Raw genomic sequence first — 54,472 nt, 5'->3', positions numbered from 1 at the left:
GCTGGACTCGAGCCCCGGCTCCGCCGTGTGCTCGGCAGGAGGGGTGATGCTCTCGAACCTGGTGACGGGGTTCTGGAAGGTGTACTGGTCGGTCGATCCTGTGGTGCTCTCGGAGGTCATGAGTGTTCTCCCTGGGTTGGTGCGTGTCCTGCGCCGCGACGGACGCCGGAACGAAGGTCGGCCCGCCGGTAAAGCTAAGCCTACTTACGACCCTAGGCGCGCGAGGACACCACCGACAAGTCGAGGACCACGCCGGACCGCACTGGCGGTAGCCGGCCTCGAGGACTATGGGGCGGCGAGGGCAATCCTGCCGCAGGCGCGCACCGGCCGGAAGGTACTAGAAGATGACGGAGAAGAAACCCGCACCGATGCTGAGGACCAGGGCGGCGACGAGGAGCCAGACGATCGGGGTGCGGAGCCTGCGCATGTGATCCATAGGCGCCGAGTCTAGTCGCCGCTCCGCGGCCACCGTGCATCGCCTCGGGACGACGGGTGCCCGACCTGGGCCGCGGCCGCCTGTCGGGCGCGGGCCAGGCGCTTCAGCCCGTCGGCCGGGCGGACGGGTTCCGGCCATCGCGGTTGCAGATCGTCACCCAGCGTCACCTTCCGCAGGCGCCGCCCGAACATCGGCACCACCCACTCCCCGAGCCAGGCCGACTCGCGGCGCAGCCCCGCCACCAGCCCCGCATACCCCTCCCGCTCGGGCAGGCGCGGCGTGAGGGAGTGGTCGACGCCGAGGACCCGCAGCACGTGCGCCGCCAGGTTCCGGTGCCCGGCGGGGGACATGTGCAGCCGGTCGGCGTCCCACAGTCCCGGATCCGAGTACTCGTCGAAGCACCAGTAGTCCACGAGAACGGCGTCGTACGTTCGCGCGATGCGCCGCACGTGGTCGTTGTAGAGCCAGTTGCGGCGCTTCATCGGCTCGAAGACGGGGCTCAGAGGGATGTCGAACCCGGTGAACAGGAGCGGACGGGCGCCCGATGCCGCGATGCGCGCCACCACGGACTCGTACTCCCGCATGAGGGATGCCATGTCGGTACGCAGCTCGAGGATGTCGTTGCCGCCGGCGTAGAGGCTGACGAGGGTCGGCTCGAGGGCCAGCGCGCGGTCCACCTGTTCGTCCCGCACGTGATGCAGCCGCTTGCTGCGGATCGCGAGGTTCGCGTACTCCCATGCGGGGTCCTGGCGCCCCAGCTGCTTGGCCACGCGGTCCGCCCAGCCCCGCACCCCGTTGGGGAAGGAGTTGTTCCAGTCACCGACCCCCTCGGTGAAGGAGTCCCCGATCGCCACGAACCGTCCAGCCATTCGAAGGAGCCTAGCGGCGCCCGGCGGCCCGCGGACCATCGGTCGGCGAACAGACGGTGAAGCGGGGAGGAAATATTTCCGTCCCCGCCGTGGCTGTTCCGGGCATGGAGCAGCGCATCGCAGTCACAGGGTCGACCGGCATGGTGGGCGGACGTGTCGCCCGGGAGCTCGCCGCCGAAGGGGTGCCGCTGATCCTCCCGGTCAGGTCACCGGACCGGGCGGAGCATCTCGCCGACGCCGTCATCCGGCAGTGCACGTACGCCGACGCCGACGCCTCCGCCGCGGCGCTCGCGGGCGTCGATGTCCTGTTCATGGTCTCCGCTGCCGAGGAGGCCGACCGCGTGGCGACCCACCGCACCTTCATCGACGCGGCGAAGGCGGCCGGCGTGCGGCACGTCGTCTACACCTCGTTCCTCGGCGCCTCCCCCGACGCCACGTTCCTGCTCGGCCGTGACCACTGGGCCACGGAAGAGTACCTGCGGCGCTCCGGCATGGCCTGGACCTTTTTGCGTGACAATCTCTACCTCGACGTCGTACCCGCCCTCGCGGAGGACGGCGTCATCCGCGGTCCGGCCGGGGACGGCCGGCTCTCCGCCGTCGCCCGGTCCGACGTCGCCCGGGCAGCCGCCGCAGTGCTGCGGACGCCTACGGACCACGAAGGCAGAACGTACCGGCTGACCGGCCCGGAGTCCTTCACCCTGACCGAGGCCGCTGCGATCATCAGCGCGGCGACCCCCGCGACCGTGCGGTTCGAGGACCAGACGTACGACGAGGCGATGGCCTCCCGGGCCCACCACGGCGCGCCGCGCTGGCAGGTCGAGGCCTGGGTGAGCACGTACACGGCCGTCGCCCGCGGCGAGCTGGCCGAGGTGTCCCCCGACGTCGAGCACCTCACCGGGCGGCGCCCGCTCGGCCTCCGCGACCTCCTCGCGGCGCAGGGCTAGGTCCGGATGCGGAAGGACGTCGTCCCGGACCCCGCGAACAGCCGCGCGTTCTACAAGTTCCTGACCTCCGTCGTCGTGCCACGCCCCATCGCCTGGGTCTCGTCGACGTCCGCTGAGGGCGTGGACAACCTGGCGCCGCACTCGTTCTTCACGATCGCGTCGGTCAACCCGCCGATCGTCCAGTTCACGTCCGTGGGCCGCAAGGACTCCGTGCGCAACATCGAGGCCACGGGCGAGTTCGTGGTGAGCTTCACCCCGGAGGACCTCTTCGAGGCCGTGAACGCCACCGCCACCGACTTCCCGCCGGAGACCAGCGAGTTCGACGCCGCCGGGCTCACCCGGGAGCCGAGCACCGCGGTGAAGCCACCGCGGGTCCTGGAATCCCCCGTGGCGCTCGAGTGCCGGCTGCACCTGATCCAGGAGATGGGCGACTGCACCCTCGTCTTCGGCGAGGTGCTGCACGCCGCGGTCTCGGAAGACGTGCTCGACGGCGACCTCCCCTCGATCGCCGCGCTCAGGCCGCTCTCGCGGCTGGGGAAGAACGAGTGGGGCACCGCGGGGACCATCCGGACGATTCCGCGCATCCCCGTCGGGGACTGGCCCGCGCACTACCGCGGGATCCGCACGGCTCCCGCCGCCCCTGAGTACCACGCGGAGCGCCGGAAGAGGGAATACTAAGGGGGCTTTCTTCTGTGTCCTCGGGCCCTTACCGTGAAGAGATGTTCTTCCTCTTCGGCCTCACCACACGTGAGCACCTCCAGTCCACCCGCTCCGCTTCCTGCCGCTACTGCGGGAGGTTCGCACCGCAGCAGGTGATCCAGCGCAGGACGAAGATCTCCGTGTTCTTCATCCCGCTCCTCACCGTGAACAAGACACGCCTGCAGGTGTGCACGAACTGCGGCGGCACCTCGCGCATCAACGGTGCGGAGGAGCGCGCCCTGGTCCGCTGACCGCGGCGGCGCTCAGCCTCCGACGGCGCCGATCGTGCCCCTGACCATGCTGACGCTGGAATGGGTGGGGTCCCCGTCGAAGGGCTCGTCGGAGATGTCCACGATGGGGAACTGCGCCAGGTCGATGTCGTCCGGCACCGCGAAGCTGCCATGCTCCGCCTCCAGCAGGCCGACGCTGTACATCTCCTGCAGGTCGGGGGCGATCAGCCACACCTGCCGGAACCCCTCCGGCGTCGCCCCGGCGAGGTCCACGTCGAGGCTCCGGGTGCCGTCCTCGGCACGCGAGACCGTCGCCTCCCCGGAGCCGGAGAAGCCGGGCAGCGGCTCGAGCTCGGTCTGGGCCAGCACCACGCTGTTCTCCCCCGGCCGCAAGGTCTCCCACCCCCAGAGCGCTCCTCCACCCACCAGGATGCCGACACCGGCGGCGACCGCAAGCCAGCGGGTGGAGAACTGCCGCCTCCCGCGGTCGGGCCTGTCCCTGACCGCAGAGAGGTTCTGCACGGTCGCCACCGACTCCGCATCGGGCCCCGCGCCCTCCGCACGCAGGCCGAGCTCGGCCCTGATGGCCTCCCAGATCGCCGGGTCGGGCCGCTCGAGGACCGCTACGGTACCATCGGCTTTCGCGGCGGCGACGACGCTCCGCAGTTCGTCCACCTCGGCCGCGCACGTGCCGCACTGTCCCAGGTGCTCCTGCGACCAGGGGTCGAGTGGTTCACCCAGCGCAGCGAGTCCGACGGCGTCCGGATCAAGATGCTGCATTCCACTCCCCCAATCGATTGCGTAGGTGCACGAGACTCCTTCGGATGTGGCTCTTGACGGTTCCCAGGGGGAGATTCATCCGCGCCGAGATCTGTTGATGTGTGAGGTCTTCGTAGAAGGCCAGCTTGAGGATGGAGCCCTGGGGCTCCCCGAGCCGTTCCAGCTCCGAGCCCAGGACCACGCGGTCAGTGATGGTGTCCACACCGAGATCGAGGGCGGCTCCGGATTCCGGGGCGAAGCCGGCCCGGGCCACCAGCTGTTCCTGCCGGCTGCGGGCCGAGAGCGAGTCGAGGATGACGTTCCGGCAGATCCCCATGATCCACGCCGGCACCACCCCTGATTCCGGGTCGAAGCGGTCCCTCGATCGCCAGGCCCTGACGAACACGTCCTGGGTGACGTCCGCGGCGGCCGCACGGTCCCTCAACGATCGCAGGGCGATCGTGTACACGAGCGGGGAGAAACACTCGTACGCAGCGGTCATCGCCCGCTCGTCCCCTGCGGAGAAATCCAGGTCGAGCTGCTTCGTCCACTCGGGGCCCGGAGATGCCACGTGTCACTCCTCAAGCCGGGGCCGATGCCGCACCGATGCGGCATCCTGTGATCCTAGGCTCTTACCCCATCAGACTCAGAGCGGTAGGGCTGTGAGCACTACATTATCCTCATAATCCCCTTCCTCGGGCAGCCACTCACCCCCACAGGTGATGATCTTGAGCTCGTGGCCGCCGTCGCGGTCGAAGATCTCCGACCCGTCCAGCGTGGCCTTCGGGACGTTCCGTACGTCGGAGACCGCATAGGTCAGTGACCGCCCGTCCTCCAGCCCCACCGTGACGGTGGTCCCGATCGCGACGTCCTTCAGCTGGGCGAAGGGCATCACCTCCGTGAGGCTGTCGACGTGGGCGGCGATCACCGCATTGCCGGCTTCCGCACCTGGCGCGGGGCCGTACCGGTACCACCCCGCTTCGTAGAAGCTGTCGGGGATCTCCATGGCGTCGTTCTCCTCGATCCCGACGTCCACGACCTTCACGGAGATGTCGGTGCCGGCGACGACGAGCGAGACCGGGGCCGGGTCCTGCGGCCGGAGCGCCCCGTCCGCGGGCTGGACGGGCACGTCGGTGATCGCCGTCGGTGGCACGGCTGTGTCGGACGCCGGGGCTGGGTCGGGCACCGGAGCTGCGGCGGCGCCGGCGGGCGCCGACCGGGTGGGGACGGGAGCCGTGATGGCCGGTGCCGGATCCGCCGGATCGTCGGCCTGCGCGCATCCCACGAGGAGGATGGAGGCGAGGACCGCCGCGGCTGTCGCTGATCGTCTGGGATGCACTGTCCGGAACTCTCCTGCAGATGGGGTGCCGGGCGGGGAGGAGTGGGGCGCCTCCCCGCCCGGCAGTACTGGTGTCAGACGCGGGCGGTCCGACGGCGGGCGACGGCTGCCACGCCGCCCAGCAGGACCAGGAGGAACGCCCCGATCCCGACGGCCGCGCCGTTGTCGTCCTGGGCCGCGAGGCCGGACTGGCCTCCGGGGACGGCACCCGGCGAGGAGTGGAGTCCCTCGATCGACTGGGTGGCGAGCGCGAGGTTGCCGGCCTCGAGGCTGCCCCAGGCATAGACGATCGTCGAGGTGCCCTCGGGGAGGTTCAGATCGGCAGGGCCGATCACCGGGTCGGTGGTGCCCGTGGCTGCGACGGCCGCCGACACCATGCCGGGATCCGTGGTCAGCGAAGCCTCGTCCGGGTTGCTGAGGTTCTGGACGATCGGCGCATCGCCGGCCAGGACGTCGACGGCGGGAGCGGCCGCGACGTGGCGGACCGTCAGCCGTGTCTTGCCGGCCTCGATGGTCGAGACGTCGTTGGTGAAGAAGTTCGCCGTCGGCTGCCCCGCGGCGTCGAGATTCGCCGTCGCGGTGTAGTTCCCACCGGCCTCCAGCGTCACGTCGACGGGACCGATCACCGGCGCACTGGCATCCGCGGCGTCCGACGCCGTGATGGCCAGCTGGTAGTTCCCCGCCGGCAGGGCGAGCGGACCGGCCAGCGTGCCCGGGGTGAAGTCGTCCAGCGTGAGGGCGCCGTTGACGTAGACGTCGACGGTGAGGTCGGGGACGCCGTGAAGGACGGACAGGGACGCATCGGCCGGCGCTTCGGCTGCGGTCGCCGGGGCGGCGATGGACGCTGCTCCCAGGGCTGCGACGGCTCCAATGGCGTACAGGCTTCGTTGCATGGCTACTCCTTGGTGTGGCCCCGTGGCGGGGCTTTTTCGCTGACACCCGGTACTACCCGATGGCGGGGCGATTCGGATGCACGGAACACCAAGAATTTTTTCGGTCAGGCGTTCCAGAGCCCGTAGGAGTCCGCGAGGGAGGAGATCTTCTGCGCGCGTGCCAGGCGCGGCAGGTAGGAGCCGTCACCCACCACGGCGCCGGCGGCGTGCTCGCGGAGGAGCTCGGCGGCCCAGCTGATCTCGGACTCACTGGGCGACAGCCCGCGGTTGATGGTGTCGGTCGCATCGGTCAGCAGGCACAGCTTGCCCGTCATTCCCATGGAGGCCGTGACCCTGCAGGCCTCGAGCAGCTCGTCCCCCAGGGCGCCGACGGTGGGGCCGTCGATCGGTCCGGGCAGCTGCCCCACGCGGGAGGCGACCACGAGCTTCGACCGCGCATAGGCGAGCGCCATCGGGTCGTCGGAGGCACCGGTGTCGCGCCGGAAATCGCCGACGCCGAACGCCAGGCGGAACGTGCCCGGCGCGCTGGCGATCGCCGTCGCGTTCTCGATGCCGAGCGCCGATTCGATGAGCGCCAGCACGGGCGTGCCGGCCTGGAGGCGCATGGCCGTGTGGGTGACCTGTTCGGGCTTCTCCGTCATGGCGAGCATGACACCGCGCAGGCCGGGCGCCCTGGACAGGGCGGCCAGGTCATCGGCCCAGTACTCCGTCTCGATGCCGTTGACCCGCACCCACGCCGTCATCCCGGTGGAGAGGGCCTCGACCACGCGCTCCCGCGCTTCGGCCTTGCCTGCCGCGGGGACGGCGTCCTCCATGTCGAACACCACGGAGTCGGCCTCGGAGGTGAGGGCCGGGATGAAGGTGTCCTCGGAAGCCGCGGAGGCCAGCAGCCAGGATCGTGAGAGCTTGGCGGGAAGCGCTGCGGCGCGGCTGTTTCTGAGGAAGGTGGCCATGGTCAAACACTACTGAGGATCGCTCCGAGTTACCCAACGAACATCACCGCATCGCGTGAACACTACGACCAAAACCGGCCGGGCGAGCCGGGACCGCGCACGGGGGTTCACCGTGCAGCGGACCCCTGCCCGTCGCGCAGGGGGTGCGACATGGTGAGCTCGTCCGCCGATCCGATTCCGGACGGGTCCGCCACCAGCATGGCCCTGCGGTCCGCGTCGCTGCCCGTGGAAGCGGCGGCGGTCTCGGTCAGCAGGGCCAGCTGGTGCTCGAGCGCCGTTCGCCGCTCGGGGAGCGCGACGGTGAGCAGATCCTCCAGCGCTGCCCGCAGGCGCCGGACGACCTGGGGTGATCCCGCGCCGGCCTGCCGGATCTCGTCGAACGCGGGCGCACGTAGCCCTCCCAGTGCATGGTGGGCACGGTGAGCCGCAGCGTCCCGTCCCTGTCCTCGTACCGGCCGTCGTGCAGCGGTCGCTGGGCGATCTGGCGCAGGATGTCGTGGATGCGGTCGATGGACTGCACGGCGGTGGTGGGATCATCGAGGGGTCCTCCTGACAGGGAGTGCTCGGCGATGTCCACCAGCATCCTCAGGCCGTAGGCCACGTCCTGGTTCATGGTCCGCTCGGGGCCGGTGACGATGGCCCTGCTCACGGCGCGGTGGGAGATGCCGGACGGATCGCCGACGATGCGCACGATCGAGGCCCCCTTCGGCACGAAGTCCCCCACCGCCCACAGCAGTTCGAACCGGCAATCCGCCTTCGTGGCCAGGAGGATGAGGCGATCGTGGTCGATGGTGAAGACGACCCCGCCGTGGGGCGCGGAGACGAAGCCTGGATCAGGGTCCGCCGCCGTCCCCGATCCCGGGTAGACGCGATCGAGGGTCTTCAGTGTGTCGTGGGCGACCCAGCCGACCAGCGCCGCGGCGCGCAGGGACTGACCGATGTGATTCAGGTACCAGACGAGTGTCGCGATGCACGAGAGCACCAGCACGATGGCGATGAGGACGGCAAGGCCAGGGACGGTCCCGCCGTCGGGAGTGGTCCTGATGGCCCGCATCGAGGGCAGGGCGTGGCTGAACGTACCGGCGAACAGGCCGAGCGCCACCTGGCTAGGGCGGTCCTGCAGGATCTGGCGGACGATGCGCGGCGAGAAGCTGCCCATTGCGAGCTGAACGACCAGCACCAGTAGCGACAGCACCAGCCCCGTGAGGGTCAGCATCGCGAAAGCGATGAGATAGAGGATCTGCATCGCGGCCGTGGTGTCACCGGTGACACTCTCGGGGATCATGTCTCCGTCGTCGATCGACGTGGTGATCAGGGACAGGGCGATGCCCCCGAGGATGAACAGCACCGGCACGACCCACAGGCTCGTCTTGAGCCAGTGTTCGAGGCGGAATCGTCTCATGACCACCTACTTCTGAACCATCGAGTGCATCCCGCCCACTCTTGCTGGCTTCGGGGTCCCGGTGCAAGGACTCCCGCCCTCCGGTCCGCGGTCGCCACCGCCACGATTTCCTGCATGGCGAGGAGGAACCCTTGACCCGTCCCGAAGCGCGGCCTAGCATTCGTATACGATTTTGTGCCCGACGGCGACGACCAGGGCGTCCTCACCCGGCACACGAGTAGCCACGCACTGCAAAAACAAGGGAGTTTTTCATGGCACTAGCGTCCGAGCGTCCAGACGCACAGCCCCGGGACGGCATGAGTGCGGCCGACCGCAAGGTCCTCGCCGGCACAATGGTGGGCACCACGATCGAGTGGTACGACTTCTTCATCTTCGCCCAGGCCGCCGGCATCGTCTTCGCGACACTGTATTTCGGGCCGCTCGAGGGCGAGAGCCCCGGTCTCGCCCAGCTCGTCGCCTGGGCCACGATCGGTATCAGCTTCTTCTTCCGGCCCCTCGGCGCCGTCGTCGCGGGCCGTCTCGGTGACAAGATCGGCCGGAAGAAGATGCTCGTCTTCACCCTGATCCTGATGGGGTCCGCGACCGCCCTGATCGGCCTGCTGCCCACCTACGCACAGATCGGCATCTGGGCGCCGATCCTGCTCATGCTCCTGCGCATCCTGCAGGGTTTCTCCGCCGGCGGGGAGTGGGGTGGCGCAGCCCTCATGGCCGTCGAGCACGCACCGGTGAACAAGCGCGGCTTCTGGGGGGCCTACCCGCAGATCGGCGTCCCGGTCGGCATGATCCTGGCCACCCTGGTGCTGTTCCTGCTGCGCAGCTCGATGTCCCCGGAGGACTTCCTCGCCTGGGGCTGGCGCATCCCGTTCCTGCTCTCCGTGGTCCTGATCGTCGTCGGCTACTTCATCCGCGCCGCCGTCGCCGAGAGCCCCGTGTTCAAGCGCATGATCGAGCGGAAGCGCGACACCGCCACCCCCCTGCGCGACCTGCTGAAGAGCAACAAGAAGCACGTGATCCTCGCCGCGGTCATCTTCATCGGCAACAACGCCGCCGGCTACCTCGTGATCGCGTTCCTCTCGTCCTACGCACAGCGCACCCTCGGCATGCCGGCGGCTCCCGTGCTCCTCGCGACGCTCCTCGCGTCCTTCGGCTGGCTCATCTTCACGCTCTACGGCGGCATCCTGTCCGACCGCATCGGCCGCGTGCGGACCTTCCAGATCGGCTACGGCCTCATCTTCGTCTGGATGATCCCGATGTTCATGCTGATCGACACCCGCAGCATCTGGGCGTACGGCATCGCCATCTTCGTCCTCACCATCGGACTCGGGCTGTCCTACGGCCCCATGTCCGCGATGTACGCCGAGATGTTCCCCGCCAACGTCCGTTACTCCGGCATCGGCATCGGCTATGCCCTCGGGGCGATCCTCGGTGGCGCCTTCGCAGCCCTCATCGCCGAGGCACTCCTCATCGCCACCGGATGGTCCGGCTCCATCAGCCTCTACATCATGGGCCTCTGCGTCATCTCCTTCATCGGTGTCACCCTGGTCAAGGAGACCAAGGGGGCGCCCCTGGAGGCGGAGACGGACGACGCCGGTGCGGGGGCCGAGCACCGCGCCTGACCGGCCGACGCCGTCGGGCCCGGCCCGCCGTACCCCTGGACATGCCCACCGACCGCACCGGCCCGGTGGGCATGTCCACGCATGCCCACCGGGCGGGCCGGGTCGGTGGGCGAAGCGGCCGGGGAGGACGCGGGGAACCGCGCGCCGTGCCCGCTATAGTGGCACTCGTCGGGCGCCACGGGCGCCGTGCCTGAAAAAGAGGCAATAAGGGCATCGCCCGAGGCACATACGGAATTCACCCACCAGGTCCCCGGGTGACCGTGTGCCTGCACCAGCGCCACGGGGACTTCGCCTGCAAGGATCCGACAATGGCCACCGTCTCCGCCCGCATCGTCTCCGCCCTCCTGCCCGCCACCACCGAGGTGTTCGGCGTCATGGGCAACGGGAACGCGCATTTCCTCGACGCCGTCATGGCCGCACCCACCCTGCACTTCACCGCGGTGCGGCACGAGGCCGGGGCCGTCGCGGCCGCCGACGCCTACCACCGGGCCGGCGGGCGCCTCGCCGTCGCCACCACCACGTACGGCGCCGGGTTCACGAACGCGCTGACCCCGCTGGCCGAGGCCGTCCAGGCGGACATCCCGCTGCTGCTCGTGGTCGGTGATGCTCCCACTACCGGGCTGCGCGCGTGGGACGTCGATCAGGCCCTCGTGGCCAAGGGGCTCGGCGCCACGACGTTCACGGTCTCCGCCGCTCGTCCGCTGGCGGTGACGACGGCGGCGGTCGAGCACGCGCTCCGTCACCGCGAGGCCGTGGTGCTGGCCATCCCGTACGACCTCGCCGCTGCGGAGGCCGCCGAGGAGGAAACCCCGGCGGCGCCGGCACCCCTCCCCCGCCCGGCACCGGCGGCGGGTGACGTCGACCGCGTCGCGGCGCAACTCTCGTCCGCCGAACGGCCCCTGGTCCTGGCCGGCCGCGGCGCCTGGGTGAGCGGGGCAGGCGACGCGGCAGCACGCCTCGCCGACCGCCTCGGCGCCCTCACCGCCACCTCGGGTCTCGGCGCGGGACTCTTCGGGGACGCCGCCGCCCTCGGCATCGCGGGCGGCTGGGCCTCGGAGCGCACCGCCGGTCTGATCGAGCAGGCCGACGTGGTCCTGGTCCTCGGCGCGCGGCTCAACCAGTTCACGCTGCGCTTCGGCCACTCCTTCGGCGCCGACGCCCGGGTCATCCAGGTGGATCTCGCCGCCGGCCCCACCTCGCCGGCCGTCACCGACTTCGTGCACGCCGATGCACGCCTCGCGGCGGAGGCGCTGCTCGCCGCCGTCGACCGCCGCGAGGGCGAGCAGCGGTGGAGCACGCGTGCCGCCGGGGACGCCCTGCGGGCCCATGACGCCCGGAACGACGGCGAGCCGACGGCACCGGACGGCCGGCTGGACCCTCGGAGCCTGTGCCGCGCGCTGGACAGGATGCTGCCGGCGGACCGGACGGTGGTGCAGGACGGCGGCCACTTCATCGGCTGGGCGCCCGGGTATCTGCGCGTGCCCGCGCCGAACCGCCTGATCATGGTGGGCACTGCGTACCAGACCATCGGTCTCGGCTTCCCCAGCGCCGTCGGTGCGGCCCGCGCGCTGCCGGACTCCACCGTGGTCCTGTGTACGGGCGACGGCGGCGCGCTCATGGCCCTCGCCGATCTCGACACGGTCATCAGGACCGCACGCCGCGCCGTCATCGTGGTCTTCAACGACGCCGCCTACGGAGCGGAGGTCCACCAATATGCCGTTCGGGGCATACACCCGGGGCCCATGCTGATCGACGAGGTGGATTTCGCCGCCGTCGCCCGGGCCCTCGGGGCGCGGTCCGCGACCATCGACGCGCTCGACGACCTCGCCGCGGTGGCGGGCTGGCTCGCGTCCGACGACGACGGAGTCCTCCTGCTGGACTGCAGGATCTCCCGGCAGGTCGTCGCCCCCTATATGCAGGAGATCGTCGCCGTCGCCGCCCGGGTGGGCGCCCGCTGAGGTCAGTGCCTCACGCGGTAGCGGGAGATCACGACGCCCGAGCCGAAGACACGGCTGCCGACGAGTTCGAGGTCCGCGCGGCGGTGGTGGCGTGGGAAGAACGGGCGGCCGCCCCCGACCAGCACCGGATGGACCCGCACCTGGTACTCGTCGATGAGGTCCAGCGCAGCCGCCTCCTCGGCGAGGGTGGCCCCTCCGATGGCGATGTCCCCCTCCGCCGGGTCGGCGCGCAAGCGCTCGATCTCGTCCGCCAGGCTGGCGGACGCCAGACGGGTGTTGCTCCCCCGCACCGCGGACAGCGAGTGGGAGAACACCACCTTCGGCAGCCCTTTCCACAGTGCGGTCCACTCGCGGTCCGGCTCGTCGGCCGAGGAGTCCTGGTCGGCGGTCTCCCAGTACAGCATCGTCTCGTAGAGCCGGCGCCCCAGCAGGTGGACGCCGACCGTGCGGATCTCGTCGATGGCGGACCGGAAGACCTCCTCGTCGGGCGTCGTGAAGTCGAAGCCACCATCCGGACCGACGATGTAACCGTCCAGGGAGACCCCCATCGAGTAGGTCACGTTGCGCATCAGCTCTCTCCTCCGTGATGTATCAGGACTCGGTACTTCGCAGGGTCACCACATCTCCCACGCTGATTGCTCCGATGCGGTCGACGCGGGCCTGCACCCCGAACTCCATCCCATTGTGGACGGAGAGTGCCCTCAGCGCCTTGGGACCGGCGCCCATCCCGGCCTGGGGCTGGTCGATCATCGTGCAGCGGGGCATGCCGGCATCGACCGTGACGATCACGTCCGCCCCGATGGCAAGCTCCACGCCCGTCCAGTCGCGTTCGAGGAACAGCGGAGCGGACCCCGTGTCCAGGACGAGATTCGGGCGGAAGCGACGTTCCTCCACCATTCCGCCCAGCAGGTCCGCGAGCGCGGCGAGGGACGACGTCGTCAGCAGGTGGAGCGGCGACTCGTCGTGGTGCTGGAGCGTGGTCCCCTGCTTCAGCACCAGCTCCTGGCCGAACCCCGTGGTCAGTGCCTCGGAGGCTGCAGGGTCATCCACCCGATACGGGACACCCGCCGGACTGCGGAGGAGGGGGACGCCGTCGTGCCCGTCCAGCTCCGACGTCCAGTCCAGCAGCCCGGGGACGGGCCGGAAGCGGCGTGTGCGCTTGCCGCTGGCGATCCCGCCGTCGTGCGTGTAGACCGCCCAGCGGCGGTCGTGCTCGAGCCCCGACGGGGTGACGGCGGCGGCGCCCACCGCCTGGCCCGACGTCGACTTCACCGGATAGCGGTACAGCGCGCGGACCCGCCCGACGGGTGTTCCCTGGTGCGGCATGCGGTCATTCTCGCACCACGGCTCGCAGGCGTCACGGAGGCGCTGGAGCCGGCCACCACCCGGCAGGGGCGAGGCGCCCTCCGGAGAGCCGATCGGGCGCCCCCCGCAGCGTACGATGAGCCCTCTACCAGGGGGTCCCATGGCGCTCGAGGACGACGGACAGGCGGGTGGACGGATCCGCGGACCGGAGCGTAGCGCCGGCCCCGCCACGGATCGAGGGGTGAGCCGTGCGCGCGTGGTGGATTGACGACCCCGCGCACGATTCCCCCCATCCCACGGCCGGGCCCGGCACGAGGAGCACGTCGACGCTGGTGTTCGGCACCCGGCCCGACCCGGTCCCCGGCCCCGGTGAGCTGCTGGTGGGCGTCCGGGCCTGCGGGGTGTGCAGGACGGATCTGCACCTGGTCGAGGGCGATCTGCCGGCGAAACACCCGCGCACCGTGCCGGGGCACGAGATCGTCGGCACGGTGGTGGACACCGGACCCGGCTGCCGGCTCTTCCGCGTGGGCGACAGCGTGGGCATCGCGTGGCTCCGCTCCACGTGCGGCGCCTGCCGCTTCTGCCTCCGGGGCGACGAAAACCTGTGCCTGTCCCCCCGGTTCACCGGCTGGGACGACGACGGCGGGTACGCCGAGCTCGTGACCGTGCCCGAGGCCTTCGCGTATGCGGTGCCGCCGGGGTTCGACGACGAGGAGGCGGCCCCGCTGCTCTGTGCCGGGATCATCGGGTACCGGGCGCTGCGCCGGTCCGGGGTGCGGCCCGGTGGTCGGCTCGGCATCTATGGCTTCGGGGCGTCCGCCCACCTCGCCGCGCAGGTGGCGCTGTTCGAGGGCGTGGAGGTGTCCGTCATGACCCGCTCGGCGAGCGCGCGGCGCCTGGCCGCGGATCTGGGCGCCGTCTTCGTGGGGGACGTCGCCGCGGAACCGCCGCAGCCGCTGGACGCCGCCATCCTCTTCGCGCCCGCCGGCAGCCTGGTGCCCGCCGCCCTGCGGGCCCTGGACCGCGGCGGCACCCTGGCCATCGCGGGTATCCACCTCAGCGACATCCCGGTGCTGCACTACGCGGACGAGCTCTTCCAGGAACGCCGGCTCTGCAGCGTCACGGCGAACACCCGGACCGACGGCCGTGAACTCCTGGCGCTCGCCGCACGCATCCCGCTGCGCCCCACCATCCAGCGGTATCCGTTCAGCGCCGCGGACCGCGCGCTCGAGGACCTGGCAGCGGACCGCGTCGACGGCGCAGCGGTCCTGCACCTGGCCGGCGGTACCGGTGGGGACACCGGGGCCGATGGGGCCTGAGCGCCGTGAAGTCCGCGGCCACCCCGGCGTCCCGGCGACGAAGTGGGTGACCCGGACGGCCGCCGGCCCGGAACGGTCCGCGCCCGCGGCAGGAGGTCGGGCCGACCGGCGGCGGCCTCAGGGCGCGAGCGCGACGCCCTCACCGGTGAGGTTGGCACGGAACCCGTCGCCCTGGACGGCGACGTCCCGGAGCACGAGCCCCTCGGGCAGGCCCTCGATCTCGTGCTCGATCGTGACGAAGCGGCGGACGATTGCGGCGATCCCGTCGGAGAGGAAGCCGGGGCCGCCGAGGTCGATCGAGCGCGGCTCCATGACGAGCCTGCCGTCCTCGACGTCGACGGTGCCGGTGGCGGTGACGGGGAGGTCCCGGCCCAGGGCTTGGACGGTGCGCACCACCGTGACCTGCCCGTCGTCGGCCGGGCGGACCACGGCGCCCCCGCCGAGCTCGGCGGCGACGGCGTCGAACGGCACCGTCGCGTCCACGGTGAGGCGCTCGGCGACCAACCCGGTCGGTCCGGTGACCACGCCCTGCCCGACGGCCCGGACGTCCCGCAGGGTCGAGCCCGCAGCCACCACCGTCCCGGCGTCCAGCTCGAGATCGGCGAGCCAGACCTCGTCCTCGCCCAGTCCGGAAGGGGGCTCCGCCTGGGGCTCTTCCCGGGGCGGCGGTCCGGAGTCCGCGACCGCCGGCGCACCCCCGCCCGCGCCGGCCGGGCTGCTCGCCGCCCACCAGAGGACTCCGACGGCGACCCCGAGGACGACGAGCATCCCCAGAGCACCGATCAGCCAGTCCCTCACGCGCGTCCACATCATCAGCACAGTCTGGTGGAGCGCCGCCTCGGACGCGAACCCCCGCTCCGGGACGGCCTGCCGTCAGCCGCGGGGCCGGAGGTCGTAGATCCGCCGGAGCTTGCCGCTGGAGCGCACGAGGGAGCCCTGCTCCACGACGGTGACGGCGCACGTGGAGCCGATGTGCGTCTTGACCTGGTGCCGGAGCTCGACGGCGGCCGCGGCGGCATCGGCGGCCGTGACGCCCTCGCGCGGTTCCACCTTGATGGTCAGCTGGTCCATCCGCTGGCCCTCGGGGCGCGTCAGTTCGAGCTGGAAGTGCGGGCTCAGGGCGGGGATGCGCAGCGTGAGCTCCTCGACCTGGGTGGGGAACAGGTTCACGCCGCGCACGATCACCATGTCATCGCTCCGCCCGGTGATGCGCTCCATGCGGCGCATGCCGGGCCGCGCGGTACCGGGCTGGAGGCGGGTGAGGTCATGGGTGCGGTAGCGGATGATGGGCAGCGCCTCCTTGGTGAGGGACGTGAAGACGAGTTCTCCCGCCTGGCCGTCGCCCTGCACCTGCTCCGTGAAGGGGTCGATGATCTCGGGCCGGAAGTGGTCCTCCCAGATGTGCGAGCCGTCCTTGGACTCCACGCATTCGCCGGCGACGCCGGGGCCCATGACCTCGGACAGACCGTAGATGTCGCAGGCGTCGAATCCCGCGCGCCCCTCGAGTTCCTGCCGCATACCCTCCGTCCACGGCTCGGCGCCCAGCACTCCGGTCCTCAGGGACGTCGACGACGGGTCGATCCCGGCGGCGGCCATGGTGTCGAGGATGGTCAGCAGGTAGGTGGGCGTGGCGAGGATGGCGTCGGGTTCGAAGTCCCGGATGAGCTGCACCTGCCGTTCGGTCTGGCCGCCGGAGATGGGGATGACGGTGCAGCCCAGCCGCTCGGCGCCCGCGTGCGCCCCGAGGCCGCCCGTGAACAGCCCGTAGCCGTAGGCGTTGTGGACCTTCCAGCCGGCCTTCACGCCGGAGGCACGGAGCGAGCGCGCCACGAGGGACGCCCACCGGTCGAGGTCCCCCGCCGTGTAGCCGACGACGGTGGGCTGGCCCGTGGTGCCCGACGACGCGTGGATGCGGGCCACGCGCTCCTGCGGGACGGCGAACATGCCGAACGGGTAGGTGCTGCGCAGGTCCTCCTTGGTGGTGAAGGGGAACTTCGCGAGGTCGGCGAGCTCGCGCAGGTCCTCGGGGTGGACGCCGGCCTCGTCGAACTTCCGCCGGTACAGGGGCACCTGTGCGTAGGCGTGGGCGAGCGTGGCCTGCAGGCGGTCCAGCTGGACGGACTCCAGGTGGTCGCGGGACCACGTCTCCTCGACGTCGAGGGTGGCGGGATCCGCGGCGGACGCGCGGAGGGGGGTGGTGGTCATGGCTGGTCCTTCGCACGGAGGGGTATGGGGTGGTAGGGCCGTCTCACAGGACGGATCCGACGGCGCGGGCCGCTGCGGCGACACGGGCGCCGATGGCCTCGACCGGCTGGTCGCTGCGGAGGTAGACGACGGCGAGCGCGGCCGGGAGCCTGCCGCGGACGTGCACGGGGGCGGCGACGGAACTGACGCCGGGGATCACCTCGTCCTGGCTCGTGGCGTACCCGGTGGCCGCAGCGATCCTGGATTCCTCCCGGTAGGGCGAGCCCGGCGCCAGGCGCTGCCAGTGCGCCTCGGTGAGGGCGGACTGGATGGCGATGCCGGGCGCCCCGGCGTCGAAGGGGTGGCGTGAGCCCGGCCGCTGGACCAGGGTGCCCTCGCCGTGCGGCGGTTCGACGGCGACGAGGGTGACGCAGTGGTGCCGGTCCCAGACCGCGATGAACGCCGTCATCTGCAGGTCGGACGCCACCGCGGTGAGTTCGGGCAGCGCGGCGGTCTGCAGCCTGGGCGCCACGCCCCGGGCCAGGTTCGCGAGTCCCGGGCCGGCCTGGAAGCGGCCGCCGGCGTCCCGGACCACGAGCGAGTGTTCCTCGAGGGTGCGCAGGATCCGGTAGGCGATGGAGCGGTGCACGTCCAGCGCGCCCGCGATCTCCGCCGTCGTCAGCCCGTCCGGGGTCTCCGCGAGGATCTCCAGGGCCCGGATGCCCCGCGACAGGGTCTGGGAGGCGGGGGCCGACGGCGTCGCTCCTCCGGCGGCCGTAGGGCCCGGGCCCGCCTGTGACATCCTCATGTCAGGCGAAGGCCCGTCCGGTGTCCGCCGCCCCGGAGCGAACCGTCCGGGAGGCCAGCAGCGGGGCGAAGAACGCGGCGAGGCCCGCCGTGTCGGCCAGTGGGAGCACGTGCGCCACGTACTGGTCGGGGCGGACGACGACGACGACGCCCGCGCGGGCCAGTCCGCGCAGGTCGAAGATGTCCGAGGCCGGATCGGCGGCGTACACCTTCTCGTAGTCGGTGAGCCCGAACGGCCCCACCGCCGGTGTGAACACCGCCGGCACCCGCCCGAGGTCCACCTGCGTGTGGTCCTGCTGGTAGATCACCTTCACGTCGAACCAGGCGTCCAAGTCGGCGTCCGGGGGCGTCGCGGCGAGCGGCGAGTCGGGGTGCGTGCCGATCCAGTCGGCGAACGCCGCCACACCGGAGGACGCACCGGGCTCCGCCCCGTCGGCGAACACGTAGAGGCGCCACCGGCCGTCCGCCGTCGCGTGGTGTCCGAGGTGCATCGGGACGCCGTCGCACACGCGGACGACGGGCGCGGACTTGAAGCGCTTGCCGACGGGGAAGCCGGTGGCGAGGCCCTGGTGCGTGCCCTCGGCGATGAGCATCGACGGCGCGTACTGCGTCATGAAGCCCGCGGGGAACTCCATGGTCCTCACGTAGAAGTCCTCGAGTTCGGACGGGTCGGCGAACTCCTCCGGCTTGCGCGCCATGAGCGTCGACCATTCCTTGTCGAACGCGATGAGGTCCTCCGCGACGACCTGCCGTTCGGCCGAGTACGTGGCCAGCAGGGCCTCCGGGCTGCGGCCCTCGAGGACGTGCCCGAGCTTCCAGCCGAGGTTGAAGCCGTCCTGCATGGACACGTTCATCCCCTGCCCCGCCTTGGCGCTGTGCGTGTGGCAGGCGTCGCCGGTGATGAAGACACGCGGGGTGCGGGTGCCCACGTCCTCCGGCAGGACGTCGTCGAACCTGTCGGTGAGGCGGTGGCCCACCTCGTAGACGCTGTGCCAGGCGACGTTCCGCACGTCGAGGGTGTAGGGGCTGAGGATCGTGTTGGCCTTGGCGATGATCTGCTCGAGCGTCGTGGCCCGGACCGCGCCGTTGTCCGCCGGGTCCACCTCGCCGAGGTCCACGTACATGCGGAAGAGGTGCCCGCCCTCCCTCGGGATCAGCAGGATGCTGCCGCCGGCCCCGGACTGGATGGCGCACTTGCGGCGGATGTCGGGGAAGTCGGTGACCGCGAGGGCATCCATCACGCCCCATGCGTGGTTGGCCTTGTCCCCGGCGAGGGTGCAGCCGATCGCCTGACGGACCTTGCTGCGGGCGCCGTCGGCACCGACCACGTACTTCGCGCGGACGGTGCGCTCCGTACCGGCGCGCTCCCCCGCGGCGCGCGTGAGGGTGACCCGCACCGGGTAGTCCTGCTCGTCGTCGACCTCCAGTCCCGCGAATTCGAAGCCGTAGTCGGGTTCCATGCGGGTCGGCGCGTTCTTCATGAACTCGGCGAAGTAGTCGAGCACTCGGGCCTGGTTGACGATCAGGTGCGGGAACTCGCTGATGCCGGTCGGATCGTCCTCGGGGCGGGCGGTGCGGACGATGCGCGAGGAGTCGGCGGGATCGGGCTTCCAGAAGCTCATCTCGACGATCCGGTACGCCTCGTCGATGATGCGGTGGGCGAACCCGAAGGCCTGGAACGTCTCGACGCTGCGGGCCTGGATGCCGTCGGCCTGGCCGATCGCGAGCCTGCCCGGGCGGCGTTCCACGATCCGGGTGGTGATGCCGGGGAACTGGGAGAGCTGTGCGGCGGCGATCATGCCGGCGGGTCCCGTGCCGATGATGAGGACGTCGACCTCGTCGGGGAGCTCCTGCGGGCGGTCCAGTCCGACGCCGGCGGCCGGCTGGACGCGTGGGTCACCCGACACGTAGCCATGGTGGTGGAATTGCACGGGCTGGCCTCACTTCATTGTGGATGTGCCGTTCGCGGCGTTCGATAATCGAACGCTGCGTTCTTCTTTCGTAGGCCGATGGTAGCCCGGGCGGCGGCGCCACTCAATGGCGGGCTGTGGCGTAGGTTACTGATCATGCAGAACCGCAAGCGTCCGGACGCGGCCGATCCGCAGTCCCTGCTGCTCGAGGACCGGAACATCACGGACTTCATCGACCAGTTGTCGGTCCTCGGAGAACAGCTCTTCACCGACGACGAGTCGGTGCCGTGCGGACTGATGTCCCGGCGCGGGAATCGGCGCCTGAACGTCAAGAGCAGCTCGGACACAGCCACGGCCCTCAACGAGCTCCAGCACCATGTCGGAGAAGGACCATCGCTGGCCGCGATGACCAACCATGAGCTCGTGATCGTCGACGACGCACGACGCGACGGGCGGTGGCCCCGTTATTTCGGCTCCTCTGCGGCCACCGGGTTCGCGTCGATGCTGAGCGTTCCGCTGGAACTCGGACCAGAAAAACTCGCGACACTGAACTTCTACGCCCGCCCGATCGGATACTTCACCTCCGAGAGGCAACGGGTCGCTGCGGTGTTCGCCTCCCAGGCCGGCGGGCCCTGGAGATGGCGATGCGGGTGGCCCGCTACCAGGACGCCGCGGCCAATCTGTACTCGGCGATGGAGACGCGGACCAACATCGACATCGCGGTCGGGATCATCCTCGGCCAGAGCCGGTGCACCCAGAAGGAGGCCTTCGAGATGCTCCAACGGGCCTCCAGCACCCGAGGCCGGAAACTCAGCGACGTCGCCCGCGATCTGATCGTGCAAGCCACGGGCACCACGCCCCACACCCATTTCACGAACTGACAGACGCTTCCAGCGTCAGTGTCCACCCGCGTCATCGCGTCCACTGATCGCTGTCGCCTGGTCCCGGACGGTGGTGCCCGTGCGGGTCGCCAGGTCGATGAGCTGCTGCATGGCCGTCTCCTTGTCGACGGCGTGGCGTTCCATGAGGATGCCACGAGCTATCCCCACGGCGTCCCGGCCGGCGAGCGCGGTCCTGTGCTCGTCACTGAGGCGTTGAGGGAGGTCGCTGGTCTGGATATGACCGAGCAGGGCTGCTGCGGATCGAGCGAGGCTCTGCAGGATCTTCCGGTCCGCGTCGGAGAACGCACCTGGGCTGTCCGAGTAGACCTTCATCGCACCCAACCGCCCCGGGCCCTTCGGCAGGGGCACGCTGAGGCAGGATCTGATTCCGCACCGGACGGCCGCTGCCCTCCACCTCTCCCACCGGAGGTCACGATGCGTATCGAGGATGTGGACGGGCGCGCCGGTCGCCCAGGCGCTCAGGCAGGGTCCTTCGCCCAACTCGTATTGCAGGTCGTCGACTTCGAGGACACCGTTGCTGGTGGCCCCGACACTCAGCCGCCGGGCGCCGCTGTCGAGGAGGCTCACACCCGCCCCGTCTGCTGACCGGATCACGGCGAAAGCGACCTCCGCGAGGCCGTCGACGGCGTCGTGGGCGGTCTGCTCCGTCAGGAGGCGGCCCCGGGTGCGCCCCGGGACCCCCGGCACCGGGGAGGACGGAGGCGGTGTGGTGACCATGGGTTGCCGACCGATCGTTGACACGGGGACGCTGTCCCCGCCGTTAGTGGGTGGAGTGGGTGACGGGCTGCTGCGGGTCGTACGCGCTGACGATCCGTTCCTCGTCCTCGAGATCAAGGGGCACCGTCACGAGTGAGCCGATACCCATGGCTTTCCCCGCAGCCCGGCCGGCGGCCTGACGCATGATCATCGCCCGAACCTCGACGGTCCCGCTGCCGGCTGGGGGTGGACCGGCCCGCCGTCGTACTGGCGGAACGCGGCATCGCCATAGCCGCTGATGGCATCCTCCGTGAGATCCTCGAGGCGGGCGAGCCCGAGAACCTCGAGGATGAGGTGGACGTGCCCCTCGACGGCGCGCAGGGGCAGGTTGAGCAGCCGGGCAACGTGCTGGCCGGTCAGACCGCAGGCGATCATCGCCGCAATCGATTCCTGCCGATCTGTCAGGACGGGTCGCCGAGCGGATTGCACGGGTCCACTACCGTGCTTCGACACGGACGAGGTGAAACCGGGCGATGGGGGCCCTGAAGTGTGGGCAGGCGACATGTCGGGACTCCTTGGCGGCAGAGAGAGTGTGGTGCCACCAGGGTCCGGGGTGTCAGCTTCAAGACTCCGCCATGCCCGCGTCTTCGTCAATCAGCGTGTCCGACCCGACGGCGATTGTTGTGGCTGCAGGGGGTGTGCACTGGGATACTGGGCGTTCAAGCCCTTGGACGGGAAGGCCGGGTTATGGTGGGGTCAGTTCTACGTGAATTCAGTGATCGTCGGCGGATTGTTGAGGGGCTTTCGGAACGATGAGTGTGCCTGCGGCCGTAGGGCCACAGCCAACGATCCGAAACCTGCCATGAAGACCGTATCCCCAGTCCTCCACCCGTGCGTCCGAAGCACCGGACGACGCTTCCCGCCCCTCGCCCCGGGTGGGTGCGCGTGTTGAACCTCCCCGGTGATGACGACCTGTGTGCGGTGTTCCTGACCGAACTGCCGGTGACAGGCGCTGCTATCTCGATCTTCGTCGGAACGGCGAACGAGACCCGCATGGGTGCTACGGATGACCGAGCGATCGCCTTGGACGAGGCGCAGTTCTCGGTCGGAGAGGGGCCACGGTGGGATGCGATGCGGACCCGTGCGCCCGTGATCGTTCCGGATACACGCGCCGCTCACCTGGAATGGCCGGCTCTCGGCACTGCCCTTGCCGATGCGGGGGCGGCTGCTGTCTTCGTTCTGCCATTGATCGTCGGCGCCGTCAATATCGGTGTCGTGGAGATGTATCACACCCGTCCAGGATCACTCAGCGCCCCGACACTCCTTCATGCGCAGACGCTGACCAGCACGACGTCCTGGGCCCTGATGCACTCCATCCTCGACGAGGGTCGCCGCAACCCGGGAGCGATGACGGAGTCCGAGCCGCTCGCGCGTCGGGAGATCCACCAGGCCACGGGGATGATCCTCGTGCAGGCAGACGTGTCGGCCGCCGAGGCTCTCATGCTGTTGCGCGCACACGCTTTCGCCCACGAACAAACCCTCGCAGAGGCGGCACAGGCAGTCATCAACCGAAGTCTCAACTTCGCGGCGGAACCGGATGCTGTGTCGGACAGTGCCGGCAGTGAGGAACACTGATGAAAGTACTTCCATATCCCCGCCACCAGGGCGACGATACGAAGCAGTGCCGGAGGGCAGAACAATGGTGACCCGATCGAGACCCGAAAAAGTGAGCACCGCGTTCGTCAAGCTCGCCGATACCCTGGTCGCCGACTACGACGTCCTCGACATGCTCCACACTCTCGCCGAGGAATGCGTCGACCTCCTGCAGGTCGATCAGGTAGGCCTCCTGCTTGCCGGCCCTCACGGAGACCTTCAGGTCGTGGCGTCGACCAGCGAACAGTCGGAACTCGTCGAGATCCTCCAGCTGCAGGCCGGAGAAGGCCCCTGCATCGAGTGTTACCACACCGGATCCGTCGTCACGATCGCTGATATCGCCGCTCTCGACAAGTGGCCGGCCTTCCAGCAGGCTGCCCTCCGGCAGGGTTTCGCGTCCGTCCATGTCGTTCCCCTGCGCATCCACGAGCGAGTCATCGGCGCCATGGGGCTCTTCGGCTCCGCAACCGGTGACCTGGAGCAGGAGGATGCCGTGATCGCCCAGGCGCTGGCATCCGTGGCCACGATCAGCCTCCTGCAGGAGCGAACGATCCGGGAAAGCCAGATCGTGAACGATCAACTGCAGAGGGCGCTGAACAGCAGGATCATGATCGAGCAGGCCAAGGGTGTCATCGCCCAGATCTCCACGGTCACCATGGACGAAGCATTCAGTCGACTGCGTAATCACGCCCGCTCCACGCACCAGACCCTCAATGACACCAGCCAGCAGGTCATCGACCGCACCCTGGTTCTCTGAAGCCGCACTCGGACCACCTTCCCCCGGTGGAAACGAGTGCGGTCGGCCCTGATCGTGGCTCCGGTGGGCAGCTACACTTGTGCCACTAGTTTCACCGGGACCGCTGACGGGCCCGCATGATCCGCCCTTCAACTGTTCGCATTGTCCGCGGAAAGGGTCAGGAAGATGCTGCGCTCGCGTTACCTTCCACCGCCCGGGGCCAGGTGATGCACCCGTGACCGCGAATGAATCACTCGTGCTGGATCAGCTGTGTTCGGCTCTGTGCACCTCGTTCATCGAGGCGATACCGGTGTCGGGCGCTGCCCTGTCGGCATTCAGCGGATCCGCCCGGGAGACGATGCTGGGGGCCAGCGACGAGCTCGCAGCCCGGCTCGACGAGCTCCAGTTCGATCTCGGGGAAGGACCTCGGTGGGAAGCCGCCCGCTCCCGAACGCCCGTCGTCCTCCCCTATGTGCGCTCGATGACCCACGAGAAGTGGCCGGTCTTCGGAAAAGCGCTGACCGACACCGAGGTGCAGGCCCTGTTCGTCTTCCCGCTGGTCATCGGCGCCCTGGACGTGGGGGTCGTGGAGCTCTACCGGACCACCCCGGGCGAGCTGAGCCACTCCGAGCTGGTCGAGGCAGGCGTGCTCGCTGACGGGGCCGCCTGGAGTCTGCTGCGCCGCATCCTCGTCCCCGACGATGAGGACGACCCCGAAGCAGGGCTGACACCCTCCCGCCGTGAGATCCATCAGGCGACGGGTATGGTGCTCGCCCAGACCGGGGGAACGGCGGCCGATGCCCTGCTGCTGCTACGAGGGCATGCCTTTGCGAACGGACAGACGGTACGGGAGACCTCCGGCGCCGTCCTCGACAGGCGGCTGGACTTCTCACCTCCGTTCGAATCTATGAAATGAACCTGAGGAGGCCTACCGTGGGCTTCATGGAATCCACCACCCGGGCAAGCCGGGTCAGTGCCGCGTTCGTCAGGATCGCGGACACTCTGGTCGATGAATACGATGTGCTGGACCTCTTGCACACGCTCGTCGACGAATGCGTAGGACTGCTCGACGCGACCGCTGCCGGGCTGATGCTCGCCGGCCCGGACGGTGTACTGCAGGTGCTCGCGTCCACCAGCGAGGAAAGCCGTCTCATCGAAGTCCTGCAGCAGGAAACAGGGGCCGGCCCGTGCGTGGAGTGTTACGTCACCGGGGTACCCATCACCATCCGTGACATCGCCGGGACCGGAGACCGGTGGCCGAAGTTCAAGGACGCGGCCGCGACCCAGGGTTTCCAGTCCGTGCATGCCTTTCCCCTGCGCGTGCGCGGCAAGACCATCGGTGCGATGAACCTGTTCCGCATCGAGACCGGTGAACTGAGCGAGGAGGACGTGGCCATCGGTCAGGCCCTGGCCGATGTGTCGACGATCAGCATCCTGCAGGAACGCTCCATCCGGGAATCCGCGATCGTCAATGACCAGTTGCAGCGGGCCCTGAACAGCCGGATCCTCGTCGAGCAGGCCAAGGGGGTGATCTCCGAGATCTCGAACGTCTCCACGAACGAAGCCTTCGAACGTCTGCGGACCTACGCCCGATCCCACAGGACCAGTCTTACCGACACGGCCGAAGCAGTGCTGGGGCGCACCCTCACCCTCTGACCACCAGCAGTCCTGTCGGACCGCCGACCGCGCAACCGGCGTCGCGGCTTCCTGCCGCTCAGCGGCAGTGCAGGGGCACGATGAGGAGGACGCGCGTTCCCTCGCCGAGGGAGCTCGAGATCGAGAGCGTGCCGCCGCAGAGTTCGGCGTGGTGCCGCATCGCCGTCGGGCACCGGCCGGATACCAGCTCGGCGAACCCTGAGCCGTCGTCAGTGATTCCCAGCTCGAGATGATCTTGAACGGCCCGCAGGGTGATAGTGATGCAGTGCGCTGCAGCGTCCCGGAACGCACGGCACAGGCCTTCCCGGAGGACTCCCTGCACATGTTCGGCCACGCCGGGGTCGACAGCGATGTCGAGGGGCCCGGAAAGGCGCAACTCGGGCTGGAGAGCATGATCCCGGGCCATGGCCGCGACGAGGGCCAGGATACCGGCGCTGAAGGTCGGCGGGGGCGATCGGAGGGAGTGGATGGTACGGCGCAGGTCCCCGATCGCGGCATCCAGTTCGGCGCCCACGACGCTGATGCGTTCGAGGGCCTCACGGTCCGAGAGGTGTCTGCGCAGGCCCTGGATGCGCAGGCCCGCCGCGAACAGGCGTTGGATGACCTGGTCATTCTGCTGGACCATCTGCTCGGACCCGGCATCACCCGTCGGCCACGTCGGCGCGAGACGGGATGAAGGGGGTCGTGAATCGACGACGGAGGACATGATGGGCTCCTTGGCGGCTGGGAAGTGATCGTGCCACCAGGGTCCGGGGTGTCTGATACAAGACTCCGCCGCGCCCGCCCCGAGGTCAAGGAGTGTCGCATCCACCGCCCGGACCACGGATTGGTTGTCCGATCCGCTATCGGGGCGTCCCGGAGGTTGCCGGCGGGATGCTCATGATTCTCCCGTTCCTCGGTGGTCGAGTGTCGGACTGGCCTCCAGGAGGGTCGGATCGGTCCACTGCGTGAGTGCGACGGTGACCCCGTGGACGAGGCGCTCGAAGCTGCGGTCGACATTCGCGCTCATGGCGAATGATCCCGTGGTCTCGAAGGAGACGAAGCCGTGCAGGGCGGAGCGCAGGGCGCGGATCGCGTCGACGGCGTCGTCGCCCGCCAGGTCGTAGGCGGCGAGGACGTCGGCGATGATCCGGACGCCGGCGAGTGAGACGGCCTCGTCCTCGATGTCGCCGGGAGAGGGCATCCGCTGGGAGGCTTCGTAGCGGGCGGGGTGGTCGCGCGCCCAGTCGCGGTACGCATGGGACATGGCGTGGATGGCGACGGCGCCGGACCGGCCGACAGCGGCGCGGGCCAATACCTCGCCGAGTTCGCGCTTCGCGTGGACCGAGAGATCCCGATGCAGTCCTGCCATCGAGTCGATGTGCTTGTAGAGCGATGGTTGGCGGATGCCGAGCCGTCCGGCCAGCGCGGCGAGCGTCAACCGATGGAGGCCCACTTCGTCGATCATGAGCGCCGCCTCCTCCACCACGCGATCGCGGGAGAGCCCGGCCCTAGGCATGCTGCACGGTCTCGAGGAAGCGGAGGATGGCGTCCGAGGTCACTGCGGGCCGCTGCGCCTGGGGGTAGTGCCCGGCTTCGGCGACCATGACGACCTCCGCACGAAGAGCATCACCGACGAAGCGGGCTTCGGCCGCGGGATCCTTGAAGTCGGGGTCCTTCTCACCCATGACCACCATCGTCGGGGCGGTCACCGAGCCGAGCTTCGCCTCGGCGGGATCGTGATCGGTCTGCCGGGTGGTGAGCGAGAAGGCCCTGCCATAGGGCTTGCGCTTGAGGCTCGTCACGACCGCCTTGCGGTATTCCTCGAAATCGTCCGGCTTGCGGCCGGCATAGAGGGTGGGCATATAGCTCTTCCACACGACCGCGACCCACGGCGGGGCCATCATGGTGCGGAACATGGCCCGCGTGAAGGCATTGGACGGAGGGTTGCGCACGAACGGGCCGATCAGCACCAGGCCATCGACCCGGTGAGGGTGCTCGGCTGCGACGATGACCGCGGAACCGGCGGCCAGGGAGTTGCCGACGATGACCGCCGACCCGCCGAGCTGCTCGATCAGCGCCTGGACATCGCCGGCCGTCTCGGCATCGCCGTAGGAGGAGAAGGTGGTGTCGCTGTCACCGTGACCGCGAAGGTCGGTGCTCGCCACCGAGTAACCAGCAGCGACGAGCACCGGCGCCAGGAAGCGATAGGAGGAGCGCAGCTCCCCCATACCTGGTACGAGGACGAGGAGCGGACCTGAACCCTGAAGGTCGTACGCCACGCGCCCCTCGGGTCGGATGAGGTACTGGGTGGGAGGTGTGGAAGTAGAAGAGGTCATGCGGCTAGTGTGTATCCCTAAGAGGCTATAGTCAATAGCTTTAATGACCTGGAGCTCTAGGGTTCGTCGATGACCTCGCCGATGTACTGGATCGTGAGGACCGGCGAGCTCATCTCGTCGGTGCCGGCGACCAGCGCGACATACACCTGCTGGTCCTCGAAGCCGACGGCGATGTAGTCGAAGCTCTTCCAGGTGGGGTGTTCCGCAGCGCCGTGCCAGGCCGGGTGGAGCAGCAGGTCCTCCCACTCGGACTCCGGCGGCAGGCCGTCCAGCCCGAGGGCTGCGACGACCGAGTGCTCGACGGCGACCGGGCAGAGGAAGTACTGGCGGGACGCGTACGGGCTGATGTCGATCAGGGCACCCTCGGCGAGGGCCTTCTGCCGGGCCGGGCCCGGGTGCTTCTCGGGGATCTCGTGACTGAGCTGGTGCTCGAGCAGGTCGACCTGCTCCGTGTTGGGCATCCCCTCAGGGTGCAGATAGGGGTTGACCCGCGATGCCGGGTCCCGAGGCACGAACCAGGCAGGGGCTGTCAGCTCCTTGCCTTCCGGTGCCGGCAGGTACGCCTCCTCGAGCATGGCGGTCTCGTCGAGCAGCCCGATGATCAGTCGATCCAGGTTCACGGCTCCCAGGCCGGCGCCGTACTCGATGTCTGCATGGCGCACGCCCTTCTTCGCGAAGCAGTAGGCCGCGAGTTCATGCGCGAACGTGCGGGGACCCTCCCAGCCGAGTTCGAGGTCCGAGGCCACCTCGGCCGCGACGACGGCGAGGCGCTGCAGGAAGCCGGACGTGTAGTAGCGCCGGAACGCCGGCGGCAACATGTCCACGATCTGCGCCCCAGCGGAAGCGATGTACTCCTGCACATCGCCGCCCGCAGCCTCCAGGGTGCGCAGGGCGAAGAGGTCCTCGAAGAGTCCGCCCAGGACGATCGGGATCGACTGCCTCAGGGATCCGCGGAGCAGTTGCGCGAGGACCAGCTCCTTCAACCGGTCCTCGGGGGACTCGTAGTTGGATGCCGGCAGCCGGCCGTCCTCGTCGAGCTGCATGCGCCCGATGCAGGCACCCTGCAACTCCGGGCCGCCGAAGTAGCCGAAGAGGGTCAGATGCACGCCCTCGAGCTTCCGGCCCTCATTGATCAGGTCGATCTGCCCGGGGGTCAGGTTGTGCGGGTCGATCTCCGGTGCCACGGCTCTCCTCGGTCGACGGTGGCGCCAGACTAGCAGCGACGCCTCCCCGGTGTTCCGTCACGCCGGTGAGGATGAGAACCTTCTCATCGACGGCTCATCGTGACCTTACGTCCGGGTGACTGAATGGAGACTTCCAGAGGATCAGCACTCGGTCAGGACATGAGTGCTGCCCTTCCATGCTCCGCAGGTCTCTGCGCGCACATCAGGAGGACCAGCATGCGTATTTCTGTCATCGGTTGCGGATACCTCGGGGCCGTCCATGCAGTGTGCATGGCCAAGCTCGGCCACGACGTAGTAGGCATCGACGTCGACCCCCGCAGGATCGGCGAGCTCCAAGCGGGGCGTGCCCCGTTCTTCGAACCGGGGCTGTCCGAACTGCTCGACGAGATCCTGACGACCGGCCGGTTGAAGTTCAGCTCCAGCATGGCCGATGCGGCGGGAGCGGAAGTGCATTTCCTCTGCATCGGAACACCGCAGCGAAAGGGCGAGTATGCGGCGGACCTGCACCACGTGGAGAGCGCCTTCGCGTCGCTGCTCGATTCCCTCGAGCCGGGCAATCTCATCGTCGGCAAGTCCACGGTCCCGGTGGGCACCGCGGCCCGCCTGGCGGACGACCTCTCGCGGCGGTACCCCGACGCCGACCTCGCGTGGAACCCCGAGTTCCTCCGTGAAGGATTCGCCATCAACGACACGCTGTCCCCTGACCGTTTCGTGTACGGCCTCCCGGAGGGCGAGGCCGGCATGCGCGCCACCCGACTGCTCGACACCGTGTACGCCACACCCCTGTCGACGGGCACCCCGCGTCTACGCTCCGACTACGCCACCGCCGAGCTGGTCAAAGCCGCAGCGAATTCGTTCCTCGCCACGAAGATCTCCTTCATCAACGCCATGGCCGAAGTGTGCGAGGTCACCGGCGCGGACATAACACTCCTGGCCGACGCCATCGGTATCGACGATCGGATCGGCCGGAAGTTCCTCGACGCAGGCGTGGGCTTCGGCGGTGGCTGCCTCCCCAAGGACATCAGGGCCTTCATGGCACGCGCCGGCGAGCTGGGCGCCGATCAAGCGCTCACCTTCCTCCGTGAAGTGGATGACATCAATGTCCGGCGTCGCATCCGCACCGTCGAGCTCACCCGCACGCTGGTGGGAGGCTCGCTCCTCGGGAAGCGCCTGACGGTGCTCGGAGCGGCGTTCAAACCCGACAGCGACGACGTCCGCGATTCCCCTGCCCTCAGCATCGCCGCACAACTGCAATTGCAGGGCGCGGAGGTCACCGTCACCGACCCCGAGGCGATCGACGGTGCACGGCGCCGCTTCCCGGAGCTCCTGTACGAGGAGGACCTGCCGCGTGCCATGCAGGACGCCGACGCTTTGCTGCTGCTCACCGAATGGGAGGAGTATCGCAACCTCACCCCGGGAGCGGCCGCCGCATCGGTGGGCACGAAGAACATCCTGGACGGCCGCAACGTCCTGGAGCCCGCTACGTGGCGTCGCGCAGGCTGGAACTACAAGGGAATCGGCAGGCCGTAGACCATCGCCGGGGCACCGGCGTGAGCCGTGCGAAAGATGAGAACTCCCTCATGCACCCATCATGCGCGGCTCATGCGGGACTGACGTACTGATATCTCCACCATCCCAGCACCAGGTCAAGAAAGCCGGCAATCAACGATGGCAGATTTGCAGCCCGAGGAGCTCAGGGTCGTCCTCTACTCCCATGACTCCCAGGGGCTCGGGCACACGCGCCGTAACCTCGCCATCGCCCACGCGCTGTCGGCCGGCCTGCCCGGCCACGCGAACCGGAAGGTGACCGGCCTCCTCGTCACGGGGGAATCCTCCGCAACACGCTTCGACGTCCCGGCGGGATGGGATTGGGTGGTCCTGCCGGGGATACGCAAGAGCACCGAGGGTTACCGTCCACGTCATCTGACCATCGGGCAGGATGCCCTCATCCAGCTGCGCATGCACATGATCGACGCCGTGTTCGACCGTTTCCGCCCGCACCTGGTGGTCGTCGACCGCCATGCGTTCGGAGTGGACGGCGAACTGGGACAGGCCCTGACGAACCTCCGCCTCAGGCGTCCGGCATGCAAGGTGGTCCTCGGACTGCGTGAGGTACTCGACAGCCCCCACGCGATGGAGCAGGAGTGGAGCAGGATGGGTGGAATCGACGTCCTGGCGCCGGTCTTCGACCAGATCTGGGTGTACGGAGATCCTGCGATTCACGACCCTCTGGGAACAGGGGAGATCCCGGGGACCCTCGGCCCGCTCGTCCGCTACACGGGCTATCTCGCCGCGGGCAGGGTCTCCCGCGGACGGTCGACCCCCGTGGGTCAGCCGTACGTACTGACCATGGCCGGCGGCGGCTCGGACGGCCTCGCGCTGCTGCTCGCCGCTGCCGGCGCCGAGGTTCCCGAGGGCTACGGGCATCTCGTCATCACCGGGCCCCAGATGCCGAAGGAGCACCGCCGCCTGGTCGAGCGGGCCGCGGGACCCGGCACGTCGGTCGTGGTGAAAGTGCGCGACGCGCTCTCCGAGATCGAGGGAGCCTCGGCGATCGTATCGATGGGCGGGTACAACTCCGTCAGCGAGATCATGACCACATCCGCTCCTGCGCTCATCGTTCCGCGGACAGAACCTCGGATGGAGCAACTCATCCGTGCCTCTGCGCTGGCCCGGCATGGTGTCGTCGAGATGTGCCACCCCGACGACCTCTCCCCGGAACTCATCGGCGCGTGGTTCGGTCGTGCCGCAGGCACCCGTGTGGGCCGTTCCACGGTCGACCTGACCGGTGTCGCCGCACTCGCCCCTCTGGCCGCTGAACTCCTCGCCACCGAGGCGGGCTCCCAGGACCGGAGGTGGGTACATGCTGCTGTCTGACCGACCCGGACCGTCGCGCACCGCCTATGTCATGAAAATGTATCCGCGGTTCTCCGAGACGTTCATCGTGACCGAGATCCTTGCCCGGGAAGCGCAGGGCGAGGACCTCCGCCTCTTCTCGTTGCGTCCGCCGATCGACCCCCGATTCCACCCGGAACTCGCTCGCGTTCAGGCCGGCGTGACGTACATACCGAAGCCTTCGAAGATCCTCGAGGCCTGGGGCCTGCTCGGGGAAGGCCTGGCGACGATCCCGACGTTCGGGGAGCGCTTCGCGCACATGCTGCCCGATCTACTGGCGATGGACCCGACGGAAGCCCATCAGGGAGTCGGGCTGGCTGCGGAGTTCGCCCGCCAGGGCATCACCCACGCTCACGCGCACTTCGGATCGATGGCCGCCCGCGCCACCGCCATCGCCGCAGAACTCGTCGACATCCCCTTCTCCTTCACCGCCCACGCGAAGGACATCTTCCACGAGGAGGTGGACGCGGCGGTCCTGGCGGACCTGATGCGCCGGGCTCATCACGTCGTCACGGTCAGCGACTTCAACCACCGCTTCCTCGACCGGCTCGCGAGCGGCGCGGATGCCTCCGTGCACCGCGTCTACAACGGCCTGGAACTCGGCCGGTTCCCCTACGAGGACCCGGCACCACGCGGGCCGGTCCTGCGTGTCTGCGCCGTGGGCAGGCTGGTCGAGAAGAAGGGCTTCCGCTACCTGCTCGAGGCCGTCGCCCGGCTGAAGGCCGACGGCCTCGCCCTGGACGTCCGCATCGCGGGAGGCGGTCCTGAGCATGAGGATCTCCTTGCGCAAGTACGTGCGCTCGACCTCGCGGACGACGTCACGCTGCTCGGCCCCCGGACTCAGGAAGAAGTCGTCGCCGTGCTGCGGTGGGCCGACGTCTTCGTCGCGCCGTGCATCATGGCCACCGACGGCAACATGGACGGCCTGCCGACCGTGCTCCTGGAGGCCATGGCAACCGGCGTCCCCTGTATCGCGAGTGACGTGACAGGAATTCCGGAGGTCTTCGATTCCGGGGACGGCGCCCCCACGGGCATCCTGACCCGGGCGGGGTCCACAGCCGATCTCGTCGACGCCCTCACCTACTGTGCATCCGCCGACCTGACCGGGATGGCACGCGCGGCGCGGCAGCTGATCGAGTCGTCGTTCGACTCCGTGGAGCAGGCTCGTCGGCTGCGCGAGCTCCAGACCGGACAGGGCGCCCTGAGCTCGTCGAAGGGATCCTGATGCACGTCGCCTATGTGTGCGTCGATCCCGGTATCCCGGTGTTCGGCTCCAAGGGAGCCTCTGTCCACGTCCAGGAGATCGTCCGGAGCTGGCTCGCCCGCGGCGCCGATGTCACCGTCTATTGCACGCGAATCGGCGAGTCGGTTCCCGACGACCTTGCCGGGGTGCGGGTGGTCACCCACCCCATTCCCCGCGGCAGCGGCCCGGAGCGTGAACAGTCCCAACGGGACGCCGCCGCTGCACTGGCTGCACAGGCCGTGAAGGACGGCGTCACCGCGATCTATGAGAGATATTCGCTCTTCAGTGATGCGCTTGCACGGATCATGAACGCATTGTCGGTCCCCGGCATCCTCGAGGTGAATGCGCCCCTCATCGATGAACAACGGACCCACCGCGCACTGCACGACGAGGGAGCAGCACTGCACGCACTCAGGATCCAGCTTTCGGCGGCGACGGTCGTTGCGTGCGTGTCCGATCCCATCGCTGCCTGGGTTGCCGCACACGCATCGTCCGATCCCCCGCCCAGGATCATCACGGCACCCAACGGGGTCAATGTGAGACGCATCGCGCCCGCACCGGAAGCCGATGGCACCCCCACCGTGGTCTTCGTCGGAACCCTGAAACCATGGCACGGGGTCAGCGACCTCATCGAGGCGAAGGCGCTGTCCGACGGTTCCTGGAGACTGAGGATTGTCGGGGACGGTCCCGAAGCCGCAAGCCTGCGTTCCCTGGCCGCCGCGAAGGGTGTGGACGCCGACTTCACCGGGGCGTCGACTCCTGCCGAGGTGCCCACGATGCTTGCCGGGTGTGCGATCGCGGTGGCACCCTATCCCCGGACCGAGCGGGAGGAGGAGCAGTACTTCTCCCCCCTGAAGATCTACGAGTACTGCGCCGCCGGATTGCCGGTCGTGGCATCGGCCGTCGGGCAGGTTCCGGGCATCGTCGACGACGGGGTGACGGGCGTCCTCGTCGAACCCTCGCACCCCGCGGCGTTGGCGGCCGCCCTGGACGAGCTCGCGGGAGACCCGCTCGCACGCCGCACCATGTCCATGGCTGCCCGCCGGTTCGCGGAGCGCCACAGCTGGGACGCCGTCCTCGATGCCATCCTGGAAGAGAGCAACCTGTGAGCAGGCCGACCACCCCCGGTCCCCCGACCTCCGGACCACCGGCGAAACCCCTTCGAAGGACGCTGCGCATGGTGCGGCCGCACCTCGGCCGGCACAGGACGCTCATGGCCGGCGGCGTCACGGCCCTTCTGCTGGAGGTCGCGTTCCGCGTTCTGGAACCCTGGCCCGTGAAATTCGTCATCGACGCCGTCACCAGGAGCCTCGGCGCCGATTTCTCCGGTGGTGGACCCTCGGCGTCCCCGGGTCTGCTGATCCTGTGCGGGGCTGCGCTGGTGGCGATCATCGGGTTCCGTGCCCTGTTCAACTTCCTCGCCACCATCGCGTTCGCCCTGACCGGTTCCCGTGTGGCCACCGACCTACGGTCCCGTGTGTTCGCGCACGTCCAATCGCTGTCACTGTCCTACCACTCCTCGTCCCGGACGGGCGACATGGTCCAGCGCCTCATCGGCGACGTGGGGAAGCTCCAGGAGGTGGCCGTGAGCGCGGGCCTGCCGCTGATCGCGAACTGCATCACACTCGTGGCCATGGCCGGCGTGATGTTCTGGCTGGATCCCCTCCTCGCCCTCGTCGTCGTCGTCGCTTCGGCGGCATTCCTTCTGCTGTCGAGGCTGAGCACCGGGAGGATCACCGTCGCCGCACGCCGTACCCGGAAGGGCGAGGGGGCGCTGGCGAACACCGCGCAGGAGAGCCTGGGAGCCATCCGCGTCGTCCAGACGTACGGTCTCGAACAGACACTGGCACGCCAGTTCGGGACCAGCAACGAGAAGACGCTGCGCGAAGGCGTGCTGGCCCGCCGTCTGGCCGCGGCCCTCGAACGCCGCACCGATGTCATCGTCGGCGCCGCGACCGCACTGGTGCTCACGGGAGGCGGCTGGCGTGTGGTGCAGGGCGCCATGACGCCCGGCGACCTCGTCCTGTTCCTCATGTACCTCAAGACGGCGATGAAGCCCCTCCGCGACCTGGCGAAGTACACCGGGCGCATCGCCCGCGCGACCGCATCGGGCGAGCGCGTCGCCGATCTGCTCGATCAGCCGGTCGACATCGAGGACAGCCCTCACGCAGTTCCCCTGTCCCGGGTGTGGGGCGACCTCGAGCTGCGCGGCGTGACGGCAGCATACACGCCCGACGAACCAGTGCTCCGGGACGTGGACCTGACGTTCATGGGCCACCGTCGCACAGCCGTCGTCGGCCCCTCGGGCTCCGGGAAGTCCACCCTCGCCTCGCTCGCGGTACGGATGATGGACCCGCAGACCGGGAGCGTCCACCTGGACGGCAAGGACCTCCGGCACGTGACCCTCGAATCACTCCGCTCCAATGTCAGCCTGGTGCTGCAGGACGCCGTCCTCTTCACGGGCACCATCCGGGAGAACATCCGCTACGGCCGCATCGACGCTTCGGACGAGGACGTCGAGTACGCGGCGAAGCTCGCCAACGTGCACGGCTTCGTGGCGCAGTTCCCGGACGGGTACGACACGACGGTGGGCGAACGGGGCGGGACCCTCTCCGGCGGCCAGCGCCAACGGATAGCGATCGCGCGGGCGCTGCTGCGCGATGCACCGCTCGTGATCCTCGACGAGGTCACCACCGGCCTCGACAAGGACTCGCGCGCGGAGGTCCTGAAAGGGCTGGACCTGCTCTCGCGGCATCGCACCACGATCACCATCACCCACGAACCCGCCGTCGCGCTGACGCACGACTGGATCATCTGGCTCGAGGACGGGACCGTCCGCTTCGAAGGGTCCCCCGCGGACATCAGGGAGCACCCCGTCTACGGGAGGTGGGCCGGTGAAGCCGACGACGTCAAGGACCTGTCAGCCACCGGCCGGCGGCAGCCATGAGCGTCGCCCTCATCGACCCAGCGCTGCCCGCGCTGCCGGCCATCTTCGATCCGGTCGGATTGTCCGCCCTGTTCTCGCGTCCGGTGCACGCCGACCGGCTACGCCACAAGCAGGGCGTCTCCGCCGTCGCACGCCTCCGGACCCGTCACCCGGGACAGGCTCCACCGGCCGACGCCCGGCGGGCACCCGATGCGGATCCTGCCCCGCGATGGGTGGCGACCTACGCCCCGCACCACGCCGCCAAACTGGACAAGACGCTCGCGCGGGCCGCGAACCACGGATATGACATCGACGTGATCGGACTGCCCGGACGGCATACGCTCGTCGCCGGCCCTATCGGCCTGGACATGAAGCTGCACGACACCCTCCGGGCATTCGAGGGGCACCATCGCCTGTCCCTCGGGCCGGGCCGGGTCCTCAACTACAACCCCCACCGCCGCGTGGTCTTCCGGATGGAGACGGCCGCCGGCGCCACGGTCTGCAAGGCCGGCCGCGCTGATCCCGCAGAGACAGCCTTCCTCGCCGACCTCGCACGCCGCGGTGTCCCGGTCCTGCAGCGGATCATCCCCCTCGACGCGCCGCAGGCCGGCACCCTGCGCTACTACCCCTGGTTCGGACAGGGAGACCTCCAACAGGTGGCCGGCGAGGATGGTCACGACGCCGCCCGCTCCGCCGGCGCCGCCCTTGCACTCCTGCACGCACAACCCACCGACCTCGCACCACGACCAGCACGGGACCTGCTCCACAAACTGCGCACCCTGAACGAGCGGGACCTGCACCTGACGCCGGGAAGCCAGGCACGACTGAGCAGGATCCACGCCGCGCTCGTCCGACGCCTGGGCGACGACGACCGCACAGCCCTCGTCCATGGTGACTTCTCCGCTGATCAGGTGCTCGTCGACGCCTCTCACGTGGTGCTCGCCGACTTCGACCGGTCGACGACGGCACCCCCCGGCACGGATATCGGCTCGTTCGTGGCCGTCGACCTGCTGCAGGAACGCGCTTCAGGCCGTACCCTGCGCGGACACTTCCTCGACGGCTACGAGGACGCCGGTGGGCGCATCGACCAGGACACCGTGCTCGCCTGGACCGCCGCACATCTCCTGGATCGCCTCGACGAGCCGTTCCGGTCCTGTTCACCCTCGTGGCGTGACGACACCGAGGAACGGCTCGAGATGCTCGCAGCCCTGGTCGCGTGATGCTCATCCCCGACGATGTCCTGGACAACGAGGGCACGCGGCTCACCATCCGCCGCACCTGGCCGCACGACGGTGGACTCACCATCGAAGCCGTCGACGAGACCACAGGGCGTCTGCGGGCCGGACACCTCGATGCGGATGGCACGGTGACGTTGACGCCCTTCGGGGAGGACCCGGCCCTGGCAGGTCTTCCCGCGGCCGTCGACGCCGGTGAACTCCTGGTACACCGCTTCACCAAGAGGGCCGTCGTGAGGACGGACAGCGCATACCTGAAGCTCCTGCCACCTCGGAAGGTCGGCCGGGTCGTCACCGCCCACGCCACGGCTGCCGGGCTCGTCGCAGCCGCAGGCATCGCCACTCCCCGCGTCACCGCCGTCGACGGGGCTACGCTCACCCTGTCCGCGGTGCCGGGCGCCAGTCTGTACGATCTCGGCTGCTCGAGTACCAGTGCCGGGAGCGATGGCACGGCAATGCTCGACCACGCCTGGTCCGTCTGGGCCGCTCACTGGCCGGCTTTCGCCGCCGTCCCCGGTGGTGATGCTGGTCGTCTGCCTTCCTACGGTCCACATGACGAAGTCGAGACCCTCGCCACCTGGATGGTCCGCTGCCTCGACTTCGGTGCCTCTCCGGTCCCGGACGCGGCCCTGCGTGCGGCAGTACGCACCGCTGCCGGCCGTCTTCTGCACGGTACGGCGCAGGCTCCCGTCCTGTCCCACCGCGACCTCCATGACAAGCAGGTGCTCATCTCCGGCGGGGGAAGCAGCCAGGGGACGCTCGGGCTGATCGACTGCGACACGCTGGCCCTGGCCGAACCGGCCCTCGACCTGGCGAACCTCCTGGTGCATCTGTCGTTCCGTGAGGCGCAGGGCCTCCTCAGCGCCCGACGGCGTGCCGCCGGGGAGCGTGCGATCCTCGCCGTGGCGGAGGAACTGCTGGTACCCGAAGACCGGCTGGACGCCTATGCGCTGTCGACGAAGCTGCGCCTCACGTGCATCTACGCCTTCCGCCCGCGCTGGCGGCAACTCACGAAGGACTGGTTCCAGGACTCCCTCTGATGCCGGCCGACCCGCTCGGCGCTCGGCGTCGGGCTAGGGCCGGGGACGATCGGCGACCAGTCGGTACCCCATGCCGCGGACGGTCGCGAACCGCTCCGGTCCGAGCTTGTTGCGGAGGTACCTCACATAGACGTCGACCACGTTGGAGCCGGGGTCGAAGTCGTACCCCCAGACGCGGGAGAGCAATTGCTCCCGGCTGAGGACCTGGCCGGGGTTGCGCAGGAACGCCTCGGTCAGGGCGAATTCGCGGGCGGACAGGTCCACCTCCCTGCCGTCGATGAGGGCGCGGCGGGTCCGGAGGTCCAGCTGGAGGCCTTCGTGGGAGAGGACGGAGCTCTCGGTGCGGGACGGATCCGGGCGCAGGCGCAGACGGACGCGGGCCAGCAGCTCCTCGAAGCGGAAGGGCTTGGTCATGTAGTCGTCGGCGCCGCCCTCGAGGCCGGCCACGGTGGCGTCCGTGGTGTTGCGCGCGGAGAGGATGATGACGGGGATGTCGTTGCGGGCCTCCCGGAGTCGTCGGAGCACCGTGAAGCCGTCCTGGTCCGGCAGGCCGAGGTCGAGGATGACGAGTTCGAAGTCCCCGGTCTGCGCCAGGTGATAGCCGTCCCGTCCGTTGACCGCGCTGGTGGGCACGTAGCCGGCCGCCCGGAGCCCCTTCGCGATGAAGGCGCTGATGCGTTCCTCGTCCTCGACGATCAGGATCTGGGTCACGGTTCCTCCTTCGTGGCAGGGCCACGGTGCTCGCGGGATACTGCATCGGCCGGGTTCCGGCGAGCCGCCGTCGGAAGTTCGAGGGTGAAGGTGGAGCCGCGGCCCGGCGCCGACAGGACACTGACACCGCCGCCGTGGGCCTGCGCGATCGCTTCGACGATGGACAGACCGAGGCCCGCGCCCTCGGCGCGTCTGCCGTCGGAGCCGCGTTCGAAGCGGCCGAAGATGCGCTGCTGGTCGGCGGCGCTGATGCCGATGCCTTCATCACGCACCCACAGGCTGAGACGGTCGCCGTCGAGCCGGGAGCCGACGGCGATCGTCGACCCGTCCGTGGAGAACTTCACGGCATTCGCGGCGAGTTGAAGCAGCGCCTGCGTGACCCGCCGGTCATCGAGTGGGACCTCCCCTTCAGCCCGTGAGTCGATGATCCATCGCCGGTCACCCAGTCCGCGTGCCTTGTCGAGGATGTCGTCCGTCAGGCGATCGACGCTGGTCGGTTTCGGGCGGACGAAATCGGGACGAGCGCTCCCGGCCAAGGTGACCAGGTCGTCGACGAGGAGACGCATGCGTTCCAGCTCGTCGAGGGCGACGGCCCGCACGGCGTCGACGTCCTCCCGATCGGTAGGATCCTGCAGCTCGAGGTGACCCTGGATGATGGTGATCGGCGTGCGGAGCTCATGGCCGACGTCGTCGAGCAGTTGCCGCTGCGACGTGAAGGACTTCTCGAGGCGGTCGAGCATCGCGTTGAAGGTCCGCGTCAGATCGGACAGGTCGTCGTTCCCGGTGACGACGATCCGCTGCGAGAGGTCGCTGTCATTGATGGTCTGTGCGGTCTCCCGGAGCCGCCGCACCGGGTGCAGCAGGTTGCCGATGAGCAGCCAGCCGACTGCGCCGATGAGCAGCAGCGCCCCGAGGCTGATCAGGGCGAAAGTGGTGTACGTCCGGTTCAGCTCCGCTCGTTCCGCGTCGATGTCGTAGGCGAGGACGAAGGTGGTGGGCTCCGTGTCCTCGCTCAGCATGACCGGCACGACGATGGCGCGGTAGGTGGCTCTGGCGGTGTCGATCGTCGTGATGGCGACGTCGTCCGCCGACGAGCGGTCCGCCGCGGCGGCCACCAGCTCGGGGTCGTCCTCGAGGCGCAGGGACACGGCGTCGTTGGCGAGGAGAACCGCGTCACTGTCGCGGATGCCCATCATGCCTTCGTTCGGGGCAGGAAGGGTGCGCTGCATGACGAGGTAGACGAGGGTCTCGGCAGTGACGAACGGAGATCGGGTGGCGGGATCGATGCCCGTCGCCAGAAGGGTCTCGAACTCCCCGAAACTGCGTTCCAGCGAGTTGTCGATGTCCGCGTTGAGTGTTGCCCGTTGCAGTCCGTATGCCGTGGTTCCTGCGAACAGGAGACCCAGGGCGGACAGGGCGAGCAGTGCGCTCAGTACACGGGACCGGACCGACCACCGACGGGTCGCACGGCTGAAGACACGGCCGATCCGGTCCAGTCTGCCCCCGTCCTGCGCCGTCGGGGTGTACCGAGGCGGAGGTGGGCGACGCACAAGGTGACCGCGGGCAGGCATCGCAGGGAGCGGCCGCGTCTTCTCAGTCGTCATCGTCGTCATCCCCATCGCCCACGTCGTCATCGTCATCGTCATCGCCGATGATCGGTGGCGGCGCGGGCACGACCTCCGGTGGAGGGGCGGGGGCAGGGGCCGGAGCGGGGGTTGACGCAGGCGCGGACGGTGTCGGGGACCCGTCTGCGGGCGGCTCCGGGCGCGGAGACTCCGGGGTGGGATCCGCCGGCGGGAGCGACGGCGGTCCCGGAACCGACGCGGGGTCGGTGAAGACGACCGCGGGTCCGAGCTGCTGATCGGGAGGATCACGCACGATATTGACGAGGGTGAGCACGCCGGTCACCATGAGGGCGGCAAGTACCGCGCCCAGGAGCCACATCTGAAGCGCCGCGGATCGCATGGCTCAAGTATCCCGCCGCTTCGTGAGACCAAGATGAGAAGGACTCGCCGATCGTGCTTATCCGCCGGCCACCGCGTACTCCCCGTGCAGGTCCTCCGCCAACCCTTCGATGTCCCAGGTCGTGGGTTCGCCCGTGGCCACGGCAGTCACGTCGACCACCATCCAGTTACTGCCGCGGGCGAGGTGCACCTCACCCTGGTTCGAGCCGGTCCAGATCTCGAAGGCCTTCCGGAGGGAGTCCTCGTCCGGGTACAGATCGATCTGCACGTTCTCCGAGCACAGCTTCTGTTCGGACGTCAGCGCGCCCCCGTCCGCCGGCACGATCGGATCACCCGCAGGTTCGGCCTCGCACCCCAGCACGTCGTCCACGGCGGCGTACGCCTCGTCCATGGAGGTGAATGCCGGCGGGGCGTCGGTGTGCGCCTGCCCTGGAGTGCTGCAGCCGGCGAGCAACCCGACGGTGAGAACGGCGGCCGCTGCCGCGACTGGAGAACGTCCTTGGTGCATAGCTTGTACCCCCATGACTATCGAACGTACTCTGCCAGAACCCGCCCGATAGGTGAAGCATCGCGTGAAGCGATGCCCGAGCCGGCGACTCAATCCTTGAAGGTGAAGAACGTGACCGGCGCGGCGGTGGCTCCCAGTGCCCGGTAGAACTCCAGGGCGTGCACGTCCTCATTGTCTGCAGGAACGAAGATCTCGTGAATGCCCTCGGCCGCGGCGGCGGCACGCAATTCGAGGACGAGTCGACTCGCGATGCCCTGCCTCTGATGGTCCGGCCGCACGGCGAGATCGTAGATGAACAGCTCCGACGACTGCGAGCGTGTCATGGGCAACGTGTGAGCGGTCAGGCCGCCGATGATCTCCGGGCCGATCGACGCCGCGAAGGCCCAGAAATTCTCCCGCCCCAGAAGGTCATCGACATAGTCCTGACCGACCTGCTCATAGTCCTCCTCGAAGACCCGCGCCATCATCTCGACCATGATCCTTGCCGTGGCAGCGTCCCCCCGGACCAGACGCCTGACGTCGAGCTCGCTCATCGCAGCATCATCCCACGCTCCGGCCGCCCCGTCCCGGGTGAGAGGCGCGATCCGTCAGGTAGCGCCGAATGCGTTCGTCCGTCGAGACGGTTGGTGGCCGTGGCAGCCTGCTCAGGGCCAGAGGGCGAAGGTGAGGGCTGCGGCGGCGAGGACGAACAACGTGAACGCTGCGGGGAGGGAGCGTCGGACAATGCCCGTAGAGAACCGGTCCAGCACCTTGCGTAGGCGTGTCCTGACCGTATCGCCGTGAGCCATCCCGAGGGCGAGGAGGATCAGGCATGGGATGCAATGGACGAGCGCGTAGCCGGCGAGGACGACCAACCCGATAGGGATGTCGACATCCGCGGCGACCATGCGTTCGATGGCGATGAAGTAGGGAAACGCGTTGGGCAGGTCGGCTCCGGTGATGATCACACCGAGCGGGAAAGCAGTCCACACTCCGAACCACGGCGGAAGATCGATCCCTTTCCTCTCCCGGTCCCTGAAGCGGCGGAACCCTGCAACCGCGAGAGCGACGGCGGCGATGAGGAACACTGCACGGCGTAGCCGGATGAGCCCTTCACCTACGGCATCGGCGGCGACGCTGGCACCGAGGAAGATCGCCGTGCCGAGGGCGAAGACGGTGCTCATCGCCCCGAGAACGAACGTCAAGGCCGAACCGACAGGCCGATGGGCGACGGTGAGCAGGATCAGGGTGATCACGACGATCGTCGCCGGGTTCAACGAGTCGGCCAGGGCGAGACCCGCGACACCGGCGAGCAGTCCACCACCGATCACGTCGGGGACCTGCCATTCAGCCACTGCAGGATCGAGTCGAGGCTGGCCCCGGTGTCGTCGTCGGCAAGGCTGTTCAGCAGCATCCCGTCACCCAGGAGGCGGATGATCGAGGCCGTCACAGGGTCCCCCGTTTCAACGGTGAACAGGTGTTCCCACCGCCGGGTGGCCTCGGCCGCATGCTGCAGAAGCGTATCGGTCAGAGAGGTCCGATCAGTGAGCAGGATCGACATCGCCCGGTAGAGGGCAGCCTCTTCACGGGAGGACGACAGGCGCAACCAGGTCTCGACCACCGTGCCGCGCTCAGCGGCCGCGGTCAGAGCCTGGTCCAGATCCCGTATCGCCTGCACCGCGATGCCCTCCACCAGGGCATTGCGCGAGGAGAAGTGGTGCATCAACCCGCCCTTGGACACCCCCGCCTGCTGGGCGATCACCCCCATGGACGGCACCGACCCGGTCTCGATCGCCAATCGCCGAACGGTCTGCAGGATGTGTGCCTTGGTGCTCATGAAGCAACGGTACCACGAGAACCGACCGACCGGTCGGTTTGATATCGGGAGTCGGACATCCTCATCACTCCCGCCGGCCTCCAGGCGACTGATCGTCGGTGCCGGCGGACATGCGGATCCGAGGGCGTCCTTCATCCGGCCATCCTATTGACAAAGTTTATTGTCAAGTTCAGGATGGTCGCATGCAGGACGTCGAAGTCATCGAGAACGCAGAGGCAGCCGCCGTCGTGCTGGATCCGGTCCGCGCCAGGCTGCTCGGGGAGCTGGCCGTTCCGGCCTCCGCCGCCGGGCTCGCCCTGCGAGTCGGCCTCGCACGTCAGAAGATCAACTACCACCTCAAGGCGCTCGAGCTGCACGGCCTGGTGGAACTGTTCGAGGAGCGCCGGCACGGGGGCATCACCGAGCGGGTACTGCGGGCGTCGGCTGCGTCCTACGTCGTATCACCCGCCGCCGTCAGCGCATCCGCGGCCGATCCGGAGGCCAACGACGACCACCTGTCGGCGGCCTACCTCGTAGCACTGGCCGGCCGCCTGGTGCGCGAGGTCGGCGCCCTGACGCGCCGGGCCGGCGCATCCGGCAGGGCCCTGCCGACACTGACCATCGACACGCAGATCGGCTTCCGGTCGGCCGCCGACCGGGCTGCCTTCGCCGACGAGCTGACCGCTGCGGTACTCGACCTGGCCGCTCGCTACCACCATGACGACGGGCGCCCGCACCGGCTCGTCGTCGCCGCACACCCACTTCCCGAGGAGAACCGATGAACACGATCCCGAACGTCCCGTACCGCCTGGAATTCGCCGTCGAGGTCCCTGGGACCCCGGAGCAGGTCTGGCAGGCCATCGCCACGGCCAAGGGCATGAGCGCCTGGTTCCTGCCGACCGAGATGGAAGAGCGCGAGGGCGGCTCGCTGCATTTCACCATGGGCCCCGAGATGGGGTCGGACGGCCGGGTCACCGGCTGGGACCCGCCACGCCGCCTCGAGTACGAGGAGGACTGGGCCGCCCTCATGGGCAAGGACCCGGCTGCGCTCAGCCCGCTGACCTCCGAGTTCCTCGTCGAGGCCCGGTCGGGCGGCACCTGCGTGGTGCGCGTCACCAGCAGCGGCTTCGGGACCGGTGCCGCCTGGGAGTCGGAGTTCTGGGAGGACATGGGCGCCAACTGGATGCCGTTCTTCGACAACCTGCGGCTCTACCTCTCGCACTTCCCCGGCCAGGAGACCACGCAGCTCGAGGCCACCGCCTCCCATCCCGGCGACGCGCAGGCGCTCTGGTCGATCCTGCACGACGCGCTCGGACTGGGAGACGAGGGTGCGACGATCGAGATTCGCGGTGCCACCGGCACGGTCGAGCGTGTAGGCGAGCGGCAGACGCTGGTCCGGCTCACCGCGCCGGTGCCCGGGATGCTCAGCGTCTTCACCTACGGCGAGAGCGCCGGGACCGCGACGGCGGGCGTACGGGCGTACCTGTTCTCCGCCGACGCGGCGGACTACGTGCGGCGCGAAGAACCGGAGTGGCAGAGCTGGCTTCAGGGGCTCACCGTCCCGGCCTGACCTGCGCGCCGTTCCCCGCGGAGGCGGTCGGAGACCGCGAAGCAAGCCTGATCGCGGTCGCGAGTACGGCAGGCAGCACGGCTAGATGGTCTCCCAGGACCAGTTGGAGACGAGGTCGGTCACCCCGAGCTCACGCAGTCGTCGGTTCCCGAGCAGGCTGTCATCGAAGCGTGCACCCCCGCACCACGCACCCACCCGTGGTGCACGGCCGGCGATCCGGGTGAGTCGATGCACGACGTCGGTCACCTCGGAGATCACCGTCGCGGGCGTGATCTCGTCCGCCGAGCGATGGGTGAGCGTGTGGAAGCCCAGTGCGTGGTTCCGCGCCAAGCGGATCAACTCGTCATCGCTCAGGGTGCCGGCACGGTCGTCGAGGACCTCGAGAGCGATGGGCAGGATCACGACGCGGAGCCCGAGCCGGTCGCAGATCGGGACGACCATCCGTGCCGCGTCCTTGTATCCGTCGAACAGGAGGACGACGACCCGCGGATGGAGCTCCTCGTCCGCGCCGGCCGTCAGGAGATCCCGGAGCCGTGCCAGCTTGTTCAACCGCCGGTCCGCGATCTCGAGGTGTCCCGGCAGGACATCGTGGAAGTTCAGGGCGAGGAGCGGGATCGCCGACAGCTCACCCTCCGACCACCCTGCGCCTTCACTCTCCAGCAGGAGTTCCCCGAGGACGCTCTGCAGGACGTAGGCCTCGTAGGTGAACGGTGCAGGCCGCCGGAGTGCTGCCGGCAGTGGGCCCATGATGCCCGGGATCAACGTGGACGGATCCGCTCCGGCGGCTACGGCGGCGTCGTCGAGCAGCACCACCGGCGTTCCCCCGGGCTGCTCACCCTGATCCAGGATGTACGTCTCCAGCTCAGCGGCGCTCTGTTCACTGTTCATCATGTCCGGCGTGTCCGGCATGTCCGGCGTGGGAGCGGGAGCACTACTGCTCACCGAGGACGAGTCGGGCGGCATGCCGGCCGGGCTCACGGTACAGCGGCAGCAGCCCGGCCGCGACGGCCTCGACGGCGTCACGATCCAGCCATGCCGGTCCGCCGAGCCGCTCGACGGCCTCGCCGGTCAGGATCACTTCCCGCCAGCCGTCGCCCTCGGGTCGCCGGCCCACGCGCGCGAGATCGCCCCGCCCGTCGTCGACCAGTCTCCGCACACCCGCCTCACCGATCCGTCCATAGGCGACCGTTTCCACTTCGGTCCCGGGCACCACCACCTTGACCGCCCGTGCCACGCCGTCATCGGTCGGTCCAGGGGGCGTCAGATCGGCGACAAGAACGTCGAGACCGTGATCGGTCATGATCGCCAACGGGTCGGCGGTCGGCCGCGTCGGGAGATCACGGAACCGCGTGACCGATCGGCGGGAGAACACCGTGGTGTCCAGGCGCGCCCGTACGGCTGCGTCCTGCTCCGCGCCGGCAGTCAGCCAGGCCACGGTTGCCTCGATGACGCGAGGCTCCTCGGCGCCGGGATCGACGACGGCCAACGCGTCGTGCAGATAGTCCCGCGGCGTGATGCGTCGGACCGCGGCCAGCGGGCCGTGCATGAACGCCTTCCGGGCCCGGGCAGAGGCGAATTCGAGCACCGCCTTGCGCAGCGCCACATCCCGATCGGGATGTGCCGCCTCCCCGCAGGCTGTCGCGATGACGAGATCGTCGCCCGGTGCGTGCCCGACGACGTACAGGTCGGACACCCCGCGATCGATCGACGCGATCTTCACCAGCACGTCCACCCCCGCACTGCGCAGCGCTTCGAGCACCTGGCGGGTCTCGGCGTCCCCGTCGTCGGGGCCCAGTTCGACGACCGTCCCCCGGTCGAGCGCCCGGAAGGTGAGACCGTTGCCGTCGCGTTGAAGGATCTCGAGGACACCGTGGACAACGGCCTGCCGCAGGCTCGTCCCCGCGCCCAACCCGTTCGCGACGGGCATCAGCAACCGCTCACCCGTATCGCGATCATCGAGCTCCGACGGGCTGCTCGCGACGAGATCGACCGGGACGAGCACCGGCTCCCCGTCGAGTTCGAGGGCCGGCGCGCCCCGGCGGTCGGAGCTGTCGAGGCTTCGGGTGGCGAGGGCTCGACGCATCGGCACCCAGGTCAGGACCATGTCATCGGAGTAGGGGGAGCCCACCGGCAGCCCCAGGGTCCGCGGGTCCGCGACTCCCGCTGTGCCATGGCGACGCCGGATTTCGCTGTACGACGCCGTCGTCCGCTCGAGGCGTGCGAACGCCATGAGGGAGAAGGCGCTCTCGACCGTCTCACCGAGAGCACCGACGCGCGCCTGCGCCGCGGACGGACCGTATCCGACGCCGCCCAGTGCCGCGCCTGCTCCACGCCACCACGTCGCCCACGTCGGGACGCCGGTCCGGTCGAGGCCGTCGATCGCGAACTGCGCCTGCAACCCCGGGAGAGCGGCCTCGTAGGCTGCAGCCGCCGCCGCCAGTGCCCCCTCAGCCGGCAGCGCAGTCCCGTTCCTGTGCACCATGCCCCCAGTAGAGCACACGGCTCCACGATCCGATCCGAGTGGACGCCCTCGCCCGCAGACAGTAGTCCTCGGGGTCGTCGGGGACGGTCGCCGGGCGGAAATACTTTGCCGGCGCCCTTCGGACTGTCGGCGCGGCGCTGTAGGTTGTGATCACCCTCACCCGGAAGGCATGAACATGACTATTTCCAGACGGCAGATCCTTGGCGGAGCAGGTTTCCTCGCGGCGGCGGCGGCACTGAACGGATGCGCGGGATTCTCCGGCGGCTCCAACTCCGGCGGTGGTGACGGCGAGCAGGACACCCTGACGTTCACCACTTGGGGCAGTCCGGCCGAGGAGGAGGGTTTCCGCCGCGGGATCGAGGCGTTCAAGGCCGCCAACTCCGGTGTGGACGTCCAGCTCAATCTCGTACCCTACGAGCAGATCTTCCAGAACATCGACGCCCAGCTGCAGGCGGGGACGGCGCCGGACCTCTTCCGCGTCGACTACGGCACCATCGGTGCCTACAGCAGCCAGGACCAACTCCTCGACCTCAGCAGCTACTTCGACACAGCGGCGGGCGAGGAGTTCCTGCCCGCCATGTGGCAGGCCGTCCAGTTCGAGGGCAAACCGTACGGCGTTCCGCACCAGACCGACACCTCTGCCCTCGTGTACCGTACCGATCTCTTCGAGCAGGCGGGCATCACCAGTGTTCCCGACAGCCTCGACTCCGCGTGGACGTGGGAGGAGTTCCGCATGGTTGCGGAGCAGCTCCGCGGCTCCCTCCCCGACGATCTCTACCCCTTCGTCTACAACTGGCAGCTCGGCGGTTCCACCCGCTGGCTGAGCTGGCTCTTCCAGGCCGGTGGCCGGCTCTTCAACGACGATCTCACCGGCTCTGCCATCCAGTCCGACGCCGGGACGAAGGCCCTGGCCTTCACCCAGGGCTTCTTCACCGACGGTCTCGTACCCCCCAGCAGCTCCGTGAAGTCCTCCACGTACGCGGACAACGCTTTCTCCGCCGGAACCACCGCCATGGCCTTCGTGGGCAACTTCGTGCTTCCGAGCCTGGATGAGGCCATCACCGACTTCGAGTGGAGCGCCACCTACCTGCCCCGCGACGAGCGTGGTGCCTGTGACCTGGGCGGCAACGCCCTCGTGGCGACGAAGAATGCCCGAAACCCCGAGCTTGCGGCCGAGTTCCTGAAATTCATGACGCAGCCGGATCAGATGTCGGACTTCTGTGCACGCGCCATGGAGCTGCCCACCTTGAAGAGCCTCGTCGACTCGGAACTCGATTACCAGACGCGGCCGGACATCGCGGGTATCTTCGTGGAACAGGCAACCACCCTGGAGCCGTCCGACGTGGAGCAGCTCACCTCCCCCGCCATGGCGGCCATCAACCCCAAACTGCGCGACCAACTCGAAGCTGCCTTCACCCAGGGCCAGCCGGTCGAGGAGACCCTGGCGAACATCGCAGCAGCCGTGGATGAGGCAGCCGGCTGATGTCCGCCAGCACCTCGGCCCGCGAGGAGTCCACCGGTGACACCCGAGGGCTGCCCCCACCGATTCCCACCTCCACGGCCAGGGCAAGGAACGGGGCGCATCGGCGCACGCTCGCCTCCTACGGCTTCCTGGGACCCAATCTCGTACTGCTCGGCGTGTTCCTCTTCCTGCCACTGGGCTGGGCCTTCCTGATCAGCTTCCAGGAATCCAGCGGCTTCGGAGCGAGTGGCTGGGTGGGGCTGCAGAACTACCAGCGGCTCGTCACTGATCCCACATTCTGGCAATCGGCGCTCAACACCGCCGCCTTCACCCTGATCACGGTGCCATTGAGCCTCGCCCTGGGGCTGGCCCTGGCGGTCCTCATGAACTCCGTGCTCCCTGGGCGCAAGCTCTTCCGCACGCTGATCTACCTGCCCATGGTCATCTCGGGCGTCGCCACAGCCCTCATGGGGGTGCTGCTCTTCGATGAGGCGACGGGCATCATCAACAAACTCCTCCGCGAGGGCGGGCTGGCAGGCATCCCCTGGCAGTCGCAGGGATCTGCCGCGTTCGCCTCGATCGTCTTGGTGACGCTGTGGATCCGCGTGGGGTTCAACATGGTCATCTACCTTGCCGGGCTGCAGAGCATCTCGCCGGAACTCTATGAAGCGGCGAAGCTCGAGGGCGCCAGTTCATGGCAGCAGTTCCGCTACCTCACCGTGCCCCTCGTCGGCCCGTCCACATTCTTCCTGCTGATCATGGACGTCATCTACTCCTTCCAGGTCTTCGACACCATCTTCGTGATGACCGGGGGAGGTCCGGGCCGGTCGACCTCGGTGCTGGTCACGTACGCCTACGAGAACGGCTTCGTCACCCGTGACCAGAGCTACGCGGCGGCTATCGGCATCGTGATCTTCCTGCTGACCCTCGTCTTCACCGTCCTCCAATGGCGGGGCAACCGCACGCGCGACACCACCGGATAGCTCGACGCAGCGCCGGCCGGCACCGGTCGGCGCCACCGACCACCCATGACAGCCCACGAGGACAGGATTCCCATGGCGCATCCACTCTCCCCCAGGGGCAGTGACCGGGCGACTCGCCCGGCCGGTCCCCCAGCAGGACCGGCCGACTTCGCCCCCCGCGTCAAGCGGAGATCGCCCGCGCAGCATGCATCCGCGGCGGCCCGACTGGTGACCGCCGTCATCGTGGGCCTGATCATGATGTTCCCGCTGTACTGGATGGTCACGATCGCCTTCTCCCCGAACGCCGACGTCTTCAGCCGCGAGCTGCGCATCTGGCCTTCCGAGTGGTCGCTCGAAAACTTCCGTACCATTTTCGGCCGCTTCCCGACGGCCACCTGGTTCGGCAACTCCGTGGTCATCACGGTCATCGTCACGGTCCTCACCGTGACCGTGAACCTGCTGGCCGGCTACGCCTTCGCCAAGCTCGACTTCCGCGGCAAGGGCGCGATCTTCCTCCTGGTGTTGAGCACGATGATGGTCCCGGTGCAGGTCCTGATGGTGGCGCAGTTCCGCCTCGTCACGGAGCTCGGGATCTACGGCACGTTCTGGGCGGTCATTCTGCCGTCGGCTGCTTCCGCGTTCGGCATCTTCCTCGCCCGCCAGTTCATCATCGCCATTCCCGACGAACTCATCGAAGCAGCGAAGGTCGATGGCGCGGGCACCCTCCGGATCTTCCTGCAGATCATCCTGCCGCTGTGCAAGCCGCTGATCGCCGTGCTCGTGCTGCTCACCGTGATGTACCAGTGGAACGATTTCGCGTGGCCGCTCATCGCGCTCAAGGACAGCCAACTCTTCACCCTGCCCATCGGCCTGCTGTACCTGAGAGGGCAGTACGGGGCCGACTACGGTGCCATCATGGCGCTGGCGCTCGTGTCCATCACGCCGATCGTCATCATGTTCCTCGCCTTCCAGAAGTACTTCGTGCAGGGCCTCGCACGCAGCGGCATCCGGTAGGAGGACAGAAGCAGCAGGGCGCCACTCCGGATCCGGCCGTCGCGTCACCCGACGGCGGCCTGTGCCACGGGGACAGTCGTCCGGGTCGCCGAGTCACCGAGGCCGTCGAGTATCCGGTGGAGTCCCCACAGATACTGTTCGGTGGACACGTACCGGGCCATGACCTGAGCGGCGGCGGCCGACAGGGGGTACGTCTCGGCCGGTATTCCGGAGAAGCCGGAGTACCGTGCCGCGATGCGATCCGCTTCGGGGGGTGCCTGACGGACGTCACCGAGTTCCGCCACCTCCAGGGCGATCGAGCCGAAGACGTAGACGATCAGCAGGTAGGAGGCCTTGGCTGCGTCCGTGGGCGAGAACCCTGCACCGGAGAGGACTTCCATCAGCCGTTCATTGAGGGCAAGGGCGCGGGGGCCGTCCATGGGACCGCCGATCATCAGTCCGACGGCACCGGGATGAGCCGTGAGGCGCTCCCTCAATTCGACGGCCAGGAGCTCGATCCGCCGTCGCCAGGGCACGTCCGGGTCCGCGAATGCCGCGTGATCGACCTGCCCGAGAAGATGCTCAACGATCGCCCTGATGACAGCGGCCTTGTCGGGGAAGTACGTGTAGACCGCGTTGGGAGCTACGCCGATCCGGGCGGCGATCCCTCGGATGGACGCCGCAGCGACACCACCTTCGTCCAACAGGCCGAGAGCGGCCTCCACGATCTCCTCCCCGGTTGAAACCCTCCGCGGGCCGCGACGGGAACCCTTGAGTTGCTCGGTCATCGACGGACTCCTTGCCCTTGACACTTTTCTGTACAAAGTACAGCATTTGTACACCGTACAGATAAGGTCTCGGGGAAGCAGGGTCGATCATGACAACCAGAAGCAGCATCAGGAGCCTACGGCGGCTCACAGGCACCCTCTTCGTGGTCAGCGCCGTTGCTTTCGCCGCTGCGGCGACAGCCCTGTCCATTGCCTTCGACTGGCCGGACATCCTGCGGGAACCGCCCGGCACCGTCTTGCCTGCCTTCGCAGCCGGCGGACCCGGCCTGGTCTGGCTCTGGTTCGCGACGGCCTGGACCTACGGCCTCCTCGCCCTGCCCGTTCTCCTCCTACCCGCGGCCCTCGGACTGCAGAGGAGTCCCGCAGTGCGGGTGGCTACCTCTGTGGGCGCCGCTTCGGTGCTGGTGTCCCTCATCGGGTTCCTTCGCTGGGTGTTCGTCGTCCCACCACTCGCTGACTCCTATGTCACCGGTGATGCAGTGACCCGGGCGGCGGTGGAGGCTGCATGGACCGCGCAGCATCAGTTCGGGGGAGCGCTGCTGGGAGAACACCTGGGCCAGGTGCTCGTCATCGGCTGGTCGGTCACGCTCAGCGTGATCATCCTGCGCAGTGGGGTCCTCCCACGCTGGCTCGGCACCGTGGGCATCGTTGCCGGCGCGATCTACCTGCTCAATCAGGGTGACGTCTTCTCGACCGCCGTGCCCGGTTTCCCTGTCTGGGACCTGGCCGGGCTCCTCGGCAGCACCGCCTGGGGACTCTGGGTGGCCGCCCTCGGCGTCGCCCTGTTGACCCGCCCTGCCCCCGACCACGCAGGCGCTGCCGGCCGACCGGAGTCCACGTCCTTCCCCCTCGCCCCGACGGACAACCGGCCGACTCCCTCCGGGCCGAGGACCTGATCCTCATGGTGCACTCCCCCTCGCCCCGATCCCCGTTCCTGCGCACCTGGCTTCTGTGGATTGCAGGATTCATTGCGTTCCCCGTCGCCGGCCTCATCGGCAGTTTCGTCGTCGGTCGCGTCGACAACAGCGCCTCGGCGCTCGTCGGCGGCGCGATTGCCGGGCTCATCATCGGCAGCGGCCAGACGCTGGCCGGCAACCACCGCCTGCAGGCGGGCAGGTGGATACCGGCGACCACTGTGGGGACGAGTGCGGGGTTGCTCCTCGGCGCCTCCGCGGTGGAGTACGGCACGTCCCTCGCCGACCTGGCGCTGCTGGGAGCCCTCAACGGCCTCGTCGTGGGCGCCTGCCAGGCTGCAGCATTGCCGCGCGGCGTGCGTCCCCGCTGGGTCTGGGCGGCCGTCGTTCCTGCCCTGTGGGCGCTGGGCTGGACCGTCACGACCCTGCTGCGGGTCAGGGTCGACGAACAGTTCATCGTCTTCGGAGCCACCGGGGCCCTCGTCTTCGCCACACTCTCCGGACTCGCCCTCCACTGGGTCGTTCCCTCACGGGCGGATGCTACTCCCGCAGCGCTCCCGACGAGGTCGGCGACAACGTGAGCGCCGGGCTGCACGTCATCTTCGGCACAGGAGCGATCGGCCTCGCCACCTACGATGCGCTCCGTCGCCGCGGCCGCACCGTACGACTCGTCAACCGTTCAGGCCAGGCCCCCGTCAGCACTGACGTCGAGGTCCTCGCCGACGATGCCCGGGACGCCTCTTTCGCAGTGAGCGCGGCTCGTGGCGCCGCCGTCGTCTACCAGGCACTGAACCCGCCGTACCCCCAGTGGAGTCAGCAGTTCCCGCCACTGCAGGCCGGCGTGCTGACCGCTGCCGAAAAAGCGGGCGCACGCCTGGTCGGTCTTGAGAACGTCTACATGTACGGGCGTCCCGCAGGACGCCCGCTCACCGAGGACCGCGGGAACAACGTCCACACCAGGAAAGGGCGGCTCCGGGCGGGCATGGCCGAGGAACTACTCGCAGCACACAGGGCCGGCCGCGTCGAGGTCACCATCGGTCGCGCGTCGGACTACTTCGGCCCCCGCGGCGGTGCCCAGTCCAACCTCGGCGACCGCGTCTTCCCCTCCGCGCTGGACGGCAGGACGGCGACAGTCCTCGGCAACCCCGACCAGCCCCACACCTACACCTACCTCCCCGACATCGGCGAGGGTCTTGCCGTCCTCGGCGACCACCCCGACGCCCCGGGACAGATCTGGCACCTGCCCAACGACCCCCACACCCGCACCACACGACAACTCGTCGAGATCATCTACGGGCAGGCCGGCCGGCCTCGGCCCAAGCTCCGCGCCGTCCCGCCACTGCTGCTGCGCGCGCTCGGACTCATGAACCCCACCGTGCGCGAACTCCTCGAGACGCAGTACCAGTTCGAGGAACCCTTCATCGTCGACAGCAGCAAGATCACCGACCGCCTCGGCATCACCGCCACACCGATCGAACAAGCCATCACCGAGACGCTCCGAACCTACCGTCAGGTGCAGGACCCATCGGAACCATAGTGCTGGTCGACACCGACCCCACTGCGGTGATCCCGGTGGCAGGCGTCGTCGCCCACGCTGCTGATCGCGGGAGGCTCAGCGCCGGATCCCTTTCCAGAAGTACGCCACGGGGCCCACGAAGTTGATCACGATGATGGCAGCCCACATGCCCTTGCTGCCGTTCACCGTGTCCTTGGGCCGGGTGGCCAGGTCCGTCCAGGCGAAAGCGGCCAGGGACAGTTGCACGGCGCCGAGGACCAACACCCTCGCTTTCTGCCCGTCCGTGAGGTCGCTCCAGCGCTTCTTGGCGGCTTTCTTCGAGTGACGGGTGGATGCATTGCGGTCAGCCATGGGGGTCTCCCGAGTCGGAGCCGGCACCGGAAGCGGGGCTGATGCCTCATCTCCCGGCGCACGGGCAGACGGTACGTTCGGATGCCAAATTCCACCACGGAACGCAGTCCACCACCATGCCCGGGCGAGATTCCTGCCGCGGCAGAAGGTACCCGACCTTGACGCATCCGAACGCCCCTGCCTACTCTTCGTATACGATTTCGTACTCGATGAGGAGCAACGGGTGGAACTGCTCGACGACGGCGTCCTGGCCGCAGCCCGCAAGGTCATCGCGGTGCACATCAACTACCCCAGCCGGGCTGCCCAGCGGGGCCGCACGCCCGAGCAGCCGTCCTATTTCCTCAAGCCG

59 protein-coding genes and 1 pseudogene (2 of these 60 running past the window's edge) are annotated in these 54,472 nt (G+C 69.0%); 28 read left to right on the top strand and 32 right to left on the bottom strand.

Going from position 1 to position 54,472, the window contains the following annotated elements; genetic code table 11:
• Nucleotides 1-120: the 5' end (the start) of an SDR family oxidoreductase gene (locus CXQ92_RS11330; RefSeq protein ID WP_104167823.1), read on the bottom strand. Its footprint begins 798 nt before the window's first position; only the first 120 of its 918 coding nucleotides appear in the window; its start codon is at nt 118-120; the stop codon falls past the left edge of the window.
• A 327-nt stretch (nt 121-447) separates the two neighbouring features.
• Nucleotides 448-1,305 carry an SGNH/GDSL hydrolase family protein gene (locus CXQ92_RS11325; RefSeq protein WP_258069872.1) on the bottom strand — a complete coding sequence of 286 codons (858 nt, stop codon included), beginning with the start codon at nt 1,303-1,305 and terminating at the stop codon, nt 448-450.
• Nucleotides 1,306-1,394: 89 nt separating this feature from the next.
• On the opposite strand from CXQ92_RS11325, the gene CXQ92_RS11320 reads away from it, so the two are divergent.
• Genes CXQ92_RS11320 through CXQ92_RS11310 form a run of 3 tightly spaced genes read left to right on the top strand, consistent with a single transcriptional unit; the run spans nt 1,395 to nt 3,199 of the window.
• Nucleotides 1,395-2,249 (top strand): SDR family oxidoreductase, encoded by an 855-nt coding sequence (locus tag CXQ92_RS11320; RefSeq protein WP_306738557.1) that lies wholly within the window; start codon nt 1,395-1,397, stop codon nt 2,247-2,249.
• A gap of 6 nt (nt 2,250-2,255) precedes the next feature.
• Nucleotides 2,256-2,927, top strand: coding sequence for a flavin reductase family protein (locus tag CXQ92_RS11315; protein WP_104167820.1), 672 nt, complete (start codon nt 2,256-2,258; stop codon nt 2,925-2,927).
• 41 nt (nt 2,928-2,968) lie between these two features.
• Nucleotides 2,969-3,199 (top strand): zinc-ribbon domain-containing protein, encoded by a 231-nt coding sequence (locus CXQ92_RS11310; RefSeq protein ID WP_104167819.1) that lies wholly within the window; start codon nt 2,969-2,971, stop codon nt 3,197-3,199.
• 12 nt (nt 3,200-3,211) lie between these two features.
• Here the strand turns inward: CXQ92_RS11310 and CXQ92_RS11305 are convergent, their stop codons facing one another.
• The 6 genes from CXQ92_RS11305 to CXQ92_RS11280 all read right to left on the bottom strand — a co-directional run bounded on the left by CXQ92_RS11305 (nt 3,212) and on the right by CXQ92_RS11280 (nt 8,524).
• Nucleotides 3,212-3,958: an anti-sigma factor gene (locus tag CXQ92_RS11305; RefSeq protein ID WP_104167818.1), complete on the bottom strand. Its 747-nt coding sequence runs from the start codon at nt 3,956-3,958 to the stop codon at nt 3,212-3,214.
• The gene (locus tag CXQ92_RS11300; protein ID WP_258069871.1) at nt 3,945-4,508 is read right to left on the bottom strand and encodes an RNA polymerase sigma factor; all 564 of its coding nucleotides are present in this window, start codon (nt 4,506-4,508) and stop codon (nt 3,945-3,947) included. Before CXQ92_RS11300 ends, CXQ92_RS11305 begins: the two co-directional genes overlap by 14 nt.
• Before the next feature lie 75 nt (nt 4,509-4,583).
• A complete protein-coding gene (locus CXQ92_RS11295) occupies nt 4,584-5,276 on the bottom strand; it encodes a class F sortase (protein WP_258069870.1) in 693 nt (230 codons plus the stop codon).
• Between the two features lie 74 nt (nt 5,277-5,350).
• Nucleotides 5,351-6,169 (bottom strand): DUF4397 domain-containing protein, encoded by an 819-nt coding sequence (locus tag CXQ92_RS11290; RefSeq protein ID WP_104167817.1) that lies wholly within the window; start codon nt 6,167-6,169, stop codon nt 5,351-5,353.
• Between the two features lie 104 nt (nt 6,170-6,273).
• On the bottom strand, nt 6,274-7,122 hold the full coding sequence (locus CXQ92_RS11285) for a CoA ester lyase (protein ID WP_104167816.1): 849 nt from the start codon (nt 7,120-7,122) through the stop codon (nt 6,274-6,276).
• Nucleotides 7,123-7,369: 247 nt separating this feature from the next.
• A complete protein-coding gene (locus CXQ92_RS11280; protein ID WP_104167815.1) occupies nt 7,370-8,524 on the bottom strand; it encodes a DUF2254 domain-containing protein in 1,155 nt (384 codons plus the stop codon).
• A 251-nt stretch (nt 8,525-8,775) separates the two neighbouring features.
• Between CXQ92_RS11280 and CXQ92_RS11275 the strand changes: the two genes are divergently transcribed.
• Nucleotides 8,776-10,140: an MFS transporter gene (locus CXQ92_RS11275; protein ID WP_104167814.1), complete on the top strand. Its 1,365-nt coding sequence runs from the start codon at nt 8,776-8,778 to the stop codon at nt 10,138-10,140.
• A 308-nt stretch (nt 10,141-10,448) separates the two neighbouring features.
• Entirely contained in the window at nt 10,449-12,098 is a 1,650-nt protein-coding gene (locus tag CXQ92_RS11270) for a thiamine pyrophosphate-binding protein (protein ID WP_104167813.1), read from the top strand.
• A 2-nt stretch (nt 12,099-12,100) separates the two neighbouring features.
• Here the strand turns inward: CXQ92_RS11270 and CXQ92_RS11265 are convergent, their stop codons facing one another.
• Together CXQ92_RS11265 and CXQ92_RS11260 are read right to left on the bottom strand one after the other, a co-directional pair.
• Nucleotides 12,101-12,667, bottom strand: a complete 567-nt coding sequence (locus CXQ92_RS11265; protein ID WP_104167812.1) for a dihydrofolate reductase family protein — start codon at nt 12,665-12,667, stop codon at nt 12,101-12,103.
• A 22-nt stretch (nt 12,668-12,689) separates the two neighbouring features.
• Nucleotides 12,690-13,424: an MOSC N-terminal beta barrel domain-containing protein gene (locus tag CXQ92_RS11260; RefSeq protein WP_181033636.1), complete on the bottom strand. Its 735-nt coding sequence runs from the start codon at nt 13,422-13,424 to the stop codon at nt 12,690-12,692.
• A 227-nt stretch (nt 13,425-13,651) separates the two neighbouring features.
• Between CXQ92_RS11260 and CXQ92_RS11255 the strand changes: the two genes are divergently transcribed.
• Nucleotides 13,652-14,722, top strand: coding sequence for a zinc-dependent alcohol dehydrogenase family protein (locus CXQ92_RS11255; RefSeq protein WP_368784583.1), 1,071 nt, complete (start codon nt 13,652-13,654; stop codon nt 14,720-14,722).
• A 117-nt stretch (nt 14,723-14,839) separates the two neighbouring features.
• Here CXQ92_RS11255 and CXQ92_RS11250 read toward each other — a convergent pair whose 3' ends face one another.
• From CXQ92_RS11250 to CXQ92_RS11235, 4 genes are read right to left on the bottom strand one after another with little or no spacing between them, the layout of a single operon-like run.
• Complete coding sequence (locus tag CXQ92_RS11250; protein ID WP_104167810.1) at nt 14,840-15,535, bottom strand: LmeA family phospholipid-binding protein; 696 nt, start codon at nt 15,533-15,535, stop codon at nt 14,840-14,842.
• A gap of 60 nt (nt 15,536-15,595) precedes the next feature.
• Nucleotides 15,596-16,927: a phenylacetate--CoA ligase PaaK gene (gene paaK / locus CXQ92_RS11245; RefSeq protein ID WP_104167809.1), complete on the bottom strand. Its 1,332-nt coding sequence runs from the start codon at nt 16,925-16,927 to the stop codon at nt 15,596-15,598.
• 43 nt (nt 16,928-16,970) lie between these two features.
• Nucleotides 16,971-17,708, bottom strand: a complete 738-nt coding sequence (locus CXQ92_RS11240) for an IclR family transcriptional regulator (RefSeq protein WP_104167808.1) — start codon at nt 17,706-17,708, stop codon at nt 16,971-16,973.
• A 7-nt stretch (nt 17,709-17,715) separates the two neighbouring features.
• Nucleotides 17,716-19,644 carry an FAD-binding monooxygenase gene (locus tag CXQ92_RS11235; RefSeq protein WP_104167807.1) on the bottom strand — a complete coding sequence of 643 codons (1,929 nt, stop codon included), beginning with the start codon at nt 19,642-19,644 and terminating at the stop codon, nt 17,716-17,718.
• Nucleotides 19,645-19,722: 78 nt separating this feature from the next.
• Between CXQ92_RS11235 and CXQ92_RS18875 the strand changes: the two are divergent.
• Nucleotides 19,723-20,238, top strand: a pseudogene (locus CXQ92_RS18875) (GAF domain-containing protein); the annotation flags it as partial.
• Between the two features lie 29 nt (nt 20,239-20,267).
• Nucleotides 20,268-20,504: an ANTAR domain-containing protein gene (locus tag CXQ92_RS18680; RefSeq protein WP_258069869.1), complete on the top strand. Its 237-nt coding sequence runs from the start codon at nt 20,268-20,270 to the stop codon at nt 20,502-20,504.
• 15 nt (nt 20,505-20,519) lie between these two features.
• Here the strand turns inward: CXQ92_RS18680 and CXQ92_RS11220 are convergent, their stop codons facing one another.
• From CXQ92_RS11220 to CXQ92_RS11215, 3 genes are read right to left on the bottom strand one after another with little or no spacing between them, the layout of a single operon-like run.
• A complete protein-coding gene (locus tag CXQ92_RS11220) occupies nt 20,520-21,242 on the bottom strand; it encodes a GAF and ANTAR domain-containing protein (RefSeq protein ID WP_104167805.1) in 723 nt (240 codons plus the stop codon).
• Nucleotides 21,243-21,285: 43 nt separating this feature from the next.
• Nucleotides 21,286-21,432 (bottom strand): hypothetical protein, encoded by a 147-nt coding sequence (locus CXQ92_RS18185; protein WP_181033634.1) that lies wholly within the window; start codon nt 21,430-21,432, stop codon nt 21,286-21,288.
• Complete coding sequence (locus tag CXQ92_RS11215; RefSeq protein ID WP_104167804.1) at nt 21,429-21,656, bottom strand: hypothetical protein; 228 nt, start codon at nt 21,654-21,656, stop codon at nt 21,429-21,431. Before CXQ92_RS11215 ends, CXQ92_RS18185 begins: the two co-directional genes overlap by 4 nt.
• Nucleotides 21,657-22,166: 510 nt before the next feature.
• Here CXQ92_RS11215 and CXQ92_RS11210 point away from each other — a divergent pair.
• The 4 genes from CXQ92_RS11210 to CXQ92_RS11195 all read left to right on the top strand — a co-directional run bounded on the left by CXQ92_RS11210 (nt 22,167) and on the right by CXQ92_RS11195 (nt 25,266).
• Complete coding sequence (locus CXQ92_RS11210) at nt 22,167-22,856, top strand: GAF and ANTAR domain-containing protein (RefSeq protein WP_258069868.1); 690 nt, start codon at nt 22,167-22,169, stop codon at nt 22,854-22,856.
• A 91-nt stretch (nt 22,857-22,947) separates the two neighbouring features.
• Nucleotides 22,948-23,631, top strand: coding sequence for a GAF and ANTAR domain-containing protein (locus tag CXQ92_RS11205; protein ID WP_306738553.1), 684 nt, complete (start codon nt 22,948-22,950; stop codon nt 23,629-23,631).
• Nucleotides 23,632-23,845: 214 nt separating this feature from the next.
• On the top strand, nt 23,846-24,526 hold the full coding sequence (locus CXQ92_RS11200; RefSeq protein WP_181033633.1) for a GAF and ANTAR domain-containing protein: 681 nt from the start codon (nt 23,846-23,848) through the stop codon (nt 24,524-24,526).
• Between the two features lie 26 nt (nt 24,527-24,552).
• Nucleotides 24,553-25,266, top strand: a complete 714-nt coding sequence (locus CXQ92_RS11195) for a GAF and ANTAR domain-containing protein (protein WP_104168212.1) — start codon at nt 24,553-24,555, stop codon at nt 25,264-25,266.
• A 58-nt stretch (nt 25,267-25,324) separates the two neighbouring features.
• Here the strand turns inward: CXQ92_RS11195 and CXQ92_RS11190 are convergent, their stop codons facing one another.
• The 4 genes from CXQ92_RS11190 to CXQ92_RS11175 all read right to left on the bottom strand — a co-directional run bounded on the left by CXQ92_RS11190 (nt 25,325) and on the right by CXQ92_RS11175 (nt 28,768).
• Nucleotides 25,325-25,972, bottom strand: coding sequence for a sensor histidine kinase (locus tag CXQ92_RS11190; RefSeq protein WP_104167801.1), 648 nt, complete (start codon nt 25,970-25,972; stop codon nt 25,325-25,327).
• A gap of 171 nt (nt 25,973-26,143) precedes the next feature.
• Nucleotides 26,144-26,764: a TetR/AcrR family transcriptional regulator gene (locus tag CXQ92_RS11185; protein WP_104167800.1), complete on the bottom strand. Its 621-nt coding sequence runs from the start codon at nt 26,762-26,764 to the stop codon at nt 26,144-26,146.
• Complete coding sequence (locus CXQ92_RS11180; protein WP_104167799.1) at nt 26,757-27,584, bottom strand: alpha/beta fold hydrolase; 828 nt, start codon at nt 27,582-27,584, stop codon at nt 26,757-26,759. Before CXQ92_RS11180 ends, CXQ92_RS11185 begins: the two co-directional genes overlap by 8 nt.
• Nucleotides 27,585-27,640: 56 nt before the next feature.
• Nucleotides 27,641-28,768, bottom strand: coding sequence for a hypothetical protein (locus CXQ92_RS11175; protein WP_104167798.1), 1,128 nt, complete (start codon nt 28,766-28,768; stop codon nt 27,641-27,643).
• Nucleotides 28,769-28,984: 216 nt separating this feature from the next.
• Between CXQ92_RS11175 and CXQ92_RS11170 the strand changes: the two genes are divergently transcribed.
• The 7 genes from CXQ92_RS11170 (at nt 28,985) to CXQ92_RS11140 (ending at nt 38,107) form a co-directional block, all read left to right on the top strand.
• The gene (locus CXQ92_RS11170; RefSeq protein WP_104167797.1) at nt 28,985-30,298 is read left to right on the top strand and encodes a UDP-glucose/GDP-mannose dehydrogenase family protein; all 1,314 of its coding nucleotides are present in this window, start codon (nt 28,985-28,987) and stop codon (nt 30,296-30,298) included.
• A 138-nt stretch (nt 30,299-30,436) separates the two neighbouring features.
• Nucleotides 30,437-31,645 carry a glycosyltransferase family protein gene (locus CXQ92_RS11165; RefSeq protein ID WP_146067452.1) on the top strand — a complete coding sequence of 403 codons (1,209 nt, stop codon included), beginning with the start codon at nt 30,437-30,439 and terminating at the stop codon, nt 31,643-31,645.
• Between the two features lie 31 nt (nt 31,646-31,676).
• Nucleotides 31,677-32,888: a glycosyltransferase gene (locus tag CXQ92_RS11160; protein WP_258069867.1), complete on the top strand. Its 1,212-nt coding sequence runs from the start codon at nt 31,677-31,679 to the stop codon at nt 32,886-32,888.
• Nucleotides 32,888-34,015 (top strand): glycosyltransferase family 4 protein, encoded by a 1,128-nt coding sequence (locus CXQ92_RS11155; protein ID WP_104167794.1) that lies wholly within the window; start codon nt 32,888-32,890, stop codon nt 34,013-34,015. The genes CXQ92_RS11160 and CXQ92_RS11155 overlap by 1 nt, the downstream gene beginning before the upstream one ends.
• Nucleotides 34,016-34,083: 68 nt before the next feature.
• Nucleotides 34,084-35,853: an ABC transporter ATP-binding protein gene (locus tag CXQ92_RS11150; protein ID WP_104167793.1), complete on the top strand. Its 1,770-nt coding sequence runs from the start codon at nt 34,084-34,086 to the stop codon at nt 35,851-35,853.
• A complete protein-coding gene (locus CXQ92_RS11145; protein ID WP_104167792.1) occupies nt 35,850-37,052 on the top strand; it encodes a phosphotransferase family protein in 1,203 nt (400 codons plus the stop codon). Before CXQ92_RS11150 ends, CXQ92_RS11145 begins: the two co-directional genes overlap by 4 nt.
• A complete protein-coding gene (locus CXQ92_RS11140; protein ID WP_104167791.1) occupies nt 37,052-38,107 on the top strand; it encodes a phosphotransferase in 1,056 nt (351 codons plus the stop codon). The genes CXQ92_RS11145 and CXQ92_RS11140 overlap by 1 nt, the downstream gene beginning before the upstream one ends.
• 33 nt (nt 38,108-38,140) lie before the next feature.
• On the opposite strand, the gene CXQ92_RS11135 is transcribed toward CXQ92_RS11140, so the two are convergent.
• The 7 genes from CXQ92_RS11135 to CXQ92_RS11105 form a co-directional block, all read right to left on the bottom strand.
• On the bottom strand, nt 38,141-38,818 hold the full coding sequence (locus CXQ92_RS11135) for a response regulator transcription factor (protein ID WP_104167790.1): 678 nt from the start codon (nt 38,816-38,818) through the stop codon (nt 38,141-38,143).
• Entirely contained in the window at nt 38,815-40,422 is a 1,608-nt protein-coding gene (locus CXQ92_RS11130; RefSeq protein WP_258069866.1) for a cell wall metabolism sensor histidine kinase WalK, read from the bottom strand. Before CXQ92_RS11130 ends, CXQ92_RS11135 begins: the two co-directional genes overlap by 4 nt.
• On the bottom strand, nt 40,412-40,783 hold the full coding sequence (locus CXQ92_RS11125; protein WP_146067451.1) for a hypothetical protein: 372 nt from the start codon (nt 40,781-40,783) through the stop codon (nt 40,412-40,414). The genes CXQ92_RS11130 and CXQ92_RS11125 overlap by 11 nt, the downstream gene beginning before the upstream one ends.
• A gap of 57 nt (nt 40,784-40,840) precedes the next feature.
• On the bottom strand, nt 40,841-41,290 hold the full coding sequence (locus tag CXQ92_RS11120) for a hypothetical protein (RefSeq protein ID WP_146067450.1): 450 nt from the start codon (nt 41,288-41,290) through the stop codon (nt 40,841-40,843).
• Nucleotides 41,291-41,379: 89 nt separating this feature from the next.
• Nucleotides 41,380-41,823 carry a GNAT family N-acetyltransferase gene (locus CXQ92_RS11115; protein ID WP_104167786.1) on the bottom strand — a complete coding sequence of 148 codons (444 nt, stop codon included), beginning with the start codon at nt 41,821-41,823 and terminating at the stop codon, nt 41,380-41,382.
• Nucleotides 41,824-41,934: 111 nt separating this feature from the next.
• A complete protein-coding gene (locus tag CXQ92_RS11110) occupies nt 41,935-42,624 on the bottom strand; it encodes a GAP family protein (RefSeq protein WP_104167785.1) in 690 nt (229 codons plus the stop codon).
• On the bottom strand, nt 42,597-43,106 hold the full coding sequence (locus CXQ92_RS11105) for a TetR/AcrR family transcriptional regulator (RefSeq protein ID WP_181033632.1): 510 nt from the start codon (nt 43,104-43,106) through the stop codon (nt 42,597-42,599). The genes CXQ92_RS11110 and CXQ92_RS11105 overlap by 28 nt, the downstream gene beginning before the upstream one ends.
• A 182-nt stretch (nt 43,107-43,288) precedes the next feature.
• Here CXQ92_RS11105 and CXQ92_RS11100 point away from each other — a divergent pair, with 182 nt between their 5' ends.
• Nucleotides 43,289-43,867, top strand: coding sequence for a helix-turn-helix domain-containing protein (locus CXQ92_RS11100; RefSeq protein WP_104167783.1), 579 nt, complete (start codon nt 43,289-43,291; stop codon nt 43,865-43,867).
• Nucleotides 43,864-44,655 (top strand): SRPBCC domain-containing protein, encoded by a 792-nt coding sequence (locus tag CXQ92_RS11095; RefSeq protein WP_104167782.1) that lies wholly within the window; start codon nt 43,864-43,866, stop codon nt 44,653-44,655. Before CXQ92_RS11100 ends, CXQ92_RS11095 begins: the two co-directional genes overlap by 4 nt.
• An 81-nt stretch (nt 44,656-44,736) precedes the next feature.
• Here CXQ92_RS11095 and CXQ92_RS11090 read toward each other — a convergent pair whose 3' ends face one another.
• Both CXQ92_RS11090 and CXQ92_RS11085 read right to left on the bottom strand, forming a co-directional pair.
• Entirely contained in the window at nt 44,737-45,618 is an 882-nt protein-coding gene (locus CXQ92_RS11090; protein ID WP_146067449.1) for a polysaccharide deacetylase family protein, read from the bottom strand.
• Nucleotides 45,587-47,137 (bottom strand): YcaO-like family protein, encoded by a 1,551-nt coding sequence (locus CXQ92_RS11085; RefSeq protein WP_104167780.1) that lies wholly within the window; start codon nt 47,135-47,137, stop codon nt 45,587-45,589. The genes CXQ92_RS11090 and CXQ92_RS11085 overlap by 32 nt, the downstream gene beginning before the upstream one ends.
• Nucleotides 47,138-47,312: 175 nt before the next feature.
• On the opposite strand from CXQ92_RS11085, the gene CXQ92_RS11080 reads away from it, so the two are divergent.
• The 3 genes from CXQ92_RS11080 to CXQ92_RS11070 all read left to right on the top strand — a co-directional run bounded on the left by CXQ92_RS11080 (nt 47,313) and on the right by CXQ92_RS11070 (nt 50,575).
• Nucleotides 47,313-48,620, top strand: coding sequence for a sugar ABC transporter substrate-binding protein (locus CXQ92_RS11080; protein WP_104168211.1), 1,308 nt, complete (start codon nt 47,313-47,315; stop codon nt 48,618-48,620).
• Entirely contained in the window at nt 48,620-49,582 is a 963-nt protein-coding gene (locus CXQ92_RS11075) for a carbohydrate ABC transporter permease (protein WP_104167779.1), read from the top strand. Before CXQ92_RS11080 ends, CXQ92_RS11075 begins: the two co-directional genes overlap by 1 nt.
• 72 nt (nt 49,583-49,654) lie before the next feature.
• The gene (locus CXQ92_RS11070; RefSeq protein ID WP_104167778.1) at nt 49,655-50,575 is read left to right on the top strand and encodes a carbohydrate ABC transporter permease; all 921 of its coding nucleotides are present in this window, start codon (nt 49,655-49,657) and stop codon (nt 50,573-50,575) included.
• A 44-nt stretch (nt 50,576-50,619) separates the two neighbouring features.
• On the opposite strand, the gene CXQ92_RS11065 is transcribed toward CXQ92_RS11070, so the two are convergent.
• Nucleotides 50,620-51,342 carry a TetR/AcrR family transcriptional regulator gene (locus CXQ92_RS11065; protein ID WP_104167777.1) on the bottom strand — a complete coding sequence of 241 codons (723 nt, stop codon included), beginning with the start codon at nt 51,340-51,342 and terminating at the stop codon, nt 50,620-50,622.
• 89 nt (nt 51,343-51,431) lie between these two features.
• Between CXQ92_RS11065 and CXQ92_RS11060 the strand changes: the two genes are divergently transcribed.
• The 3 genes from CXQ92_RS11060 to CXQ92_RS18175 are packed head-to-tail and all read left to right on the top strand — an operon-like array spanning nt 51,432 to nt 53,793.
• Nucleotides 51,432-52,238: a DUF4386 domain-containing protein gene (locus CXQ92_RS11060; RefSeq protein WP_104167776.1), complete on the top strand. Its 807-nt coding sequence runs from the start codon at nt 51,432-51,434 to the stop codon at nt 52,236-52,238.
• A gap of 5 nt (nt 52,239-52,243) precedes the next feature.
• Nucleotides 52,244-52,837: a hypothetical protein gene (locus tag CXQ92_RS18180; RefSeq protein WP_104167775.1), complete on the top strand. Its 594-nt coding sequence runs from the start codon at nt 52,244-52,246 to the stop codon at nt 52,835-52,837.
• Nucleotides 52,834-53,793, top strand: coding sequence for an NAD-dependent epimerase/dehydratase family protein (locus CXQ92_RS18175; protein ID WP_104167774.1), 960 nt, complete (start codon nt 52,834-52,836; stop codon nt 53,791-53,793). Before CXQ92_RS18180 ends, CXQ92_RS18175 begins: the two co-directional genes overlap by 4 nt.
• 75 nt (nt 53,794-53,868) lie before the next feature.
• Here the strand turns inward: CXQ92_RS18175 and CXQ92_RS11045 are convergent, their stop codons facing one another.
• Nucleotides 53,869-54,123 (bottom strand): PLDc N-terminal domain-containing protein, encoded by a 255-nt coding sequence (locus tag CXQ92_RS11045; RefSeq protein ID WP_104167773.1) that lies wholly within the window; start codon nt 54,121-54,123, stop codon nt 53,869-53,871.
• A gap of 223 nt (nt 54,124-54,346) precedes the next feature.
• On the opposite strand from CXQ92_RS11045, the gene CXQ92_RS11040 reads away from it, so the two are divergent.
• Nucleotides 54,347-54,472: the 5' portion of a fumarylacetoacetate hydrolase family protein gene (locus tag CXQ92_RS11040; protein WP_104167772.1), read on the top strand. 1,335 nt of this gene lie beyond the right edge of the window; only the first 126 of its 1,461 coding nucleotides appear in the window; its start codon is at nt 54,347-54,349; its stop codon lies off the right edge, out of view.

Origin of the sequence: Arthrobacter sp. SX1312, from assembly GCF_002929295.1 — a bacterium.
Classification (GTDB): domain Bacteria; phylum Actinomycetota; class Actinomycetes; order Actinomycetales; family Micrococcaceae; genus Arthrobacter_D.
This window is presented reverse-complemented; position numbering and strand designations above follow the sequence as displayed.

Coding starts and splice junctions, on each gene's coding strand:
- CXQ92_RS11140 (WP_104167791.1), top strand. CDS start 37,052: ATGCTCATCCCCGACGATGTCCTGGACAACGAGGGCACGCGGCTCACC.
- CXQ92_RS18180 (WP_104167775.1), top strand. CDS start 52,244: ATGGTGCACTCCCCCTCGCCCCGATCCCCGTTCCTGCGCACCTGGCTT.
- CXQ92_RS11085 (WP_104167780.1), bottom strand. CDS start 47,137: ATGGTGCACAGGAACGGGACTGCGCTGCCGGCTGAGGGGGCACTGGCG.
- CXQ92_RS11240 (WP_104167808.1), bottom strand. CDS start 17,708: ATGTCACAGGCGGGCCCGGGCCCTACGGCCGCCGGAGGAGCGACGCCG.
- CXQ92_RS11065 (WP_104167777.1), bottom strand. CDS start 51,342: ATGACCGAGCAACTCAAGGGTTCCCGTCGCGGCCCGCGGAGGGTTTCA.
- CXQ92_RS11120 (WP_146067450.1), bottom strand. CDS start 41,290: ATGCACCAAGGACGTTCTCCAGTCGCGGCAGCGGCCGCCGTTCTCACC.
- CXQ92_RS11155 (WP_104167794.1), top strand. CDS start 32,888: ATGCACGTCGCCTATGTGTGCGTCGATCCCGGTATCCCGGTGTTCGGC.
- CXQ92_RS11285 (WP_104167816.1), bottom strand. CDS start 7,122: ATGGCCACCTTCCTCAGAAACAGCCGCGCCGCAGCGCTTCCCGCCAAG.
- CXQ92_RS11150 (WP_104167793.1), top strand. CDS start 34,084: ATGGTGCGGCCGCACCTCGGCCGGCACAGGACGCTCATGGCCGGCGGC.
- CXQ92_RS11270 (WP_104167813.1), top strand. CDS start 10,449: ATGGCCACCGTCTCCGCCCGCATCGTCTCCGCCCTCCTGCCCGCCACC.
- CXQ92_RS11095 (WP_104167782.1), top strand. CDS start 43,864: ATGAACACGATCCCGAACGTCCCGTACCGCCTGGAATTCGCCGTCGAG.
- CXQ92_RS11060 (WP_104167776.1), top strand. CDS start 51,432: ATGACAACCAGAAGCAGCATCAGGAGCCTACGGCGGCTCACAGGCACC.
- CXQ92_RS11220 (WP_104167805.1), bottom strand. CDS start 21,242: ATGGTCACCACACCGCCTCCGTCCTCCCCGGTGCCGGGGGTCCCGGGG.
- CXQ92_RS11075 (WP_104167779.1), top strand. CDS start 48,620: ATGTCCGCCAGCACCTCGGCCCGCGAGGAGTCCACCGGTGACACCCGA.
- CXQ92_RS11070 (WP_104167778.1), top strand. CDS start 49,655: ATGGCGCATCCACTCTCCCCCAGGGGCAGTGACCGGGCGACTCGCCCG.
- CXQ92_RS11195 (WP_104168212.1), top strand. CDS start 24,553: ATGGAATCCACCACCCGGGCAAGCCGGGTCAGTGCCGCGTTCGTCAGG.
- CXQ92_RS11130 (WP_258069866.1), bottom strand. CDS start 40,422: ATGACGACTGAGAAGACGCGGCCGCTCCCTGCGATGCCTGCCCGCGGT.
- CXQ92_RS11080 (WP_104168211.1), top strand. CDS start 47,313: ATGACTATTTCCAGACGGCAGATCCTTGGCGGAGCAGGTTTCCTCGCG.
- CXQ92_RS11170 (WP_104167797.1), top strand. CDS start 28,985: ATGCGTATTTCTGTCATCGGTTGCGGATACCTCGGGGCCGTCCATGCA.
- CXQ92_RS11325 (WP_258069872.1), bottom strand. CDS start 1,305: ATGGCTGGACGGTTCGTGGCGATCGGGGACTCCTTCACCGAGGGGGTC.
- CXQ92_RS11250 (WP_104167810.1), bottom strand. CDS start 15,535: ATGATGTGGACGCGCGTGAGGGACTGGCTGATCGGTGCTCTGGGGATG.
- CXQ92_RS11215 (WP_104167804.1), bottom strand. CDS start 21,656: ATGATCGCCTGCGGTCTGACCGGCCAGCACGTTGCCCGGCTGCTCAAC.
- CXQ92_RS11310 (WP_104167819.1), top strand. CDS start 2,969: ATGTTCTTCCTCTTCGGCCTCACCACACGTGAGCACCTCCAGTCCACC.
- CXQ92_RS11190 (WP_104167801.1), bottom strand. CDS start 25,972: ATGTCCTCCGTCGTCGATTCACGACCCCCTTCATCCCGTCTCGCGCCG.
- CXQ92_RS11090 (WP_146067449.1), bottom strand. CDS start 45,618: ATGCCGCCCGACTCGTCCTCGGTGAGCAGTAGTGCTCCCGCTCCCACG.
- CXQ92_RS11160 (WP_258069867.1), top strand. CDS start 31,677: ATGAAAATGTATCCGCGGTTCTCCGAGACGTTCATCGTGACCGAGATC.
- CXQ92_RS11165 (WP_146067452.1), top strand. CDS start 30,437: ATGGCAGATTTGCAGCCCGAGGAGCTCAGGGTCGTCCTCTACTCCCAT.
- CXQ92_RS11290 (WP_104167817.1), bottom strand. CDS start 6,169: ATGCAACGAAGCCTGTACGCCATTGGAGCCGTCGCAGCCCTGGGAGCA.
- CXQ92_RS11315 (WP_104167820.1), top strand. CDS start 2,256: ATGCGGAAGGACGTCGTCCCGGACCCCGCGAACAGCCGCGCGTTCTAC.
- CXQ92_RS11145 (WP_104167792.1), top strand. CDS start 35,850: ATGAGCGTCGCCCTCATCGACCCAGCGCTGCCCGCGCTGCCGGCCATC.
- CXQ92_RS11275 (WP_104167814.1), top strand. CDS start 8,776: ATGGCACTAGCGTCCGAGCGTCCAGACGCACAGCCCCGGGACGGCATG.
- paaK (WP_104167809.1), bottom strand. CDS start 16,927: ATGACCACCACCCCCCTCCGCGCGTCCGCCGCGGATCCCGCCACCCTC.
- CXQ92_RS11180 (WP_104167799.1), bottom strand. CDS start 27,584: ATGACCTCTTCTACTTCCACACCTCCCACCCAGTACCTCATCCGACCC.
- CXQ92_RS11260 (WP_181033636.1), bottom strand. CDS start 13,424: ATGCCGCACCAGGGAACACCCGTCGGGCGGGTCCGCGCGCTGTACCGC.
- CXQ92_RS11280 (WP_104167815.1), bottom strand. CDS start 8,524: ATGAGACGATTCCGCCTCGAACACTGGCTCAAGACGAGCCTGTGGGTC.
- CXQ92_RS11125 (WP_146067451.1), bottom strand. CDS start 40,783: ATGCGATCCGCGGCGCTTCAGATGTGGCTCCTGGGCGCGGTACTTGCC.
- CXQ92_RS11105 (WP_181033632.1), bottom strand. CDS start 43,106: ATGAGCACCAAGGCACACATCCTGCAGACCGTTCGGCGATTGGCGATC.
- CXQ92_RS18680 (WP_258069869.1), top strand. CDS start 20,268: ATGCGGGTGGCCCGCTACCAGGACGCCGCGGCCAATCTGTACTCGGCG.
- CXQ92_RS11265 (WP_104167812.1), bottom strand. CDS start 12,667: ATGCGCAACGTGACCTACTCGATGGGGGTCTCCCTGGACGGTTACATC.
- CXQ92_RS11115 (WP_104167786.1), bottom strand. CDS start 41,823: ATGAGCGAGCTCGACGTCAGGCGTCTGGTCCGGGGGGACGCTGCCACG.
- CXQ92_RS11045 (WP_104167773.1), bottom strand. CDS start 54,123: ATGGCTGACCGCAATGCATCCACCCGTCACTCGAAGAAAGCCGCCAAG.
- CXQ92_RS11185 (WP_104167800.1), bottom strand. CDS start 26,764: ATGCCTAGGGCCGGGCTCTCCCGCGATCGCGTGGTGGAGGAGGCGGCG.
- CXQ92_RS18185 (WP_181033634.1), bottom strand. CDS start 21,432: ATGATCATGCGTCAGGCCGCCGGCCGGGCTGCGGGGAAAGCCATGGGT.
- CXQ92_RS11100 (WP_104167783.1), top strand. CDS start 43,289: ATGCAGGACGTCGAAGTCATCGAGAACGCAGAGGCAGCCGCCGTCGTG.
- CXQ92_RS11305 (WP_104167818.1), bottom strand. CDS start 3,958: ATGCAGCATCTTGATCCGGACGCCGTCGGACTCGCTGCGCTGGGTGAA.